The following is a 57,502-nucleotide window of genomic DNA, read 5'->3' on the forward strand; positions in this document are numbered from 1 at the left end:
TCGTCGAAGCGGACCGACACGTCGCGGCCGATCGAGGCGCGGGTCAGTTCTTCATGGCCGGTACCGGCGCCATGGACGACCATCCAGGAGTTCGGGCCCATGCGGTAGATGACGCAGTCGTCGGTGAACTTGCCGGCGTCGTTGAGCATGCAGGCATAGACCGACTTGCCGGGGTAGATCTTCTCGACATTGCGGGTGGTGCACAGGTCAATGACATGCCCGGCGTGGGCGCCGGTGATGTGGACCTTCTTGAGGCCCGAAACGTCCATCAGGCCGGCCTTGGTGCGGATCGCGACATATTCCTCGTTCGCGTCCTTGTCGTACGACCAGGCCGTGCCCATGCCGCTCCAGTCTTCGAGATTGGAACCAAGGGCGCGGTGGCGATCGGCCAACGTCGAAAAACGCCATGAAGCTGTCATCGGTAGTACTCCTCCAGTTAGTTCCTCCCGCCTCGTTCCGGCGACCCGGCCTTGAGGCGGACGTTGTTGGGGACATATTGACTCGAAACTTGCCCGAAGAGCAATATCCAAGTGCAAGAATTTTTACTGATAGGCAACTTTTAATAGGCCTTTCAGCATGCGCCGGATGGTGGTCCGGCATGGCCCGCCCTGGCTTGGGCGTTTCTTGCCGGCGCCCATCCGCGATTGAAAAAAAAGGCCCGGCACGATGTGCCAGGCCTTGAAGGGCGCTCCGGGCCTGGGGGACAGGAGGGGTGGAAAGGAGCGCCTTGGGAGAGAGATTTATCTCAGAACAGGCCTTCGATCTGACCTGCCTCGTTGAGGAAGATCTTTTCCGACGACGGCGCCTTGGGCAGGCCGGGCATGGTCATGATCTCACCGCAGATGGCAACGATGAAGCCGGCACCGGCCGACAGCCTGACCTCGCGCACCGACACGACATGGCCGGTGGGCGCGCCGCGCAGGTTGGGATCGGTCGAGAACGAGTACTGGGTCTTGGCCATGCACACCGGCAGGTGGCCGTAGCCGGCGGCTTCCCAGGCATGGAGCTGGTCACGCACCGACTTGTCGGCGATCGCCTCCGAGCCGCGGTAGATGCGCTTGACGATGGTGTCGATCTTGTCGAACAGCTTCATGTCGTCGGGATAGAGCGGGGCGAACTGCGAGGCGCCGCTCTCGGCGAGGCTGACCACCTTGTGGGCGAGCTCCTCGATGCCGGCCGAACCATGGGCCCAGTGCTTGCAGACGATGGCTTCTTCGCCCATCGCCGCGACATACTCCTTCATCGCCGCGATCTCGGCGTCGGTGTCGGAGTAGAAGTGGTTGATCGCCACCACCGCCGGCACGCCGAACTGCTTGACGTTTTCGATGTGGCGGCCAAGGTTGGCGCAGCCCTTCTTCACCGCCTCGACGTTTTCCTTGCCGAGGTCTTCCTTCTTGACGCCGCCGTTCATCTTCATGGCGCGGACGGTGGCGACGATGACCGCCGCGGCGGGCTTGAGGCCAGCCTTGCGGCACTTGATGTCGAAGAACTTCTCGGCGCCGAGATCGGCACCGAAGCCGGCTTCGGTGACGACATAGTCGGCGAGCTTCAGCGCGGTCGTGGTGGCGACCACCGAGTTGCAGCCGTGCGCGATGTTGGCGAACGGGCCGCCATGGACGAAGGCGGGGTTGTTTTCCAGCGTCTGCACCAGGTTCGGCTGGACCGCGTCCTTGAGCAGCACGGCCATGGCGCCGTCGGCCTTGAGGTCGCGGGCATAGACGGCGCTCTTGTCGCGGCGGTAGGCGACGATGATGTCGCCGAGGCGCTTTTCGAGATCCTTGAGGTCGGTCGCCAGGCACAGGATCGCCATGACTTCCGAGGCAACCGTGATGTCGAAGCCGGCTTCACGCGGGAAACCGTTGGCGACGCCGCCGAGCGAGCAGTTGATCTCGCGCAGGGCGCGGTCGTTCATGTCCATGACGCGGCGCCAGACGACGCGGCGGGTGTCGATGTTGAGCTCGTTGCCCCAGTAGATGTGGTTGTCGATCAGGGCCGACAAAAGGTTGTGGGCGGTGGTGATGGCGTGGAAGTCGCCGGTGAAGTGGAGGTTCATGTCCTCCATCGGCACGACCTGGGCATAACCGCCGCCCGCTGCACCGCCCTTGACGCCGAAGTTGGGTCCGAGCGAGGCTTCGCGGATGCAGACCACGGCCTTCTTGCCGATGCGGTTGAGGCCGTCGCCGAGACCGACGGTGGTGGTGGTCTTGCCTTCGCCGGCCGGCGTCGGGTTGATCGCGGTGACCAGGATCAGCTTGCCGTCCTTGTTCTTGCGCGCATTGGCGATGAACTCGGCCGAGATCTTGGCCTTGTCGTGGCCGTAGGGCAGCAGATGCTCGGTCGGAATGCCGATCTTGGCGCCGATCTCCTGGATCTGTTTCTTCTTGGCGCCACGCGCGATCTCGATATCGGTCTTAAATTCGGCCATGACTCTCTTCCCTTGAGGTTGGTTCGATTTCGACGGAGCCGGTAAGGCTCCCGGATTAAAAACGAGGTGCTGCCTGACCTGCCGCGCGGAAGGCCGAGACGACGGTGTTGGCCATCAAAAGTGCGATCGTCATCGGGCCGACGCCGCCCGGTACCGGCGTGATGGCGCCGGCCTGTTCGGCCGCACTGGCATAGTCGACATCGCCGACCAGCTTCGACTTGCCGTTGGCGCCGCCGTCGAGGCGGTTGATGCCGACGTCGATGACCGTTGCGCCCGGCTTGACCCAGTCGCCCTTGATCATCTCGGGGCGACCGACGGCCGCAACCAGGATGTCGGCGCTGCGGCACAGCGCCGGCAGGTCCTTGGTCCGGCTGTGGGCAACGGTGACAGTGGCGTTGGCGTTGAGCAGAAGATTGGCCATCGGCTTGCCGACGATGTTGGAGCGCCCGACCACGACGGCGTTGAGGCCCGACAGGTCGCGGCCAAGCGCACGCTCGATCAGCAACATCGAGCCTGCCGGCGTGCAGGGCACGAAGGCGGTATCGAGTTCGCCGGTGCCGAGCTTGCCGACATTGGTGAAATGGAAACCGTCGACATCCTTGTCGGCGGCAATCGTCTGGATGATCTTGCCGGCATCGATGTGGTTCGGCAGCGGCAGCTGCACGAGGATGCCGTGGATTGCCGGATCGGCGTTGAGTTTTTCCACCAGCGCCACGAGATCCGATTCGGAGGTGTCGGACGAAAGCGCATGTTCGATCGAGTGGAAGCCGCACTCCTTGGCCTTCTTGCCCTTGGAGGCGACATAGACCTGGCTTGCCGGATCGTGGCCGACGATGACCACCGCGATACCGGGCACGACGCCGGTTTTTGCGATGAGCTGCTCGGCCGCTACCCTGACCTTCGCCACCACATCGGCCGCCACTGCCTTGCCGTCGATTACCGTCGTCATGCTATGCCATTCCTCCCAGGCGAACGCGTCGATACCCACGGCGGGCGCCGTCGATTCGCAGCCCCGGATATCAGATCCGGACAGCTTTTGCGCTGAATTTTCCCGTCTGAATCTATAAAGGCGAGAGGCGTGAAAGTCAACCGTAATGCAAGAATCTTTCATGGAAAGAAATATTAGCCCAGCGCATTTTCCTGCCATGGCTACGGGCCGCGCCGTGCGGCAGCCCCAAAAAGAAAAGGCCGGCTTGCGCCGGCCTCGACCATAGCGACGAGATGTCTCCGTCAGATGACGAAGAACCAGTTGGCGAGCAGCACGACCGCCACGCCTGCAATCAGCGTCAGGTAGGGCAGGATGCCCGCCTTGCGGTTCTTCAGGTCTTCCTGGGTGATGCCGAGGTCGTCGAGCATGTGTGGCGGGAACTTGCCGCCGTCCTGGATGTAGTGGCGATAGCAGAACACCGGGATGATCAGCGCCGCCGCGATGAAGCCGGCATACAGCGCCCAGGGGTTCCAGACCTTGGCGCCTGCGCCCATGAACATGGCATTGACGTAGGACAGCATGGCGCCGACTGCGATCAGGATCGTCGGTGCTTTCCACGGCCGATGGATGTGGCCGTTGTCGATGCGGTGGATCCAGCCCGCGTTCAGGTTGAGGAAGTTGAAGATGATGTAGCCGCAGTTCGACACCGACAGCACGAAGAAGAAGCTGGTGGCGTCGGCCGCCGCGACGGCGAGCAGGAACACGTTGAAGATCAGGTCGGTCCACATGGCGCGCGTCGGTGCGCCATGGCTGTTGACGTGGCTGAGGAACTTGGGCAGCCAGCCGTCGACCGAGCCCTGGTAGAGCGTGCGCGACGAACCGGCCATTGCCGTCATGATCGACAGCATCAGTGCCAGGATCATCAGCATCACCATGATCGAGGTGATGAAGCCGGCGCCGCCGACCATCCGGGCCATGGCTTCGGCAACGCCCGAGCCGTCGACGATCGGCGTGGCCAGCATGCCGTTGAGGCCGAGCACGCCCTGGAAGGTGAACGGCACCAGTGTGTAGAGCGCCAGGCAGAGCAGGCCGGAATAGAAGATCGCCCGCACCGTGTCGCGACCGGGGTTCTTGAACTCCGAGGTGTAGCAGATGGCCGTCTCGAAGGCATAAGCCGACCAGGCGGCGATGAACATGCCGCCGAAGGCCAGGGTCCAGCCGGCGACGTTCCACGCGCCGGGCTCAGGCGAGTAGGCGGCGGCGAGCGGCACCAGCGGCGAATAGTTGTCCCAGTTGATCTGGCCGGTGATGATCGGGACGATGCCGACGATCAGCATCGGCACGATGACGATCAGGCCGATGTATTTCTGCACATTGGCGGTGCCGAGGATGCCGCGGTGCTGGATGGCGAAGGTTATCAGCATCAGGATGACGCCGATGAAGAACACCGAGTTGAGCGAGAAGCTGACCGGGCCGAGCGTGCCGTGATAGAGCGTCCAGGTGCGGATCGCAGGGGTCGCTGCCGCAGTCAGGGCGGTCACAGCGTCAGCAGCGCTCGTGCCGACATTGGCTGCCATGTACTGCAGCACCTCGGGCGAGGTTTCGGTGAAGCCGGGGATCGGCGCCAGCGCGTTGAGGATATAGGCCGCCGCAATTGAACAGCCCAGCGACAGCACCGGCGTCCAGGCGAGCCAGTTGCACCACACCGACAGCGGCGCGATGAATTTGGAATAGCGCAGCCATGCAGTCGCGCCATAGACCGAGGCGCCACCCGACTTGGACGGGAACAGCCCGGCGATCTCGGCATAGGTGAAAGACTGGATCAGGCCGAGGATGATCGAGGCCGTCCAGATCAGGAAGGCGATGTTGCCGGTGGTGCCGGCGATGCCGCCGATCGAGAACAGGACGAGGGCCGGCACGCCGCTGGCCACCCAGAAGGCGCCGCGCCAGTCGATTGTTCGTTGAAGCTGGCCGTCACCGGCGTCGCTGTGACTTGCTGTCGTTGTGCTCATTGTCGTTCCCCGTCTTGTTCAAAAAGGCCCCGCGCCTCCCAGCGCGGGACCGTGTCTGCGTTGTTGTTGGGTTCAGCGTGTCAGAGCACGAAGAACCAGTTGGATATCAGAACCACGGCGAGACCGGCGATCAGCGTCACGTAGGGCAGGATGCCGGCCTTCCTCTTGCGCAGGTCGGCCTCGTGCATGCCGAGATCGTCGAGCATGTGCGCCGGGAACTTGCCGCCGTCCTGGATGTAGTGGCGGTAGCAGAACACCGGGATGATCAGGGCCACGGTGAACAGGCCAGCCCAAAGAGCCATCGGGTTCCACACCTTGGCGCCAGCGCCCATGAACGCGGCATTGACGAAGGCGAAGATCGTGCCCAGTGCCAGCAGCCAGGTCGGGGCCTTCCACGGACGGTGGATGTGGCCGTTGTCGATGCGGTGGATCCAGCCGGCGTTTAGGTTCAGGAAGTTGAACATGATGTAGCCGCAGTTGGCGACGGCGAGGATGAAGAAGAAGCTCGTCGCGTCCGTGGCGGCGATCGCCAGCAGGAAGAGGTTGAAGATCAGGTCGGTCCACATGGCGCGGGTCGGTGCGCCATGCTCGTTGACGTGGCTGAGATACTTGGGCAGCCAGCCGTCGACCGAACCCTGGTAGAGGGTGCGCGACGAACCGGCCATGGCGGTCATGATCGCGAGCAGCAGCGCCAGGATCATCAGCATGACGAGCAGGGTCTTCACCAGCGCGCCGCCACCGACCATCGTGGCCATGGCGTCGGCGACGCCCGAACCGTCGACGATCGGGGTTGCCAGCATGCCGTTGATGCCGAGCACGCCCTGAAAGGTGAAGGGCACCAGGATGTAGAGCAGCATGCACAGCAGGCCGGAGTAGAAGATGGCCTTGAAGGTGTCGGTAGCCGGATTCTTGAACTCGCGGGTATAGCAGACCGCGGTCTCGAAGCCGTAGGTCGACCAGGCGGCGATGAACATGCCGCCGAGCGCCAGCGTCCAGCCGGCGGTGTTCCACGAACCGGGCTCGGGCGCATAGGCTGCGGCCAGCGGCACCAGCGGCGAATAATTGTCCCAGTTGATCTGCCCGGTGATGATCGGCACGACGCCGACGATCAGCAGCGGGATGATGACCAGCATGCCGACGATCTTCTGCACGCTTGCCGTGCCGAGGATGCCGCGGTGCTGGATGGCGAAGGTCATCAGCATCAGGATCGCGCCGATCCAGAAGGTGGCGTTGAGCGAGAAGCCGACCGGGCCCAGCGTGTGGCTGTAGAGCGTCCAGGTGCGGATACCGGGCGTGCCGGCGGCGGTGACCGCAGCGAGCGCGTCAGCGGCGCTCGTGCCGACATTGGCTGCCAGGTACTGCAGCACCTCGGGCGAGGTTTCGGTGAAGCCCGGGATCGGCGCCAGCGCGTTGAGGATATAGGCGGCAGCGATGGTGCAGCCGAGCGACAGCACCGGCGTCCAGGCGAACCAGTTGCACCACACCGACAGCGGTGCGACGAACTTCGAATAGCGCAGCCAGGCGGTGGCGCCATAGACCGAGGCACCGCCCGACTTGTTCGGGAACAGGCCGGCGATCTCGGCGTAGGTGAACGACTGGATGAAGCCCATGAGGATGGACAGGGTCCAGATCAGGAAGGCGATGTTGCCTGTGGTGCCGGCGATGCCGCCGATCGAGAACAGAACGAGCGGCGGCACGCCGCTGGCCACCCAGAAGGCGCCTCGCCAGTCGATTGTCCTGTGAAGTTGACCGGCGGATTCCGCCGGACTGATGTCCGTTACAGCGCTCATTTGCTCAGTTCCCCATGGATTGAGAATGCCCGTCGCCCACGCCGGCATTTCCCGGTTTCGTGGTACGGCGGCAGTTTCCGCTAAGGCTTCTTTTTTTCCTCAAAGTGAAGTTTGTCTGAATTCGATGCGCCGTCAAGCCATTTTGTCGCAGCGCTGGTGGAAACTTCGATCCACGCTCCCCATGTCATAAGGTTGGCCAGTACGCGCGTATCTTTCCGGCCAGGCAAACCCCACCCGAAGGGGTAGTGCGGTGGTTTTTCGGCCGTTCGCCGGCTACCAGGACGGCTCCGCTCCTATTTTGCCTAATATACTGGAATGAAAAAATCATTCATGTTATGAATTGAAGCTAAGGCCGAAAATAGATCGACCTGACACAGGAGACGTCGGCAAGAGGTGGGCGCACGAACATAGGCGGGAGGAACATGAACGCCGAATGGAAGGGTCAGCGCCAGGGCATCGGGATTGAGGTGGTGCCAGTGGCAAGAGACAGCAAGTTCAAGATATTGATCGCCGAGCGAAACCCGCTGGTGGTCGCGGCACTTGGCGACATGATCGCGCGCGACGGCCGCTTCGAGCTCGTCGACAGCGTGCCGACCGGCAAGGCCTTTCTCCAGGCGGCTTCCGAGCCAGATCAATCGTTCGATTTGGCGGTGCTCGGCTGGAAGTTGTCCGATATGGACAGTGGCGAGGTGCTGGCCGAAATGCAGCGGCGTTCGCTGCACGCCCGTGTCGTGGTCTTCTCCAATGACCATGACATATCGATCCTCAAGCAGTGCGTCCGCCTTGGCGTCCAAGGCTTCTGCTATCAGTTCGACGACCCGGCGATCCTGTTCGATACGCTGGTGGCGGTGGCGCACGGCCGCATCTGCATCCCTTATGTCGACGTGTCCAAGATCAACGACACGCCGCTGTCGCGTTTGACCACGCGCGAGCGCGAGCTGCTTTCGGTATTGGCGGATGGCTGGACCAATCTGCAGATCGCGGCGCGCACCGGGATCTCGGAAAATACGGTCAAATACCATCTCAAGAATCTTTACGACAAACTCGACGTCCGCAACCGGGCGATGGCCGTGGCTCTCTACGCCAGCGAAAAGAACCGCGGTCCGAGCGTGAACGCCTAGCCGGACGATTTTTCGGTTTTTCGGAACGGGTCGTGCCTTTCGAGGCCGGCCCGTTTTTGTTTGACCGTGCCTTTCAGCGGCAGGAACCGCCTTCTGAAGTCGGCGCTGCTCGCAGGCCCTTTCGGCCCTTACTGCCTCGCTTCGCTCCTCCGGCGAGCTCAGGGCCACTCTCCGCCATTTCGTGGATGCTGGGAGACCGCAGCCCCAGCCGAGATTGGCGTTTCCTCTCCCTCGCGAGGGCAGAAGTGGTTCGCGCAGCGAACCAGTGAGAGAGATAAAACCCCGAGATCTGCGCTAACTGAATTTCACCTTGAGGAAAGCCACAAGGCCGAGGCTCGTCGCCCGGTCCTCACGCAGCCTTGGCCGCTGCGATGCCCCGTGAAAGCAAAATGCCGCCCCGGTCGGGGCGGCATTGCATGTCACTCAAGCAGGGCGCGGTCGTGGGACCGTAAATTACTCTGCTGCGACGGACGAGGCGGTCTGCAGGTACGATTCCAGCGAGTCGTCGAGCGCGTCCTTCCACGGCGTATGATGCGGCGGCGCCATCGTGCCGGTGATGACCGAGCGGTAGGAATGGTTGCGGAACTCCATGATTCCCTTCTTCTTGTGTTCCTTCCACTCGAAGAAGGCCGCGTTGGCGCCGTCCACGTTGAAGCTCGGATAGTCGGTTTCCGCGATCAGTTCCTTGACGTAGTCGCCCTGGTATTCGATCGCGTCATGGGTGTCCTTGCCGGCATCCTCGCGAGCAACGCGGTCCTGCACGTCGGCGACCATCTCCTGCTTGGTGGCAGGCAGCTTGACGCGGCCGAGGATCACGTCGCGTGCCCACCAGGCCTGCGCGTCGAACATGTTGAAGGTGAACCACTGGTCCTGCATGCCGATATAGAACATCGCCGGATTGTGGACGTAGGCGACGCCCTTGTAGAGGTCGGCGGTCGCCAGGCGGTTGGCGGTCCTGAGGCGCAGGTCGTCAGGCAGGAACGGGAAGTGGTGCTTGTAGCCAGTGCACAGGATGATGGCGTCGATGCGCTTGGTCGACCCGTCCTTGAAGGTGGCGGTGTTGATTTCGACCTTCTCCAGCAGCGGCCTCTCTTCCCAGTTGTCGGGCCATTTGAAGCCCATCGGCGCGGTGCGGTAGGAGTTGGTGACCGACTTGGCGCCATACTTCCAGCATTGCGAGCCGATGTCCTCGGCCGAGTAGCTGGTGCCGATGAGCAGGACGTCCTTGCCGGCGAACTCGCGGGCGTCGCGGAAGTCGTGGGCGTGAAGGATGCGGCCGTTGAAGCGGTCGAAGCCGGGGAATTCGGGAACGTTCGGGGTCGAGAAATGGCCCGAGGCGACGATGACGTTGTCGAATTCCTCGGAGTAGCAGTGATCCTTCGGCAGGTCCTGCACGGTGACGGTGAATTTCTTGGTCTCTTCGTTCCAGGTCACCATGCGCACGGCGGTCTCGAAACGGATCCATTTGCGGACGCCGGCCTTGTTCACGCGGCCTTCGATGTAGTCGAAGAGAACAGCGCGCGGCGGATAGGAGGCGATCTGCTTGCCGAAATGCTCTTCGAAGGAATAGTCGGCGAACTCGAGGCCCTCCTTGGGGCCGTTCGACCAGAGATAGCGGTACATGGAACCATGAACGGGCTCGCCATACTGATCGAGGCCGGTGCGCCAGGTGTAGTTCCAAAGGCCACCCCAGTTGGCCTGCTTTTCGAAGCAGACGATTTCCGGGATTTCTGCGCCCTTTTCCGCGGCCGACTGGAATGCTCTCAGCTGGGCCAGACCCGACGGTCCGGCTCCGATCACGGCGACACGCTTAGCTGTCATGGTTTCCTCCTATTTTGGTATAGACCAAATTTGGCTTATTGGTTCCTCTGGTCCAGAGTATATTGACGGCCGTTATACCAATTTGTCAACGATGAGTTTCCTGTGAGGAACAAAAATTTCGCCCCATGAGGATGAAGCTCCCAGGTTTTGATGATACTTACAGCCATGCAGAATTCCAGCTTTGCCCATCATCTTGCGGTTTCCAGCGTCCTGCCGCGGCTTTCCGTCGGCATGCCGAATGCGGTGAATGTCGGGTTCCTGGCCCCGCTCAGCGGACAGGTCGAGTCATGGGGCTTGCCCGGATTGCATGGCTGCCGGATCTGGGAGGACTGGCTCAACAAGACCGGCGGGTTGCTGATCAACGGGCGGCGCTATCCGATCAAGATCGTCGAATATGACTGCGACTACGACGCCGGACGGGCCGAGGCGGGCGCGCGCCATCTAGTGGAGCAGCATGACATCAAGCTGCTGATGATGCTGGGCGGAGATACGATTGCGCCGATACGGGATTACCTGACCCAGCGCAAAGTCCTGACCTCAACGCTGCTGCCCAGCGACCTGTCGCCGGATACGCCTTATCTGATCGCACCCAGCGAACTGCATCCGATCTACAATGTGACGGGAGTGGACTGGCTGGCCAAGGCAAAGCCAGAGCTTCGGACTGTCGCGATATGCAGCCAGTCGGATGCGCTTGGCCTGCCCTCGCTAGCGACGTATCGCGCAGCCTTCAAAGCGGCCAATGTGGGGATTGCCAAGGAAATCCAGTACGATCCTGGCACCACCGATGCTGCCGGAATCGTGCAGCCGATGCTGGATTCGACCCCTGATATCCTGTGCTGGTGCACCAGCTATACGCCCATGGTCCATGCCATGACCGAATATGCGCATGCGCAAGGCTTCAAGGGGCAGATCATCTCCTGCACGCTGGACTATTACGACCAGCTCGTGGCCCGGACATCTGTCGAATTCATGGAAGGTTTCGTCTTCCAGTTCCCGGATTTCGACGATGAAAAGCTGACGGACAAGACGTTTTTCTTCAATCAGCCAAAGGGCTTCTTCGACGAGTACAACCACCGCTTCCCCGGCACCTGGACCGCGGTGAGCTGGGAGTATGTCGCCATCCTGGATATCTGGCATGCGGCGGTTGAAAAGTGCAACAGCGTCAATCCTCTACCAGTCTTGGCGGCCATGAAGCAGCTTGGACATGTCACCCACGCGTTCGGTCCGGCTCATTGGTGGGGCGAGAGCATGTTCGGGATCGACAACGCGCTGGTCGGAGACTGGCCGGTGGTGACGCTGAAGAACGGCAAGGCGAAAATTGCTGCTTTCGGCTCGATCCCGCGCTGGCTGAAGCGCCATGGCGGCCTTCTCAAGCAGGAAATGTCGGATCTGGGACAGCTTTGGGACCAGCGCCTGCAATCGAGCGGGAATGGAACCGCCTTGCAGGCACGGACACCGGAGTCAGTCCTGCAGAAATAATTTCTGCTCCTCGACCAGGTGCAGCTTGATGAACTCGACGGCTCGCTCCACGTCGCGAGAGGCAATCGCATTGAACAGCGCGTTGTAGCGCTGTTGGTACTCGAGGATCCGTTTCGGGGACAGATGCCGGCGAAGGAGCGTCGTACGAAAGCTCACCCGGCAGGCCTCGATCGTCAGATTGTAGCAGGATGCGAGCAGGCGATTGTGCGTTCCTTCGGCAATCTTGCGATAGATTTCCTCTTCGCATTTCACGAAAGCGGCAACGTCGGTATGCACGCTTTCGATCTTAGACATCAGTTGTTCCAGGTCCCACACTTCGCGCGGAGTCATGTTGATGACGGCAAGGCGGACCATTTCAGGCTCAAGGATACCGCGCACCACAAGGTGGTCCAGGGGGCTGGTCTCCATGGCGACCGAGCTCTCGCCGCGCTCCGGCACGTCGTCCGAGCGATAGGTGACGAAACTGCCGCTGCCGGGACGTCGATTGATGACTTTGCGCGCTTCCAGCACATCCAGTGCCTCGCGCACGGTATTGCGGGCTACCCCCAACTCCGAAGCCAACGCCCGCTCAGACGGAAGGCGCGTGTTCAGCGGATACTCCTCCGACGTTATTTTCGCCAACAAGCGATCCAGAACCGTCTGCACAGTCGCCCCCACCGAGTAGGTTGCGATGATCTGAGATGTGAGTTGGTCGGCTTCAGCCTTCATTTCGCGACCCTGCATATCAGTTCTGCCTCATGGCCACGGCGCGAGGCGAAGCCTACCGCAGCACAGTCTAAGTTTGAAATGTTTGTCGAATCCGACCCAGTAGCACGGTTGACGGGGCGGGGACAATCGCTTGACGGGTTAGGGGACGTCAATGGTCCGGACCTCGCCCGACAGGCCGCCCGCGGTCTGTCGCCTCGCCTCATTTTTCAGCTATGCGGCGAAACGAAGCCTTGCTAGGGCGGTAAAATCGAGTATTCTCTAGACTGAAATATTTTTACACACAGGCAAATTTTGACGAGGTGGTGATGACTATCGCAGACTACCCCGCCGTGACCTCCGGCCCGCCGCGGCCGAGTCTCATCCTGCAGCCCGGGCTGCTGTTGCCGGGCATGGAGCGTTACCATGTGCCGGGCTTGGGCGCCGCACTGATCGAGATCGAGGCCGGCGACCGCGTGACGGTGCGCAACCTCGAGGGCGGCCAGCCTTGCGAGCTGGTGGCCTTCGATGCCGCCGGCAAGGCCGATCCCGGCATCCTGGGCACACGCTCGAACAGCGACGCTGCGGGGCTCAAGGCGCTGCTTGTCGACGGCGACGACAGCCTGCAGGCGTTCCGCGCCGGGCTGGCGCGGCGCAAGCTCGAACTCGGCCGTGTCGAGGCCGTGCGCTTCTTCGATGGTGCGACCGCTGCGGGTACCGAAGAAAGCTTCACCGTCACCCGTCCGGGCACGCTGGTGGTCGCTGCCCCCGGTGCTGCGATGGCGATCGACAGCCACGACACCTCGACGCCGCTTGCGGTGATGATCAAGCGCGCGACGATCAGGCCCGCCGGCAAGTCCGACCTGCCCGATCCGCTCGCCGACCCGCTGCTCGACCTCAGGGTCAAGTCGAAGACGGCCGAGTCCTTCTTCGTCAAGGCCGGCGACTACATCCAGATCATCGACGTCGACGGCCGCCAGTGCACCGACTTCCAGTGCTTTTCGGCGCGCAAGCTCGACAAGGGCCGCGACCTTGCCCTCGACGTCACCGCCACCCGCTCGCTGATGGGCCACGCCTATCCGATGCCCGGCCTGCATGCCAAATATTTCGACCAGGATTTCGAGCCGCTGGTCGAGGTCATCCAGGACACCTGCGGCCGGCACGACGCGTTCGCGCTCGCCTGCTACGCCAAATATTACGACGACATCGGCTATCCCGGCCACATCAACTGCTCGGAGAATTTCAACGGCGCACTGACCCCGCATGGCGTCAACGCCCGTGCCGGCTGGATGGCGGTCAACTTCTTCTTCAACACCGGCATCGACGCCCATGGCGTGATGTTCTCCGACGAACCCTGGTCGCGGCCGGGCGACTATGTGCTGCTGAGAGCCCTGACCGACATCGTCTGCGTCTCCTCGGCCTGCCCCGACGACACCACCCCGGCCAATGGCTGGAACCTCACCGACATCCACGTCCGGACCTATTCCGGCCAGCACAAATTCTCGCGCGCGATCGCCAGACGCACGACCCCGGAGGCCGAACCCAAAATGACCCGTGAGACCGCCTTCCATTCAAGCTTTGCCAAGCACACGCGCAACTTCATCGAATACAAGGGCTTCTGGCTGCCGCAGGAATTCGCCAAGGAAGGCCCGATCGAGGAATACTGGGCCTGCCGCCAGAAGGCGGTGGTGATGGATCTTTCCGCCCTGCGCAAGTTCGAGGTGACGGGCCCGGATTCAGAAGCCCTGATGCAGTACACGCTGACCCGCGACGTCAAGAAGCTCGGCGTCGGCCAGGTCGTCTATACCGCGATGTGCTACGAGCACGGCGGCATGATCGACGACGGCACCTTGCTGCGCCTCGGCAAGGACAATTTCCGCTGGATCTGCGGTGACGACTATTCCGGCGTGTGGCTGCGCGAAGTGGCGGAAAAGCTCGGCCTCAAGGTGCTCATCCGCTCCTCGACCGACCAGATGCACAACATCGCCGTGCAGGGCCCCAACAGCCGCGACATCCTCAAGGAGATCGTCTGGACGCCGCCGCACCAGCCGGCCCTGTCCGAGCTCGAATGGTTCCGCTTCACCATCGGCCGCATCGGCGATGCGCAAGGGGTGCCGATCGTGGTCTCGCGCACCGGCTACACCGGCGAGCTCGGCTACGAGGTCTGGTGCCATCCGCGCGACGCCGAAAAGGTCTTCGACGCGGTGTGGGAAGCGGGCCAGCCGCATGGGCTCAAGCCGATGGGCTTTGCCGCGCTCGACATGGTGCGCATCGAGGCCGGGCTGATCTTTGCCAATTACGAGTTCTCCGACCAGACCGACCCGTTCGAGGCCGGCATCGGCTTCACCGTGCCGCTGAAGACCAAGACCGACGACTTCATCGGCCGCGAGGCGCTGATCAGGCGCAAGGACAACCCGATCCACAAGCTGGTCGGCCTCGACATCGACTCCAACGTCGTCGTCGGCCATGGCGACTGCGTCCATATCGGCCGCGCCCAGATCGGCATCGTCACCTCGTCGATGCGCTCGCCGGTGCTCAACAAGAACATCGCGCTCGCCCGCGTCGACGCCACCCACGCCAATGTCGGCACCGAGGTCGAGATCGGCAAGCTCGACGGCCACCAGAAGCGCCTGCCGGCCAGGATCGTGCCTTTCGCCCACTACGATCCCAAGAAGGAAAAGCCACGGTCGTAAATCAACCGCGACTTCGCCGTCATCAATGCAAAAGCCCCGCGACCTGCGGGGCTTTTTGTTTGAGGATTGCGGGAATTGGCTTATTCACGGTCAATAGAGAACACCCTTGGCGCAAGGCAGCATCGTGGAAATATTCTCCTGGTCGCCCATCTTGCTGACGCTTCCCTTTATCGTCGTTGGCATCGTTTCATTTTTCCTGGGTGCGGCGTTCCTCGCGATCTTCGCCAGGCAGGCACAAGGCGACCCTCTATCGATGCCGGTCGCCGCTTTCGTCGGCACCATCACCACGGCCTGGGCGCTGTCGCTCGGTTTCACGGCCGCGGATGTATGGTCGGTCAATGCGCGCGCAAGTGAGGTCGCCAGCGCCGAGCGTTCGTCGATGATGCGGCTTGCCGGCATGGCGAAGCCGGAGGCGCTTGCCTCTGCCGAATTGTTGAATGGCCTACTGGCCTACAAGGGTGCCGTCATTTCGCTGGAATGGCCGAATGCGAACCATTCGCCTGAGCCCGCCGTCGAACAGGCCTTGCAGGACATCCGCCTGGCATTGATCGCGCTGTCGAAGTCAGGCCTTCCTGATCCGATCATTGGCCAGATGGTGCAGGACTTCGACGAATTGCAGGACGCCCGCAACTCGCGCCTGGCCATCGGCGCAGGTTCGGTCAATCAGCTCAAATGGTACCTGGTGCTGTTCCTGACCATGCTTTCGGCGGTGGTCATCGGGGCAGTCCACGCCGACAGGCCGCATGCCGGCAGGAAGGCGATCCTGATCTTCGCCGTCACGGCAAGCGTCAGCCTGTGGATCCTGGCCTTGCATGCCAATCCCTATGTCGGCGTTGCGCAGGTGACATTGGGCGACGCACGCATCTAGCCCCGACTGCCCCTAGGCAGTTCGGGCGACGACAGGTTGGGGAGAGGCGTTGCGCATGGCCAGCCACGCCTCGGCCTGAGCGTCGGGCATCGGAAAGGCTATGCCATAGCCCTGGACTGCGGGGCAGCCCAGCTCCCGCAGGAAGGACAGCTCCCTTTCGGTTTCGGCACCCTCGGCGATGATCGAAATGCCGAGGCCGCGCGCCAGTTCGATGATCGCCTTGACGATCTTGGAGTTGGCCGGGTTCTTGTGGATGTCGCGGATGAAGCGGCGGTCGATCTTCAGCCGGTCGACCTCGTTGGCGCTGATATGCGACAGCGATGCGTAGCCGGTGCCGAAATCGTCCAGTTCCATGCGGATGCCGGCCTTGCGCAGACGCTTCAGCGTCAGCCCGATGCCGCTGTTTTCGTCGTCGAGCATGACCGATTCGACGATTTCCAGCGCCACCAGGCGGTTGGGCAGGCCTTCGGCCTTGAGAAGGCCGAGCAAATGATTGGCGAAGTCGGCCTCGTGTAGCTCCTGGGCAGACACATTGAGCGAGAGCCGGCCGAAATCCAGTCCCATGCGGTGCCATGCGGCGGCCGTGCGTATGGCCTTGGCAAAGATGGAACGGCCGATCGCCGGCATCAGCCCGGCCTTTTCAGCTGCCGGAAGGAACTCGCCGGGCGAAACGTTCCTGCCCATGACCTCCCAGCGCACCAGCGCCTCGACGCCGATCACCTTCCCGGTCTGCAGGGAGACCTGTGGCTGGAAATGGACCGCGAAGGCCTCGGTAGCGATCGCTTCGCGCAGTTCGCGTTCGAGGTTGGCCTTTTCTTCGAACTTGTCGCGCAGCGTCGTGGCAAAGAGCTGATAACCGCCGCGCCCCTCGGCCTTGGCGCGGTAGAGCGCCAGGTCGGCGTTGACGAATAGTTCATCCATCGTGGCGGTGGCGTCGTGGAACAGTGCCACGCCTGCGCTGGCGCTCGGCTTCAGCGAAGCTCCGGCGAACTCCAGCGGCTGCTTGATGCTCGCGGTGATCCGCGCCGCGACTTCGACGGCGGCCGTCTCGGTGCCCACATCGGTCAGGATCACGGTGAATTCGTCGCCGCCAAGGCGCACGCAGACGTCGGATTCGCGAACGCTGGCGACAAGGCGCCGTGCGGTCTCGATCAGCACGGCATCGCCCGCGGCATGGCCGAGCGTGTCGTTGACGGTTTTGAAGTGGTCGAGGTCGAGGTGGATGACGGCGATCGCCTCGCCCTTGCGCCGGGCGGTGGCCAATGCCGTATCCATGTAGTCGTTGAGGAAGGCCCGGTTGTAGAGGCCCGTCAGCGCGTCATGATTGGCGGCGAAGTTCATCTGGTCGCGCGCCCTGAGCAGTTCGCTGGTGCAGGACACGACGCGGCGCACCAGCGGCCGGAAGATCAGCACCGCCTCGGCGACGAGCAGCAGCAAAGTGAGGACAAAGACCGTAAGGTGTATCTTCTCGACCGCCGCGCCCTTTTCGGCAGCTTCCGACGTGAACAGCCGGGTCAGCGTTTCATATTCGCGCCGGGCTTTCTCGGCGACATAAAGCCTGAGCGCGGCGAAATGTGCGATGGCATCGGCAGGCATCTCTGCGGACACCGAGTCGGGCAGCAGCTTGAGATAGGAATTGACCGTGTGCTCGAGGATCCGCGTCGATGCGTCGATCTGGCCGGGAACCTCGGTAAACAGCTTTGTCGCATCCTCCGAAAGCTCGAGCCGGTGAAGCGGTGACCGGGCGTCGGGCGATCCGTTCCGCAGGATGCGCTCGTTGGCGAGGAAACTTTCGAGCGCCGCCTTGAGGTTCTGGCGCGCCTGGGTGCGCAGCCATTGCGCATCGGCCGTATGGGCCTCCGTCGCGCTCAGCAATATCCGCTGCGACAGCATCTGCTGGCGGGCCCCGAGCTCGATCAAGGCGGTCTTCTGCGTGTTCGCCGAGATCACCGAGTTCAACATGAAGAAGCTGGCGGTTGCCAGCGACGCGATCAGGATCAGCGCTGCCACATAAGACGCCCTGGTCTTGTGCATCAAGCCGTCTGCGAGTTTCTCGTGTTCCGTGCTCGCCTGCGCGCTCGCCGACATGTCGACTTTCCCCCGCCAACTTGATCTCAGAAGTTCCCCCGGGCAAGAAAATGCAGAACAATGATGAATTGCGTGTAAATGCGAAGAGTTATGGTCGCGTGGATCAGTAGGTATTTCGCCAGAGAGTCCCGTTTGGCCGTGTTTTGCACGAAGTTGCATGAATGTCAGTGTAGTCCTGCATCAATTGTTGTTGGCAGAACTCGTCGGACATTTTGGTCGCAACCGACCGGACAGCGGGTCGAAGGAGACGGGGTGGGCAGTCTCTTCGCGTCAAAGGGCAGCAGCGGGGCCCGGTCCCGGAGGGTGATCTGGCGTTGATGCTCACCAACCAGCTGCTGCCGCTTGAAACACGGGTTTGGACGGTGGCCTTCGGCAGTGAATGGCGGCCTGCCTCGCAAACCTCACTGGCGAGGTCGTCAGGCGTCATGCCGCCGCCGCTGGCCGCGACAGCCCCGCAGCCGCCTATCGCCGCGCCGCAGGCCGTTGGGGGCTACACGCCGCCCTATGCCGCGCCCAGCGACCTGTGGGCTTACCTGCTCGCCTTGTCGCCGTTGCTGTTCAGCGCGTTAGAGATCCTCTACTATAATCCGTTCGCGCATGCGCCGGGCGACGTCATTCCGGTAGTCGGCTTCTGGATTGGGTTGCTGCTGGCGTGGGCCGACACACGAAACCTCAATCGCAGTCGCCGTAATCCGCAGATGCGGACCATGGTGCCGTTCGTGCTGCTGACCCCCATCGGTTATTTCTGGCGGCGCAGGGCCATCACCAGAACCTCGCTGAAATACCTGTTCATCTGGATCGGCTGCCTAGTGTTTTACGCAGTGGTCCTTGCCGGACTGTCGGATCCGCAAATCTAGCCTCGGTCAAAAGAACCTTCGCCGGACCTGTCGTCGGGCTATCTCATGTGCGGTGGATCGTGGACGCAAGCGAAATCATAGCCGGGCTGATCATACTAGCCGTCATCTACATGATCCCGACCATCGTTGCGTTTTGGCGCGGACACCCGAACCGCTGGGTCATCCTGCTGCTCAACATCTTTTAGGCGGGACCGGCATCGTCTGGTTCGGCTGCCTGATCTGGGCATGCATGGCCGTCCACGTCAGCAACAACCCGAACGGCAGCCACGGCGGCGAATCGGGCCTCAACCTGACCGCCAACGACGTCGTGGCTGTGCGCCTCGTAGGCGGCCTTGTCGGGCCGTCTACGCTGCAACTGGCAAACAGCCCGCCGCCGCCCGACGACGCCCTAGCGCGCCTTGAGCGGCTGAAAAAGCTGCTCGATGACGGCGCAATTGATCAGGGGCAGTTCGAGCGGTTGCGGGACCAGATCGTTTAGTAGGCGGGCGAGTTTCTGACGAACGATCGTCGTCGGTGACCTCCACCGTCTGAGTTGGGAATGACCGCAATGCGCCCAAAACCTGCTTTTGGCGGTTGAACATTTGACCCGATGCTGACCTTGTTGTGCAAGGTTCCATTCTCCTGGATATTCGCGATCGGCCTTTACACTCCGCCAAGCCCCATCGCCAGGACATCGGGCCGGTGGCAACCGGCCCGATGTAGGGCTTATCATTCGGCTGCTGTGCGGACCGGAATGCTCGGCTCGAGGCCGCGCGGGATCTTCTTTTCCTTGTCGTAGAGCGGCATGACGTCGAGCACCGCGCCGTGTGTCTTGCCGTCCCGGCACTGGACCTCGACCGCGGTTCCGGCAGCCATTGTGCTGTCGAGACGAACGATCGCGATGCCCTGTTCGAGATAGGGCGACCAAGAGCCGGCGGTGACGAACCCAACCTTCTTGCCGCCGACCGAGACCGTGCCCAGGCGCAGCGGTTCGCCGCCCTGGCACGTCAGGCCCAACACGCGGTTGGAGCCGGTCGCCTTGGCCAGCGCTTCCTTACCGATAAAGCTGTCCTTGGTGAGATCAACGAAGGCACCAAGGCCGGCTTCGAACGGCGTCATGGTGTCATCCATGTCCGAACCGTTGTTGAGGATGCCACCTTCGATGCGGCGGATATCCATGGTGTCGAGGGCGCAGATCTCCATGCCGTGCGGCTTGCCGGCGGCGAGGAAGCTAGCCCACATTGCCGCGCCGTCGAACTTGCCGCCATTGGGCAGCGTGTAAATCTCGAAGCCCATCTCGTTGGTCCAGCCGGTACGCGACAGGATAACGGGCTGGCCGCCGATAGTTGTGCGGGCGACCGAGAAGAACTTGAACTCGGCCGGCACGCCTGTGTCGCTCAGTTCAGCCAGGATGGACAGCGAAGCCGGGCCCTGGATCTGGGTGACCCAGGAGTCGGGATCGGAAATCTCGACGTCGAGATCCTGCGAATGCGCGACGAACCAGGAGTAGACTGGTCCATCGGCCTGGACATACCAATAGGTGTCCTCTTCAAGGCGCATCAAAACGCCATCGCATAGGATTTTGCCGTTGGGATAGCACAGCAGGCCGTAGCCGGCGCGGCCCGGCCTGATCTTGGCGCAGTCGCGGGTGAACACGCGGTTGCAGAATTTGGCGGCGTCAGGGCCCTTGATCTGGACCGGGCGTTCGCCGGTGTCAAACAGGCCTGCTTTGGTACGCAGTGCCCAATAGCCGTCGAGACGGTCGATCTTCTGCGATACCGGCATCAGGCGATTGTTGTAGACGGTGTATTTGGCGCCATTGGCCATGTGGAACTTGGAGTACGGGCCGGGGATGGTGCCGTAGTCCCAGCCTGGTTCCTCGTGCGCCGAGACGACGAGACGGGTGAGATTGCCTGTCATGATGGTTCCTCCTTTTATGACAAGTGGGTGGTGGGCAGGACGCGCAGCTAGGCTATGCGCGGGGCTAAGATGCCTGGGCGATGCCTGGCTGTTCGGCGGTAGCGTCAATGCTCTGCAGCGAGCGCAGCCATTCGGTGGTGCGTGCGAAACTGCCGAACGGATAGAAATGAACCGAGCGGAACGGCGAAGCGCCGACCTCATTGATGCCTTCGGCCAGTTCGGCCAGCGCATCTTCGGGAGAAAAGGCGGTTGCGAGCTTGAAGGCGCGGCCGAAGTTCTTCGACAGCATGCCCAAAGAGGTGCCGACGCCGCACTCCTTGGCGAAGCGCAGCAGGGTCGTCATCTTGGCCATGCCGGGCAATCCGACATCGACGGCAATGTCCGGCATCGTCTTCTCAACGAAATCGGCGTGCCATGAAAACAGCTTCGCGGTGTCGAACAGGAATTGCGTGGTGATCGACACCTCGATACCAGCCTGGGAGGCATATTCGCATTTGTCGATCAAGGCGCGGCGCAGTTCATCGCGCCTGACGCTTGGGTGACCTTCTGGATGGCCCGCCAGACCAACGGCCCTGATGCCGTGACCTTCCAGCATTCCCGTCTCAAGGACGTCGATGGAAGCAGCATATGGCCCAGCCGGGCGTGCGGTGTCGCCGCCGATCAAAAGCACTTGGCTTACGGCTGCCCTTGAGGTCAGGGCGCCCAGGAAATTCCGCAGCTCATCATGGCTTGCGAACCTGCGAGCCGGAATGTGCGGTACGGCCGTCATTCCCTGTGCGTTGAGTTTCTCGGCAGCGTCGACGATCTCGGTCGTCGATCCCGAAGTATAGGCGATGTAGACCTTGGTTCCGAGGGGAAGATGATCCTGAAAATCGGCATGCTTGGCGACATCCGCCGGAAGCACCTCGATCGAGAAATTCCTGACTAGACTTGATGTCGTCTTGCCATTCGGCCGCGCGAAGAACGCTTGGTTCACTGACTCCTCCCTTTTCGAATTGGACGTCTTGCACATGCCTTCTGATGCAAGAGCAGCCATGAACTAGTATCACGATACGATAAAAGCAAGCTGATTTTGACGGTACACCAAAAATATTAGCGATTGCACATATTCCGTTGGTGCCGGAAAGACGCGCGTATTGTGGTCTATCTAACGGAAAATAAAAGAAAAAATAAAAGTCCACATAGCTGATCGTGATGAATCTTCATGGCTTTGTCGCTTGTTGTAATTAGTACAGTGATACGATAATGGGGAGATGACGGTCAGAGGAGACCGCTCAGGAAATCACTTTCAATTCGCACTGAATCGGTCTTGCCGGCGGTCGCCATGAAGGAATGAGCCGGCCTAGGGAGGAGGAATTCGATGACAGAAATCGCACTGTCGGTCCCCGCAAAGGAGGATCATCGCCTCATTCGGTCGTTGACCTGGGTCGACGCATTCTGGGTGACGAGTGGCGTGCCGGCGCTGGTGTTGTTCACCATAGGTCCGATCGCCGCGACCGCCGGAAACGCATCGGTAGCTGTCTGGACCGCATCTATCGTGATCGGCTTCATTCAGGCTTTCACCTATGGCGAAATCGCCAGCCTGTTTCCCCACAAGTCTGGTGGTGCGTCGGTGTATGGGGCCATTGCCTGGGTTCGTTACAGCAAGTTGCTGGCGCCTATTTCGGTCTGGTGCAATTGGTTCGCCTGGTCGCCGGTGCTTGCCATCGGCGTCAGCCTCGGCGCTGGCTACATTCTGGGACTGCTGTTTCCCGCCGACTCGGTGGTGAACACTTGGCAATTGACGCTTGTCGATCTGGGCTGGCTGCGCACCGGACTGACATTGCGCATCAACTCGACATTCCTGCTTGGCGCTGTGCTGATGCTGGTCGTCTTTGCCATTCAGCATCGGGGAATTCTGTCGACGGCTCGCCTGCAGAAGGTCTTTGCCGTTTCCTCGCTGCTGCCGCTGATCCTCATCGGTGTCGTTCCGCTGATTACCGGGGACGTATTGTCATCGAACTTCACCCCCTTCGTGCCGCTCACCCATGATGTCGCCGGCAATGCCGTCAACGGCACTTGGAACTGGCAAGGCGTGGTGGTGATTGCCGGGTCAATGCTGATGGCGGCGTGGTCGACATACGGTTTCGAGACCGCGGTCTGCTACACGCGCGAGTTCAAGAATCCGGCGACCGACACGTTCAAGGCGCTGCTCTACTCAGGCCTGTTTTGCCTGGCCATCTTCACTGTTGTGCCGCTGGCGTTCCAGGGAACGCTCGGTCTGGAAGCCATGCTGCAGCCGGATATCTACAGCGGCATGGGTGTTGCGAAGGCGATGGCCGGCATGGTCCACGCCGGTGGCGTCATGTTGAACGTCATCGTGGTCATGCTGGTCTGCACGCTGCTGCTGTCGATCATGACCGCAATGGCGGGTTCGTCGCGCACGCTCTATCAGGGCGCCGTCGACGGCTGGCTGCCGCGCTATCTCGACCACGTCAACGAGCATGGCGCGCCGACCAGGGCCATGTGGACAGATCTGGGTTTTAATCTGATCCTGCTGCTGCTCTCCGACATCGTGTTCATCCTGGCAGCGTCCAATGTCGGCTACATCATTTTCATCTTCATGAACCTGAACGCCGGCTGGATTCACCGGATCGATCGCAAGAACTGGGCGCGCCCGTTTCGCGCGCCGAACTGGCTGCTCGGCGCCGGCACCTTCCTTGCCTATGTGAACCTCGTGTTCCTCGGCATGGGCGCCGACATTTGGGGTGGTGGAACACTGCTTACGGGCCTGTTCTTCGCAGCCATGATCCTGCCGGTCTTCGTCTTCCGCCATTACATCCAGGACAAGGGACACTTCCCGGATTCGATGAAGGAAGACATGCACCTGGGGCATGAAGAAGGAGCCAAGACAAAAGCGGGAATCCTGCCTTTTGTGGCCCTTGGCGCCGGGTGCTTGGTCGTTGCCGTCTCGCATTGGCTGGCGACCATCTAGCAAAAATGCGGGCGGAGGCGCGGTGTCTCCGCCCGTGCATTGCGACATCCCGGAACGCAGTTCAATCCAGGTGCGCAATGCGTAATTTCGAGATTTTGTGGTGTCGCTGAGTGCCATTGGCATTTGGAGCGCCGGTCAGGGAAACCGCACATGAATGCGCCAAACAAGCACTCGAACTTCGATATCGAGGTTTCGCTGCCCGGCACGAAAGGCTTGGTCCGGCCACTGCCTGCGTCACTTGTCGACGAGGCCGCGACGGAGTTTGTGGTGTTGCTGCTGCCGGGTTTCTCGCAGCTTTGCCTGTCGTCGCTGATCGATCCACTGCGGCTCGCCAACGATTTGTCGGGTCGCAAGCTGTTCAGCTGGCGGCTGGTGAGTCGAGACGGCAAGCCGGTCGAATGCGCCAGCGGCATCTCGATTGGGGTGTCGGGCAACATCTTTGGCGCCGATGCGCTCGATCTGCGCACGATACTGATGATCTGCGCCGGAGACGGCGTGGAAAGGCAGGGCGAGCCCAGGCTTCGCGCCGTTCTGCGACGCTGCGCGCGTGCCAGCGTCCAGATCTATGCGCTTGGCACGGCGGCATGGCTTCTGGCCGATGCGGCATTGCTGGGTGATGCCAGGTGCACCATCCACTGGGGCAGGATGGCGGCGCTGTCCGAAACCTTCGCCGACCTCGCCATCCATGACGCGCTGTTTGTGCGCGATGGCCGGATCGTCACCTGCGCCGGGGGATTTGCGGCCTTTGATCTCGCCGCTGAACTTATCCAGGAGCGCTGTGGCGCCCAACTGGTTCGCGACATCTGCCAACACCTGACCGCCGACCGCTGGCGTGACGGTGCAAGTTGTCAATCGGCGCCACCCGGCCTGCGTTATGGCGGCGCCGGCAAAAAGCTGCTGCCGATCATCCAGCTTATGGAGCGGCATCTCGAGGATCTTTTGCCGCTTGAAGAAATCTCGCTGCGGGTGTCGCTGTCGCGGCGCCAGATGGAACGCCTGTTCGAGCGGCATCTGTCGACGACGCCCTGGCAGCACTACTTGGCGTTACGGCTTGCCAAGGCACGCCAGCTGATCGAACTGACCGACATGGCGATCATGGACGTTGCGGTCGCCTGTGGCTTCGTTTCATCGTCGCACTTTTCCAAGACCTTCCGTGATCGTTACAGCGCGCTTCCGAGTGAATTGCGCGAGAGCGCAGCCACTGATCAGCCACGGCGGGCGCTCGCAGCGCAGTTCTGACGTCGAAGTCTATGACTGCGGTGAATTGTCGGTGAAGGGCGTTCTGGCCGACAGATGCAAATTCTTGTGCCAGGCCGTCTGGATGCGCGCCTCAATGACCTGAAGCGCCATGCGATGGGCGCGCGCAACGTCGAAATCGCCTTGCCGGTGGGCAAACTGCAGCCAGAAGCCGTAGGACAGGCAAACGATGGTTTCGGCGATGTCGTCGGCCTCGTCCTTGGCGATGATGTCCTTGAGCGAGGTTCGCAGATATTTGCGCAGCTGGTAGTCGCAGATCTGCTGCATCCGGTCGAAATGCGGATCATACGGCACCCGGCTCCAGAAATAGAGCCAGGCAGAAACGGCCGTGGGAGACACCTGTGATGGCGCGAAGTTGCCGTCGACGATGGCGACGATCTCTTCGATGGTGCCGGAGGCCTGTTTACGGCGGTCTCGGATTTCACGCAGCAGGCTTCCCACCAGATCCGACATCGTGTCGGCGATCAGCGCTTCCTTGGTTCCGAAATAATGCGTGATGATACTGGTCGCGACACCAGCTTCGACCGCAATCTTCTTAAGGGTCAGATTGTCGATGCCGTCGCGATGGAGAACTAGGTAGGTCGCATCAATCAACTGCTTTCGTCGAATTGGCGCCATGCCCACTTTTGGCATTTCAAACTTCCCTCACGCGCAATTCAACCTGTCTATATCTCTGCTGCGCCGAATGCAGCAAAGATTATTCAATTGTGGAAGGTGGGGTGTTAGCTCTTGGATGCGGTTTCATCCCACCCTGACGTTCTTGGAGCGCGCATCAGCGGTTCGTCAACGATGACGATGCAGAATTCACGGAGTGGTCGGCCGCCAAGCATCGAACGCTACTAGAGCAACCACCTAAGCTCAGCCGTCTGACGCCTTTAGAGATTTTTCGTTCAAGATACGATAGACCTGCATTCGAGAGCAGCAGACTTCCTTGGCAATGGCAGCAGCTCCGATGCCCTTGGCATGCAGGTTCAAGACGGTGGCCCGAACTATGCGCTTCCTACCACCCTGGTACACGCCCTTGGCCTGGGCTTTTTCGATACCCTCGCGCTGACGTTCCTTGATGAAGCGCCGCTCCATTTGGGCGACCATCCCCAGTACCGTAAGGACCAGATGCCCCATCTCGCCACGCGTTGTGACGTGAGGATCGAGGACGGTCACGTGCGCGCCCTTCTGTTCGCATTCATGCACGAGGTTCAGCACGTCGCGGGTCGAGCGGCCAAGCCGGTCAAGTCGGGTGACGACCAACTCGTCGCCGGGTCGCAGGAAATCCAGCACGGTCGCCAACTCGCCGCGCCCTTCGCGACTGGCGCCGGATACCTTCTCTGATCGTACGACCTCGCAGCCTTCGGCCTTCAACTTGTTTATCTGGGTATCAAGGTCTTGGTCGGTGGTACTGACGCGGGCGTAACCAATGCGAGCCATACTGTAACCTCAAGGTCAAAGCATCACGCTACCCTGTCACAAATAGTCGATGTCAACCCAGATGTTACGCTGCCTTCGCGTGCTCTTGTTACGTCACGCGAGGGTATACCCAGGCGTTACTGTACAAACGCCACATTGAAATCATTGGCAACATTGGTTGGCGTAGAGCGGACAGATAATTTTTTACTGCAACCAGCCACGGAGAGATGCCAAGCGGTTGTCCAAAGGGGGAGCGATGGCTTTCGTCAGGGAGATGCAAGGGAGGCAAGCAGATGCTTTTGATCCGGATCGCTCACGTGCAAGATATGACCTCGAGACGACCCGGCTGGTATAGATCAATCATGCAGATATGTATTGGTGATGCTCTACCCTACCACTTGTTTGCGCCGTATAGGCGGAGATTTCCGCCAGCAGCATGCGCTTGTCGTCTTCCTGCATGTAGGAGGCCAGGACACCGGCCCGGGCGATGGCTGAAATTTCCGCCGCGCCGAACTCCATCGCTTCTGCCACCAGCAGATACTCGCGATTGATATCAGTCGAGAAGGATGCCGGGGCATCAGTGTTTATCGTCACATTGAGGCCTGCCCTCAGCATTTCGGTGATGGCTGAGGCGCGGCCGTTGACCAGTTCACAGGAACTCCAGCAAGCGGTGAACGGGATGCGGCTCTCCCGAAGTCGGGACATGAGGTTGGGGTCATCGACCACGGCATAACCGTGATCGATGCGCTGGATATCCAGCAGGTCGACTGCATCGCGCAACTCAACCGTGTCGAAACGCTCGCCCGCATGCGCGCTGACGTGAAGGCCATGCGCACGCGCGCGATCGAACGCTTCGACATACTGGCCCGGTTGACCGAGCACCTCGTTATTGTCCAGGCCGATGCCGATGACATGTGCATGCCGATGGCGAATGACGTCTTCGACCATCGCCATCCCGCGCGCAGCGCCCAGCGCCCGGTTGATCGACGGAATCAATCTGGCGCGGATTCCGAAATTGGCCTCCGCGGCATCGATCGCATCACAATAGGCCTCGAGCATGGCCGGGTAAGCAAGGCTGTGGTCGTCTGGATTGAAGAACAGCTCGCAATAGCGGACATTGCAGCCGGCCATGTTGCGCAACGCCTCGAAGAGGAGCTGGCGAAAATCCTCCGGCCTGGAGAGCGCGGAACACACGACAGCGAGACGCTCCAGATAGTCTTCGAAATCCACCGATTGATAGATCGTCTGTTGCGTGTAGGGCGCGAGCGAGACGCCGTTTGCTCTGGCGATGTCGAACAGCATCGCCACCGGCAAGGCATCGGCAATATGACAATGGAGATCGACCTTCGGCAGGCCGGCAATGAATGCGCGAAGGTCCATGCGATGCTCCCGAACTATGACGAGCAAGAGCATAACTTTCGCCTCGTGAGCCGAGAATGCCTGTGCGGTGCCAAAACCTATCCGGCATTACGGTCTCGAAGTCGGTGCAGCCTCCTTTAAGTGAATGTTCCATCTGAGCAGGTACAGCGCATCGGATGAATCTGATGGGGTCCGCGACCCAGCCGCATCGGTCATGCTCACCAGGGGGCCGTCATGATACACGAGGAATTCTCCACGCTCGGCAACGTTGCTCGAAAGCCTACAAGGCCTTTGTTCAGGCCCACTTCTTGTGACGACATTCCAGTTGGTCGGAAATCTGCCGGTGCGTTGACGGACGTCTGACCCAACCGGAATGACCGGACGCAGTCGACGGGCCCTCTGCGCTCATAGCCTAATCAGAGCTATTGCCCCTTTCGAGATCCGTCTGGCGCAGGTCGGTCGTCGCAATCGCGTCCGCACCTGCCAACGCCATGCCAAAGGCCGTATCGGGGGCACCCTCAGCAATATCGCTGCTGAGACGGTAGCCCTTGTTGGCTCGGACCTCGCGCGGCGATAACCCGAACAGTTCGGAGATCTGCCGCGAGAAGTGGAAGGGGTTCTTGTAGCCGCACTGATAGGCGATGTCAGAGACTGCAAGGCCCGTTTGCAACAACAAGAAGTGGCCGCGGTTGGCGCGAACCTGCCAGAGATAACGAACGGGTGTGATGCCGACGTGTTTTCGGAAGGACGACACCAGGTGTTGTGGCGTCACGCCGACCAGGGCTGCAAGCCGTTCAACCGTGATCTCCTTCTCGTAGTTTTCGTCGATATAGTAGCGCGCGCGCAGTACCGAACGCGGCGTGAGCCGTTCCTGCTCGGACATCTGGGCTTCATGGAAATAGGCGAGGAAGATGGACTCGCCGAGCGCATTGCGCAGTAGATTGAGGTTCGAGCTCGATCCCGCCCCCAGCTCAATGCCCATGCGCTGCAATGTCTCTATTCTCTGGGACACGGCAATGCGCGGCGGCAGCGAGCGCAGCCGCATCGCCACTGGTTCCGCGATCTCGCCGGCATGTCCTTCGCACCAGCTGACACGCGTATTGCGCCCCTCCGCATATTCCATCTGCAAGTGTCGTTCGTTGCGTAAGAAGGCACAGCTGCGAGGGCCTAGCACAATCTCGGTGTCGTCGCAGCACACCCGTGCCTTGCCTTCGTGGATGATAAGGAGGGTCACGTATCGATCCCTCAACGGGCCGTAGATTCCACCGGCCGGATAAATCGCCTCGCCAAAGACGAAGCCGCGTCCGCTGTCGATGAAAGCGTGCATTGCCATATCCCGCTTGCCGATCCGTATGCTGAGGTAGCACGAACAGCCTGCCCAAGAAAGATAGCGGAGACTGATCTTAAGCCCAGATATGTCTTCAATCGCGTCAGGCATTCCGCGAAATCCGGGCCCACGCAATACTCTCTCCATGTTCAGGCAAGGCGTTGTCCGGCGCCTGAGCAAGCCAGCGAAGACATGTTCTGGAGGAGTGAACAGGATGTTTCTGCCAGCAGATAATTCCAAGACAAAGGGCGACCTCCCGCGGGGATGCACCTTTTCCGCCAGCGACTGGCATATCCTCGCGTCGTTTTGGCATCCGGTCGCATTCGTTCATGACGTCGGCGACAAACCGGTGCGCGCCAAGCTGCTCGACGTCGACCTGGTGATCTATAAGACGTCGGCAGGCATCACTGTGGCTCGAGATCTCTGCCCGCATCGCGGCACGCGCATCAGCGCGGGCTGGATGGCCGAAGACCAGATCGTCTGCCCGATGCACGGGCTGCATTTCGGACATGATGGCGCCTGTTCCAAAATTCCGTCGATCGCCAATTCCGAAGGGCGCATTCCGCCCAAGCTCAGGCTTGAGACCTATGCATCTGTCGAGCGCTACGGCATTCTCTGGACATGCCTTAAGAACGACCCGATCTGGCAATTGCCCGAGTGGGAAGGCATATCAAACCACGAATTCCGCAAGGTTTACGTACCGCACGGCACCTGGTACGCGGCCGCCAGCCGACATGTCGAGAATTTCAATGACGTGGCCCACTTCCCGTGGGTGCATACACAGAGTTTTGGCGGCAGCACAGCCGACCCCATTCCGCCCTACGACGTCGAGCAGACCGACTATGGCCTGCGTTTCGCGCTACCCTATCACGAAGGCTTCAACCGCTTCGACGATGGCGTGGAAGGGGCGGAACGCGACGTCGTCTATACCTACGAGCTGACTTATCCCTTCTCGACCATCATCAAGATCGACCCTCAGGGATCGGATTACGTTGCCTATTTCGCCGACACTGTCTGCCCGGTGTCGGCGCGTGAGACACGCATCTTCCAGCTCATGACAGATACCACAGGCGACCCGGACACCGACTACTGGATCAAGGACGCGCTGATGATCAACGAAGAGGACAAGCCAATGGTCGAAGAGCAGCATCCGGAGGAGCTGCCGCTCGACCTGACCGAAGAAATCCACGTGCCATCGGATCGAATGTCGCTTGAATATCGCCGCGGGCTTGTCCGGAAATTCGGCCTCGGCGCGCCAATAGTGAGTTGATCCGGCAATGCGGCCGCAACTGGAGACATCAGGGAGATAACATGTCTGTCCGGATTGAACCCGTTATCCCGTCCAATTGCCCGGACGGCCGCGCCGGTCAGGTCGCTGCCCCGCCAGAGCCGTTCCAGGCAATACAGAGGCGAAAGCGCAGGTCATGACCATGGCCGTTCCAGTCAACGCCCTGATGCCCGCGCCAAAGGAGGCCAGGCTCCGTCTCAGAGTGGCGAACAAGCGCATGTGTGCCGAAGGTATCGCTGCCTTCGATCTCATCTCGCCGGATGGCGAAGACCTCCCGGCGTTCACTGCCGGTGCGCATATGGATCTGTTTCTGCCCGGAAGGCTCACCCGGCAATACTCGTTGCGCAACGATCCGCGCGAGCGCCACCGCTACGCTATCGGCGTCCTGCGCGAGCCGGGAGGGCGGGGCGGATCGGCTTACATGCACGACCGGATCGACGCCGGCGACATGATCGAGACGAGCCTGCCGCGCAATGCCTTCGAGTTGGACGAGGCTGCATCGTTCACGTTGCTTGTGGCCGGTGGCATTGGCGTCACGCCGATCCTGTCCATGGCCTACAGGCTGCACGCGCTGGGCCACAAGTTCGAGTTTCACTACTGTGCCCGCAATGCGGCGCGCATGGCGTTCCGGGACGAGATCGAGGCTGGGCCTTTCGCCAGCAGCACACGCTTTCACCTTGACGATGGCCCGCAAGGACAGAAGCTGGATCTCGACCTGCTCCTTCGCCATCGCCTCGACGGCGCACACCTCTATGCCTGCGGACCGTCCGGTTTCCTGGATGCCGTCGTCGCAAAGGCAAAACCGTCGTGGCCGGGCGAGGCTGTTCATAGAGAGTATTTCGCCAACACCCTGCAGCCGGCGACGACAAGCGACGCGACGTTCATCGTCAGGCTTGCCCGCGACGGCCGTAGTTTCGAAGTGGCTCCTGGGCACAGCATTGTCGAGGTGTTGAGCGCAAATGGCGTCGACATCCCGGTGTCCTGCGAACAGGGCATCTGCGGTACGTGCGTCACACGGGTGGTGTCTGGGACGCCGGACCATCGCGACCTCGTACTTACCGACAAACAGCGGGCCGACCACATGACGCTTTGCTGCTCACGCGCACGAACGGCCGAACTGGTGCTGGACCTCTAGCGAGCGGGAGCAAAAGTGCAGCGAGATTGGACGACATAAGACAGGCAGTGGCGGGGCAAGCGCTTCGAACAATGAAAGGCCACCAAGAGGAAACGATGGATCTGGAACAATTCGCGCGAGCCCTGCCGAAGGCGGAGCTGCACCTTCACCTCGAAGGGTCAGTTGCGCCACGTATCCTGCAAAAACTGGCGTACAGGAACGCAGTTAGCCTCCCGGCTGTCGCAGCGATCGAAGATCTCTTTCAGTTCGACAACCTGACGGACTTCCTCGACGTCTATGATCTCGTGGCGCGTTCGATGGTGGACGCCGATGACTTCCATCTCGTGACCTACGAAGCGCTTGCCCGTGTGGCGAAGTCCGGAGGGCGTTATGTCGAATTCTTCTTCAGCCCGCAGGCGCATCGCGGCGTTCACATAGGAACGATGCTCCCGGGCATCCTGAGGGCAATGGATGACGTCGAGACTGACCTCGGACTGGTGTCCCGTCTGATCCCGGCGATCAACCGCGAACTGGGTGTCGACCGGGCTTTCGAGTTCCTAGACCTCGTCCTGCCGTTTCGCTCCGACAAGGTGATCGGCATTGGCCTCGACTATGACGAATTGCCCTATCCACCGACCCCGTTCAAGCCGGTCTATGACCGGGCGCGCAAGGCGGGCATGCGCCTGACCATCCATAGCGGCTGGGACGGACCGCCCGGATATGTCCGGGACTCGCTGGAGCTTCTCGGCGTCGAGCGCATCGATCATGGCTACAGGACGGTCGAGGACCCAGACCTCCTTGCCTTTTGCAGGGAAGCGAATGTGCCGTTCACGATCTGCCCTACCTCGGTTACGACATTGACGGGCTGGCGTGATCTCCGGTCTCAGACCCACCCGATCCGGATCATGCTGGATGCCGGCCTCAACCTCGTGGTCAACAGCGACGACCCAGGGCTGCTGAAGACCGACCTCGCAACGGAATACCTTGTGCTTGCCGAGACCATGTCGGTCGACCGCAGCACGCTTGCAAAACTGGCGATGAATTCGCTTGAGGCCGCATGGCTCGACGAGAGCGTCAAACGCGAATGGCGCGAAATCTGGCTGGCCGAGATTGACGGCCTTCTCACGCAAACGGAGGAGGCGCCAGTCGGGAACTGACATACGACCGCACGGGAGATGCGGCACGAGAAAGCTTAATCATAAGAACGGGATGCAACCCATCAACAACACCAGAGGGAAAGGTAGAATCCGATGTTCACACAAATTGCCAGACGGCTCGCCGCGCTGGGAGCGCTGATGCTCGCCTTCGTCATTGCCAGCCCCGAGCGCTCCGAGGCGGCCGACCCGGACAAGCTCAACATCGCCGTCATCCTGTCGGCTGGCATCGACAGTGCCTGGGATGGCACTCTGATCGAGGCGTTCGAGCGCGTGAAGGCCGCAAAGCCACACGGGCTCGACATCACATGGAAGTATACCGACCCGCTGTGGGGCGACGACGCAGGTGACGCCATGCGGCTGTTCGCCGAAAGTGGCGCATACGATATCATCTGGGCCCACAGCACCTATTCTGACCAGGTGAAGAAGCTGCGCGAGGAGTTTCCCGAAATCCTGTTCGTGGTCGTAGGCTCCGGCAATGAGGGGCTCGGCGGCAACCAGTATTGGGTCTACAAACGTGTACACGAGCCGGCCTATCTGCTCGGCTATGCCGCCGGCAAGCTGTCCAAGTCGAACAGGCTCGGCGCGGTGGGTACCTTCCCCGCCGACGACGTCAATGACGAGATCAATGCCTTCTTCGCCGGCGCCAAGGCAGCTAACCCCACCGTCGAACGCTCGGTCGCTTTCATTGAGTCCTGGTACGATCCGGCGAAGGCCGGCGAGTATACCAACGCGCAGATAGCCACCGGTGTTGATCTGATTTTTCAGCTCACTGGCAACTTCAAACCCTGCGAGGAAGCCAAGATCCTCTGTTTCGGCAATTTCCAGGACCAGCGTGCATTCTCGCCCACCACGGTGCTGTCGAGTGCTGTTGCCATGTGGGATCCGGACGTGAAGTGGATCGTCGATGAATGGTGGGCACACAAAGTCGAAAGCAAGCCCTATGCCGGCAACACCGAGAAACGCTGGCTGTCGATGAAGGACGGCGGATCCGTGATCACGCCCAATCCCGATCTTCAAGCGGCTGTCCCGGAAGCGGTGCAGGCTGAACTTGAGGAGCTCAAGGCCAAGATCATGGCTGGCAGCTTCGAGGTGCCGCTCGATGTTTCGGATCCGAAGGTCGCGAAATAAGCGCATCAGCCCGGCCGTGACGGGTGTTACCCTTCGCGGCCCCGTGTTCCCATTGATTGGTAAGTAACAGCCATGTCCACTGCCTTGCGTGTCGAGGGTCTGACTAAGCGTTTTGCCGGGGTCACCGCCAATGCCGACGTCGACTTCGACCTTCGCCCCGGTGAAATCCACTGCTTGTTTGGCGAGAACGGTGCCGGCAAGTCGACCCTTTCGTCTTGCATTTTTGGATACTATCGCCCCGACAAGGGTGAAATCTTCCTCGGCGACCAGCCCGTCCACATCGCCTCGCCGATGGACGCAATCGGCCTCGGCATAGGCATGGTGCATCAGCATTTCGTGCTCGTGCCGGAGTTCACCGTGCTCGAGAACATCATTGTTGGTACGCAGCATTCAGGCTGGTGGCTGAAAGCCCAGGAGACTAGGCAGAAGATCAAGGGCATCTGCGACGGCTACGGCATCGATGTCGATCTCGACGCCTATGTCTGGGAACTGCCGGTCGGCAAACAGCAATGGGTCGAGATCCTCAAGGCGCTTTATCTGGATGCGCGGATCCTCATCCTCGACGAACCGACGGCGGTGCTGACGCCTGGCGAGTCGCGCATCCTGTTCGACATCATTCGCAAGATGTGTGCCCGCGGTATGTCGATCATCCTGATCACCCACAAGCTGGTGGAGGTGATGCAGTCGAACAGGGTGACGGTGCTGCGCAAGGGCAGGGTGGTCGCAACGCTGAACACGCCTGACACGACGCCGGACGAACTGGCCAGACTGATGGTTGGCCGCGACGTTTCCTTTGCCGTCACCAAGCCCGAACTGGAGCCGGGCGAGACAGTGCTGGCAGTCGACAGCCTGACCGCGCGGGGCTTCTGGGGCGAGCCGGTCCTCAAAGGGGTCTCGTTTTCGGTTGCGCGGCACGAGATCCTTGGTATCGCCGGCGTCGCCGGCAATGGCCAGAAGGAACTGTTCGAGGTCCTTTGCGGCGTGCGTAGGCCCCAGTCGGGCACCATTCGCTTCAAGGGCGAGGACGTGACTGGCATGTCGCCGCGCCAGATGATGGACCGCGGCGTCGGGCACATTCCCGACGATCGTTTCCGCGAAGGGCTGGTGCCCGAATTCAGCGTCGCCGACAACGTCGTACTCGGCTGGCAGCGAGATTCCAAGTATCGCAAGGGGCCGTTCATGGACCGCGATGGGATCGACAGACTGGCCCACAAGATGATCGCGGAGTACCAGATCGCCACGCGCGACGAAAAGGTGGCGGCCGGCAAGCTCTCTGGCGGCAACGCCCAGAAGATCATCATCGCCCGCGAATTCCTGCATGCCTCGGGCCTTGTGCTCGCCAACCAGCCAACGCGCGGCCTCGACGTCGGCATCATCGAATATGTGCAGACGCAATTGCTCAGGAAGCGTGCCGAAGGCTTCGCCATCGTCCTTGCCTCGGAAGAACTGAGCGACCTGTTCAGCCTCGCCGACCGCATCGCGGTGATGTTCAAGGGCGAGATCATGGGCATCGTCGATCCCCGAAAGACAACGGTCGCCGAAGTCGGCGTGATGATGGCTGGCCGCCGCGAAGAGGCTGCGCCGAGCCAGGAAAGAGCAGTGGCATGATCCGTTTCGAACGCAGGCTTGAGGAGAACGCGCTGTGGACAGCAGCCTCCTTCATGCTGGCCATCGCGGCTGCGCTCGCCGCATCGGCCGCATTGCTGGTGACCACAGGCGCCGACGTGTTGCAGGTCTTCGGCGCCCTGCTGCAAGGTGCAGCCGGTTCGCCCAAGGCCGTGGCCACGACCTTGGTCAAGGCGGCGCCGCTTATCCTCACGGGTCTCGCGACCGTGATCGCCTACCGTGCCCAGATCTGGAGCATTGGCCAGGAGGGCCAGGTCTTCGCAGGGGCGATGGGCGGCTATCTCGGAGCGCAGATTCTGGCCGGGCTGCCGCCGTTGCTGTTTTTCCCCGGCATACTGTGCTTCGGCATGGCGGCTGGCATGGGGCTCGGTTGGGTCGCGGCGGTGCTCAGGAACCGCTTTGCCGTCAATGAGATCATCTCGACGGTGATGCTCAACTACCTGATCGTCTACCTGCTGTCGTGGCTGTTGCAGGGCGGACCATGGGGCGAGACGGGCGGCACCATCTCCTATCACCAGTCGCCGATGTTACCTGACGTGGCCTTCTTGCCTGGAATCTTCGGCAGCGCCCGCCTGCATGCCGGTGTGCTCCTGCCGTTCCTTGCCGCCGCCATTTGCGCTTTGGTGATGTCGCGAACGCCGCTCGGCTACGAAATCCGCGGTCTCGGTTACAATCCGGTGGCGCTGCGCCACAAGGGTGTCGACGTCGCCCGGACGGTTACCGTCGTCATGCTGGCGAGTGCAGCACTCGCCGCTCTAGCCGGAGCAATCGAACTGTTCGGTGTTGCCCACCGTCTGCGCGCCGACAACCTCGTTGGCCTTGGCTACGCCGGCATCATCGTCGGCATGATCGGTGGTCTGACCCCGGCGGGAACCGTTCTCGCGGGCCTGTTCTTCGGAGGGCTGGCGAGCGGCGCGGTCTATATGCGCGTACTTGGCGATGTTCCGGCCTCGCTCGTGCCTGCCATGCAAGGCATCACACTGTTCTTCTTCCTCTGCGCCGGTGTCCTGGCGCGCTATCGTATCGTGAAGGTTGCCGTGCAATGACCCAGCTGTTCCAGGAAGCGATCATCATCAGCATCCTTGCGTCCACACTCCGCATCATGACGCCGCTGCTGTTTTCCTCGATGGGAGAACTCATCACCCAGCGCGCCGGAATCTGGAACATGGGCGTAGAGGGCACTATGCTTACTGGCGCCTTCATCGCCTACCTCGTCGCGACGCTGACGGGGTCGCTGTGGCTTGCGGTGGTTGCCGCCATCATAGCCGGTGCGCTGGTCGGCGTGGTCATCGCCTTTATGGCGGCAACGCTGCGCGTCGACCATTTTGTCGCTGGCCTCGGCTTCAACCTGCTAGCCGGCGGGCTCACGCTCTACTGGTTCCAGAGCTATGTGCAAGGGCGGGCGCAGCCGACCTTCTCCGGCTTCAGCGATGTCGCCATCCCGCTTCTGTCGGACATTCCCTTCATCGGGCCCATCCTGTTTACGCAGCGGGCACTGACCTATGTGGCGGTGTTGGCCGTGCCCGCAGTGTGGTTGCTGCTCTACCGAAGCCGTTACGGTCTCGAGCTGCGCTGTCTCGGTGAGAATCCGAAGGCCCTGGACGTGAAGGGGCTTAGCGTCTCCGCCCGGCAGTACGCTGCTGTTATGCTGGGCAGCGCGCTGACCGGGCTCGGTGGCGGTTTCCTCATGCTTGCCTTTTCCGACCGCTTCCTTGCCGATTTCACCGCCGGTCGAGGCTGGATCGTTGTCGTCGCCTTGATTGCCGGTAACTGGAACCCGCGCGGGGTCCTGATCGCAGTCACTGCTTTTGCCTTCCTGGAGTCGCTCGCAACGCACCTGCAGGTTGCTGGCGCCCAGGTGCCGCACCAGCTGCTCCTTGCGCTGCCTTATCTCGCATCGATCGGGCTGCTGATGGGCCTACGCTTCCGCTCCGGGCAGCCTGCGCGGCTCGGCGTGCCTTATGCCAGGGAGTAATGCTGGCCAACACAAGTGGACTTGTCTCGCACTGCGTGGGGTGAATTGCTCCACGCAGTGCATTTCGTTGCCACTCAAAACGCGGTGTCGCGTGGGCTCTCCAGCACGTCACTTGGAGGGCGATAACCCTTGTTCGCGCGAACCTCGGTGGGCGTCATGGCAAAACTCTGCCGGATATGACGCGAGAAATGAAACGGGTTCTTGTAGCCGCACTGATAGGCGATTTCGGAGATCGACAGGCCGCTTTGCAAGAGCAATGCCCTGCCTCGATTGGCGCGCATTTGCCAGAGATAGCGCATCGGCGTGAGGCCAAGATGCTTGCGGAAGGATGAGATCAGGTGTTGTGGCGTAAGGTTGGCGACCCCAGCCAACTGCCCGACTTTGATCTCCTTGTCGATATTGTCCTCAATATATTGCTTCACGCGCTTGACCTGTTTGGGCACAAACCGGTCGCGCTCGCTGAGCTGCGCCTCATGGAAGAATGCCGCGTAGACGGCTTGCCCAACGGCGTTCCGTACAGTGTTCAACCCTGAATTCGACTCGAAACCCAAGTCCACGCCGACGCGTTGCAGCGCGTTCAGCCGTTCGGAAAAGACGATCACCGGACAATTGCCAGCAGGTGGAGACATTTCGGTTTCCCACAGCTTGCCAGGAACGCCCTCGCACCATCCAACCTGATGGCGAATGTCTCGTTCCATCTCGATCATGAAATGGCGATCGTTCTTGAAGAACGCGGCCTGTCCTCCAACCAGCGTGGTCACCTCGTCATCGCAGGTGACCTTCGCCACGCCCTCGTAGACGAAGATCATGCTGACATATCTGTTGGTCAGCGGCCCATAGACGCCGCCGCGGGAATAGACGATCTCGCCGAAGGCAAAGCCATGATCGGCGTCCACTATGGATTCCATGATCCCTACCTGTTCATTTGGAACAATAGGATCGCACATCTTATTAGGTAAAATCCATACCAACCTTCATATGGGATATAAATGGGCGACGGAGCGACATTCTCTCGGTGGGCCGCTCGCGGCACTGTTCGACTTACCTAATTGAGAGGAGCACGACGATGCCGGACAAGATCAACCAGGCGCATGACAGCCATGGCAATACGCTTGCCAACTGCGTGGGTACGCCGTTCCACGCGGCGACAAGTGGCGAGGTGCGAACCACCTGGTGGTATTCATGGGACAACTACATCGTCCCCGATGTCTATACGAGCATGCCCCGCGAGCTCGCTGCCATCCGCAACGCCGTCGCCATGATCGACATGTCGCCGCTGCCGAAGATGGAAATCAGCGGCCCGGATGCGCACCGGTTGATCGACCAGCTGATGACCCGCGATATGCGCGGTCTTCAAGTCGATCATGCGATGTTCACGCCGTGGTGCAATCAGGACGGCCTGATGGTGGGTGACGGCCTGGTCTTTCGCCTTTCGGAAGAGCGGTTCATCGTTTCGGGCGAGACAAGCCATGCGTGGTTCGCCAGTCAGGCCGCCGGCTTTGATGTCGAAATTCGCAATGCCTCCGATCAGTACGGTATCCTGTCGCTGCAGGGTCCCAACTCCTTCGATCTGATGCAAGCTGCCACTGGCCGCGACTGGTCGAGCCTGAAGTTCTCGCAAATCGGTCGGACGACCATTGCTGGTGTCGATCTGTTCGTCGCCCGGCAAGGCTTTACCGGCGAGCGCGGTTTCGAATTGTGGGTGCCCAGGCAAGGCGGCGCGGCTGTTTGGCGTCACCTCCAATCGGTCGGCCAGGCCTTCGGCGCAACGCCGGCAGGCGAGTATGCTGTCGATGTGGCGCGCATCGAGGCTGGCCTCATCCTGGTGTCGGCGGACTACAACGGCGCCGGCCCCGATCCCCGAACGGCTAGGGTCGACGTCGTAGACGACTTGCACATCACCCCCTACGAGGCGGGTCTTGGGCGGCTGGTCGACCTGGACAGTGATTTTGTTGGGCGCGATGCTCTGAGAGCAGCGCAGGCATCGTCACAGCCGAAACGGCGCTTCGTCGGCCTTCGCTATGAAGCTGCTGAAATCCTGAGCGCCGCGGCTGCGAAAAGCGCCTATGGCACGGCCTTGTCACGGGTGGTCTGGGGTTCGATGCGCGCGCTCAAGAATGGGCAGGTGGTCGGACGCGCATCCAGCCTTGCCTTCAGTCCGACGCTGCGACAGGCGATCAGCTTCGGCTTCCTTCCTGAGGAGCTTTCGCAGGCTGGTTCCGCGATCGAGGTGGAACTCAAGGATGACGAAGGAGCCGTCATCGGTTTTGTCGGAGCGACCGTCGTGTCCCTGCCTTTCGTCGAAATTCGACGTTCGAAGGGCTGATATCCAGAGCCGCGCGAGCCTCAGGAGAGGGATGTGAACGCACCCCACAAGTCCTCGGCGTTCAACATCGATGCCCGTCGATTCGATGGGGACGGAGCTGGCGATGGCAGGCCAGACGTTGCTGGCCTGCAGTCCACCACGGGTTTTCTCGTGGTGCTGCTGCCCGGCTTTTCGCAGCTTTGCCTGTCCTCGCTGCTCGATCCGCTCAGGATAGCCAACGTGCAGGCGGGGCAGCCATTGTTTCGCTGGCGATTGATGAGCCTGGACGGTCAGCCGGTTGAGAGTGCCAGCGGCATATCGGTCGAGGTGTCTGGCAATTCTCTCCGGCAGCACCAGGCCATGGCCTTCGATCCGCATGGAGCGGTGGCGATCTGCTCAGGCGAAGGCGTTGAGCAGCAAAGCTGCCAGGAACTCCGTGCCTTTCTGCGCCGCGTCCACAGTGCTGGCATCCCGATCTTCGCACTTGGCACGGCGACCTGGCTGCTTGCCGACGCTGCACTGCTGGGCTCGGCCAGGTGCACCATCCACTGGAACAAGATGGCGGCGCTTTCCGAGACGTTCTACGACCTCGCCATCGACGACGCGCTGTTTGTTCGCGATGGCCAGATCGTCACCTGCGCGGGTGAGTTCGCTGCCTTCGACCTTGCGATGGAGCTGATCCAGGAGCGTTGCGGTACGGAGATTTCGAACCGCGTCTGCCAGCATGTTACTGCAGATCGGTGGCGCGACGGTGCAAGCTGCCAGTCGGTTCCGCCTGGGCTACGTTATGGCAAGACCGGCAAGTCGCTGCTGCGGGTCATCAAGCTGATGGAAAGGAATACTGAAGATCCGCTGTCGCTCGGGGAGATCGCGTCGCAACTCCGGCTTTCGCGACGTCAGATCGAACGCTTGTTCGAAACCCATCTGTCGACCACGCCCAGGCGACACTATGCGACAATCAAGCTTCAAAAGGCCCGGCAGTTGCTCGAATTGACCGACATGCCGGTGACCGACGTTGCCATTGCCTGTGGCTTTATCTCCCCGTCCTATTTTTCGAAGAGTTTCAAGGATCATTTCGACATTCTGCCGAGCGCCCTACGCGACAATTGCAAGGTATCGCGAGGGCAGCTCGGTTCACAGAAGCGACAAGAACCGACTGCGACTGGCGGGTGACAGGGTGCTCAGTTCGCTCTCAAGTTGAGCGCGCGCTGGCCGCGGCACGGAGTGGCTATTTGCACGTGTGGCTCCGTTTGCGGTAGTCACGAGTACGCGCTCCAATGAAGGGCGATCCATCGGGTTCTCGATGCGTTTCACGAGATATCTTGCTGCGCAGTATTCGACGACAATTCCGGCTCGTGCTTTGTCAGCGTCATCTGACGGCTTCAACAACCTTATATTGAGAAGGCCGATAGGGGGACGTTTGCAGCTCAGGTCATTGACGTCAGGAAAGTCGCGATCGCCACTCAGCTGCTCAAGAGTCGCGATGCCGGTCGCATCGGAGAGCTAGGTTCGCCCCATGAGCGAGCCGTTCAGTAGCGCGCATCTCGCCTTTGACGTGAAGACGCGCCCTTAGGGCAGGCGAGCCCTCTAGCTGGGCAACCCTGAGTTAGGTGCGTCGGCGTCCTGGTCGCTAGGGCGTCGTTCGGATTCCAATTGCATGACGCCTAACGTGGGGCCTTCCAGCGAATAGGAGGGCAGTTTTGCAATCTCCGCGGCCATCGTCTTGAGGGTGACCTCACCGTAGGTGTCGGCAACTGTCCGAGGTGCTTGACCTTGAATCGCATCGAGGATGCGGGGCGGGATTCCGGCTTCCATCCCAATTGTCTTAAATCGATGTCGCCAGCCATGATTGGGAGCCACGTTCGGGTCTGGCACAATACCGCGCCCAAACTCGGCAAGCCGGTTTTTCAGACCGCGCAATGCTCCTCGCGGGTTCTCGGAAGAGTCGACATTCAGGAAGAGGTGGCCGTTGCCAGCCTCTTGTACGAACGTTGGGAAACCAAGCTCGATCAGCTGCTGATGCAGTGGTATCTCGCGAGCTTCGTTCGTTTTAACGGTCCCAGCCTCCGGGGTGATGCGAATTACCCACAGGTCGGTGCGCTTGGAAATATCCTCTTTTCGCAACTGTGCCAGTTCGCCGACGCGGGCTCCGGCAAACGCGCACAGCCAAGGAATCCAACGCTTGGCTGCGAAGGTTTTTAGATTCTCATGGCCTCTTTGATGTGCCAGCGCGCCACAAAGGATCGCATCAGCCTCCACGTCAGTGAGGCTCTTCGACCTTAGGCGAGCCTGTTTCGCTACTCTTAAGGTAACGCTCGCAGCTGGATTGTGGGTAACAAGTCCGTTTTTCACCCCCCAATCGAAGACGACTTTTAGGGCAGAAAGCGTGCTAGTCTTAACGGTCTTGGCAGAGACTCTCTTGCCGGTCTTCGGCGAAGGCGTTGTAAGCCTGTGATCCTTGAAGGCTACGACGTCCTTCATCGTCACCTTCGATGCATCGTCGTGTTTGAGAAACCGCACAAGATAGACAATGGTGTTTCTATAGCTCTCGTAGGTGCTGGGCTTACGTCCTGCAGCCTTGCTCTCCTGCCACCAGCTCTCAACCAAGCCTGTCAACGTAGTCGCCGTACCTACCGCGCCAGAAGACCGTGGCTTCGTGTCGGCCGGATCAATGCCGCTCTTTGGTGGGCGGGGATTGAGGCCAGCATGATCATCTTTCAGCTCGAAATCGCCGCTTTCTAGGCACTGCAGGGGCAAGCTTGCCTTCTGCAGAGCGGCTGCGACCGCACGCGACGCTTTGTGGATGCTCCACTCATCATCCATGAAGCCATTTTCGCGCAAGATCACCTGAGCCGTCTCGACGCAGCGCGTTCTCATCGCCTTCCAAAGGATGTTCTCTATTGGAATAGTCCCCGGAACCGTGTCAGCGATGCCTTCCACGCCCGGAATAGGTTCGGATTGCGGCAGCGGGTACTTCGTCCACATGCCTTCATACAGGTTGGTATGCCAGTAGAGTTGCTCGCTCGGGTTTTCGTGGAAATCTGAAAGCCATTTGTCATGGATGGGCTTGGCAAGAAAGTGCGCGTCACGGTCGGTGATGACTCGTGTCGCATCCTCAAAATCGGCATTTGCGACGGTGTCTGGATCGTTTGGTCCGAGATGCACACGGCCCCGTAGCCGAACTTGCGCCCATTCGAACTCAAGCTCGGCGAGGACCGCTGCGTGCTTTCGCTTGGCCTCTTCGGGATCTTTCGTGCCGAGTGTCTTGGTGATGATGCTGCGGCCGGTTGATTCCGCAATGTCGGCCGGTAACCGCTTGCGAAGCCAGTACACGCCGGTCTTTGGGTGTTTGAAAGGACGGCTCATTGCAAGCACCATGTGCGTCACCCGTGTGCATCACTCGGGTAGCCTTAAGTGCTTAATTTTACTGATTTTTCAGCTAAGTCAACACCTTAGAAAGGTGATGGTGCCCAGACGCGGATTCGAACCACGGACACGCGGATTTTCAATCCGCTGCTCTACCAACTGAGCTATCTGGGCCTAGTTCCAGGATCGGGCGAGGAGCCTTGATCCGGATGCCTTGAGTGGTGCGCTGCACCCTTGAAAGCGGGTGGGTTATAGCACGAGATTTGCCTCTGTCCAGCGCCTGGGATGTCTTTTTCTGCAAAGAAATCACAGGCCGTCGCGGAAGCCGAAATGGGGCGTCAGCTTCGTTCGCCGGCTTCGCTGCTGCTGGTCGAATCTTCCTCCTCGTCGTCGCGGACGGGAATGGCATAGGAGCCCGAGAGCCAGCGGTTGAGATCGACCGCCTTGCAGCGCGGCGAGCAAAAGGGGTAGCTCTCGCGCGCCGACGGCTTGCCGCATTCGGGGCAGGGCTTCTTGGCGCGCAAGGGCGTCACGATATCGGCGGGCTTGTTCGTCATGCGCGTGCCCCGGCCTGCCAGTTGAGCTGGACCTGGTAGCCTTCGCCCGAAAGCAGCGACGTCGTCTCGTAGAGCGGCAGGCCCACGACATTGGTGTAGGAGCCGACGAGCTTGACCACGAAGGTGCCGGCAAGCCCCTGGATGCCATAGCCGCCGGCCTTGCCGCGCCATTCGCCCGAGGCGAGGTAATTTTCCATGTCCTGCTTCGACAGGCGCTTGAAGCGCACGCGCGTCTCGACCAGGCGCTGGCGCAGTTTGCCCGCAGGCGTCACCAATGCAAGCCCGGTATAGACGCGGTGCGAGCGCCCCGACAGAAGCTGCAGGCAATGCAGCGCCTCGTCCGACGTCTCCGCCTTCGGCAGGATGCGCCGCCCGACCGAGACCACCGTATCGGCGGCAAGGATGAAGCCCGAAACAGGCTCGGCTTCCTTGGCCAGCACTTCGTGTGCCTTCTGCGCCTTGGTCACCGACAGTCGCTTGGCAAGCGAGCGCGGGTGTTCGGCGCGCATCGGCCGTTCGTCGACATCGGCTGGAAACAGCCGGTCGGGCTCGATGCCTGCCTGCTGCAACAGCTCGACACGGCGGGGCGAACCCGAGGCAAGCACAAGCTTTTGCAGATCGCTCAATCCAAGATCCTGTAGGCTGAGGCCGGCCGACGCGCTCGAGGCAGCAGACGGTCTACTTGAAGCGGTAGGTGATGCGGCCCTTGGTCAGGTCGTAGGGCGTCATTTCTACGAGGACCTTGTCGCCGGTGAGAACGCGAATGCGATTCTTGCGCATGCGGCCAGCGGTGTGGGCGATGATTTCGTGTTCGTTTTCGAGCTTGACCCGGAACATCGCATTCGGCAACAATTCCGTTACGACGCCCGGAAACTCGAGGACTTCTTCCTTCGGCATTCGGTACCTTTGGTTTGGATGACTTGCCCGGCGTCCCGGCCGGAATTTGCGCGGAACCTATATGATAATCCGCGCTTTGTGAACACGCTTAATCGGCGTCGATTTTCTGTGCGTCTACCGCAAATCTTTCGACCATTCTTGCCTTCAGCCGTTCACGCACGTCCCTGTAGGCACTCATGATCTGATCGCGCGTACCGGTCGCTGCCGTCGGGTCGGGGGTCGGCCAGTACTCGACGTCGACGGCCATCGACCGGGTGAGTTCGAGGGCGGCGTGATGCGCTTCCGGCGCAAGCGTGACGATCAGGTCGAAATAGTCATCCTCCAGATCGTCGATGGTGCGCGGCTGGTGCTCGTCCAGTGCCATGCCTTCTTCGGCCAGAACGGCATCGACGAAGGGGTCGCGGTCGCCGGCGCGCACGCCTGCCGAGGTGACGAAGATCGACGGCGACAAGCTGTGGCGGGCAATCGCTTCGGCCATCGGCGAGCGGACCGAATTCATTCGGCACATGAACAGGATGGAGCGCGGAGAGGTTGCGTTTCCCGCCATATGTCATCCGCGCCAGTGCAGAACGCAGATCAGCGTGAAGAGGCGGCGGGCGGTGTCGAAGTCGATCTCGATCTTGCCGGAGAGACGATCGAGCAGGGTCTGCGAACCCTCGTTGTGCAGGCCGCGCCGGCCCATGTCGATCGCCTCGATCTGGCTCGGCGTCGAAGAGCGGATCGCCTCGTAATAGCTTTCGCAGATCATGAAGTAGTCCTTCACGATGCGGCGGAACGGCGTCAGCGACAGGATGTGGGTGACCACAGCCTCGCCATGCTCGCGCGAGATGGCGAATACCAGCCGCGCGTCGACCAGCGACAGCTTGAGCCGATATGGGCCATGGCCGTCGTCGTTCATCGGATGGAACGAGTTTTCCTCGATCAGGTCGAAGATCGCGACAGCGCGTTCATGCTCGACGTCGGGCGTGGAACGGCCGATCGATTCGTCGAGTTCGACGTCGACCAGGCGGGAGCGTGCGTGGCCTTTGTCGGACATGGCCGCCTACATGTTCAATCTGATGGCGACGGAGCGCGCATGTGCGTCGAGCCCCTCCGCCTTGGCCAGCGCGATCGCCGCCGGGGCCAGCGCCCTGAGCTGATCCGGGCCGAGCTTCAGGATCGAGCTGCGCTTGACGAAGTCGAGCACCGAAAGCCCGGAGGAAAAGCGCGCCGAGCGGGCCGTAGGCAACACGTGGTTGGAGCCGCCGACATAGTCGCCGATGACTTCGGGCGTATGCTTGCCGACGAAGATCGCCCCGGCATTGCGGATGCGTGGCAGCAGGGCTTCCGGGTCGGCGACCGCGAGCTCGAGGTGCTCGGCGGCGATGCGGTTGACAAGCGGCAGGGCAGCATCGAAGTCGTCGACCAGGATGACCGCGCCGAAATCGCGCCAGCTGGCTGCTGCCGTCTCGGCGCGGGGCAGGAGCTTGATCTGGCGTTCGACTGCCTCCTCGACCTGCTTGCCGAAGGCGGCATCGTCGGTGATCAGGATCGACTGCGCCGACACGTCATGCTCGGCCTGGGCCAGCAGATCGGCGGCAAGCCAGTCCGGGTCGTTGTCGCTGTCGGCGACGATCAGCACCTCCGAGGGGCCTGCGATCATGTCGATGCCGACGGTGCCGAACACCTGGCGCTTGGCGGCGGCGACATAGGCATTGCCGGGCCCGACGATCTTGGCCACCGGGGGGATCGTCCCGGTGCCATAGGCAAGGGCTGCCACCGCCTGCGCGCCGCCGACGCGGTAGATTTCGGACACGCCGGCGAGATCGGCGGCAACCAGCACCAGCGGGTTGATGACGCCGCCGGTGGCGGGCACCACGATGACGATGCGCTCGACGCCGGCGACCTGTGCCGGCACCGCATTCATCAGCACCGAGCTCGGATAGCTCGCCGTGCCGCCGGGCACATAGAGCCCGACTGCCTCGACCGCCGTCCAGCGCGAGCCGAGTTCGACGCCGATCGGGTCGACGTAGCGGTCGTCCTTGGGCATCTGGCGGGCATGGTGCGAGCGGATGCGATCGCGGGCGAAACGCAGCGCCTCGACCGTCGCGGGATCGGCATCCTTGTAGGCCTGGTCGATATCGGCGCGGGTCACCGCGATTCCGAGCGTCGTCAGGTCGGCCCGGTCGAACTTCCGGGTGTAGTCGATCAGCGCCGCGTCGCCGCGCGCGCGCACGTCGTCGATGATGGCGCGCACGGTCGCCTCGACGTCGGGCGACACTTCGCGCTTGGTCGTCAGGAACGCTGCGAAGCGCGTCTCGAAGTCTGCATCGGATTGGCGAAGGGTGATGGCCATCGAGAAATGCTCAGGTCTTGTGGATGGGGCGCGACGAGGCCTGCCAGGCGGCCCCGGTGTCGGTCAATCGGGCTTCGATGACCTCGACCTCGAGCCGGATCGCGGCGTCGCCGGAAAACAGCAGTTCGATCTCGCCGGCGGGATCCTCGCCCTGCGCGAAACCGATCGCCAGAAGCTCCAGCACCTCGTCTTTCTTGGTGCGCGAAATGCCGAAAAGCTTGACCGACAGCACGCGGTCGAAATGCAGGATCGAGCGCCGGCGCTCATATTTGGGCCGGAAAAAGCCGGTCTTGGTTTCCCAGGCAAAACGGTTCATCGCCAGCGCAAAACGCTTCGAGGGCGCGTCGTAAGCGAGGTCGCCGACCTTGACCACGGCATCCTGCACATGGGCCGAGACGATCTCCAGATCCTCTTCGTCGAGGGCGACTAGCTTGAGCTGGTTCATGTCCGGTCGGCTGCCTGTGCGGAATGTAATGCTTCCGGCTTTGTTAGGCGGTCTTGATGCAGCGCGCAACCGCAAGGGGAGGGAGTAGAGGAGTAGGGGAGTAGGGGAGTAGGGGAGTAGCTTTCCTGTTCCCTTACTCCCTTACTCCCCTATTCCCTTCATTCACCCGCTGATCCGCTCGATGACGGCGCCGCAGCGCGACAGCTTTTCTTCCAGCCGCTCGAAACCGCGGTCGAGATGGTAGACGCGGTTGACCACCGTCTCGCCTTCGGCGGCTAGGCCGGCGATGACCAGCGACACCGAGGCGCGCAAATCGGTCGCCATGACAGGCGCACCCTTGAGCTTGGAGACGCCTTCGACGATCGCCGTCTGGCCCGACAGCGTGATGTGGGCGCCGAGGCGTGCGAGTTCCTGCACGTGCATGAAGCGGTTCTCGAAGATCGTCTCGGTGATCTTCGACTTGCCCTTCGACATCGTCATCAGGCCCATGAACTGCGCCTGGAGGTCGGTGGGGAAGCCCGGGAAGGGTTCGGTTGTGACGTCGACCGGCGAGATGCCAGAGCCGTTACGCATGACGCGGACGCCGGAGTTGGTCTGGATGATCTCGGCGCCGGTGCGCGAGACGACATCGAGCGCACCCTGCAACAGGTCGGCACGCGCGCCTTCGAGCAGCACGTCGCCGCCGGTCATGGCCACCGCCATGGCATAGGTGCCGGTCTCGATGCGGTCGGGGATGACGCGGTGGCGCGCGCCCGACAGCGAATCGACGCCCTCGATGGTGATGGTCGAGGTGCCGGCGCCGGTGATCCTGGCGCCCATGGCGTTGAGGCATTCGGCGAGATTGACGACCTCGGGCTCGCGGGCGGCGTTTTCGAGCACCGTTTCGCCGCGGGCGAGTGTCGCCGCCATCATCAGCACATGCGTGGCGCCGACCGAAATCTTGGGGAACACATAGCGGTTGCCGATCAGCCTGTTCTTGGCCTTGGCGACGACATAGCCGTTATCGACGTCGATGTCGGCGCCGAGCGCCTGCAAGCCTTCGATGAACAGGTCGACCGGCCGCGTGCCGATGGCGCAGCCGCCGGGCAGCGAGACCTTGGCCACGCCCATGCGGGCGAGCAGCGGGCCGACGACCCAGAAGCTGGCACGCATCTTGGAGACCAGCTCATAGGGAGCGGTGGTGTCGACGATGTTGCGCGCGCTGAAGCTGATGGTGCGCGAATAGCCTTCGCTCTGGCGTTCGCGGCGGCCGCTGACCGTATAGTCGACGCCGTGGTTGCCCAGGATGCGGATCAGTTGCTCGACATCGGCCAGATGCGGCACGTTCTCCAGCGTCAGCGTATCGTCGGTGAGCAGCGAGGCGATCATCAGCGGAAGGGCTGCGTTTTTCGCGCCCGAGATCGGGATGGTTCCGGTCAGCTCGTTGCCGCCGACAATTCTGATGCGATCCATTGGCCGTCGTTTCTCCGGGGGATCCCGGTTCTGGCGAGAAATTTTCTTGCCGCCGTCTAGACCATCGCGCCACCCGGTTCAAGAATCAGGGTTTTGCGGGTCCATGCGCCAAGTGCCTGCCGTGGCCGGTCAGGCTTTCTCGGGTTTCTCTGTCTCTCCCTCGGCCGCGGCAAGGCCTTCCGGCCTCGTATCGGCTTCGCCGGTACGGCGCGAGCGCGCCTGCGCCTTGCGCTTCATCAGGTTGGCGCGCAGCTCGGCTGCGAGCCGCGCCTTGCGCGCGTCTGCACCGCTCGAGGGCATTTTTGGTTTCGACGACATGTGGTGGTCCCCGCTTGCCGATCGTTCATAACCGCTTGGCAACGGAAATGGCCAGTTTTGTGGCGTAATGGCGTCTGTGGAAAATCAGTGTCGATTTGCAGCAACTGATAACTTGCGCTCCCCCGATTCATGTGTCAAAAGCCGCCCCGTCCACGGATGCTGCCGTAGCTCAGTGGTAGAGCACTCCCTTGGTAAGGGAGAGGTCGAGAGTTCAATCCTCTCTGGCAGCACCATTCTTTCCCCAGATTTCGAAAAGTTGGGCCCTGCAAGGGCTTAAGGGCGACGCGGTTGCGCGTGCCGAGCCACGGGTTCTTCAATTGTCCTGTGGCGAGCCTGAAGTCGAAACATCGCTGGCCGCCCAGGACCCAAGCCCCGCCAAGGATAGGCTTCGCGAACCGGAAGCCCGGGCTTCATCGCCAACCCGGTGGAATGGGAGCTGGCGCTTGATGATGGGGATGGACGTGGCCGGCTGCTGCACGCGAACAGTCATCTCGCAGGAGGCGGAACCGTCGCCGGCACGCCGTGCGACATGCTGACGCGAAGGTGAGGTCCAGGCGTCGATACAATGAAAACTATTGCTGCCTTGCTATTGTTCGAATCCATTCGTGCGTGATACTGCGCATTGTCTAATTTAGTTGGTTTGGTATGAAAAAAGTAATTATTGCATTTTCTTCGCTCGTCATTGCGACAACAGCTTCTGCCGCCGCTGATATACAGGGTACTGCTGAGACGACGCCGGTTGCATCTTGGTTCGGTTATGTTGAAGGGGCGTATGCCTTCCGCACCAACAGCCATAATCGGCAGTTCGACAGCGCTGCTTATCTTGACGCAAGAACCGGAGCAGGTGGTTCCGGCGCTGCAAAACTGGGTTATCGTTTTGCCGATAGTTGGGATGTCGCAGCCGGGCTCCGCTATTTGGAGCAGTCCGCCGGCAGGCGCAACGACGACCTATACGACTGGCAGTTCACCGACGGTCGGTACTGGAACCTTGATGTTGAGGTTGGCTATCATACGCAGCACGACGATTGGTCGATTCGCCCATTCGCTGGCCTGCGCTATCAGAACTATAGCGCGGATTTCACCGACCACGTCTCGCCAATCTATTACGCCTCGTCCAGATCCTGGGGCATCGGTCCGAGAATAGGCTTTGACGTTTCCAAGCCAGTAGCTGAGCATTTGAGCTTCTTTGCATCCGCCGATGCCTCAGTCCTGTTCGGTAAGATCAAGGCTGACAGGAATTATCCTGGTTACGCGGAGTTCTCCGAGAGCCGCACCTTCGGTACTGTCGGCGCGAAAGCCGGCCTCGCCTGGGAGTTCGCGCCTGGTGCCAAGCTTGGTGCTGGATATCAGCTCGAATACCTGTCGGCTGTCGGCTACAGGACGTTTCAGGATGCGCCTCTTCCTGAACCAAGCGGGCGCGCCAGCCAGTTGATCCATGGCCCGTTCATGCGGCTGTCGCTGAACTACTGAGCGGGAAGGCGTCTGCCGGCGACGTCCTGATTGCGGTAGAATCGCTGAAGGCGGTCCGCTGGGCCGCCTTTTTTGCTCACAACTGTGATTCGATCGGCAGATAGCTGATCACCTTGGCCACCAGGCGGCGGCGCAGGCTGGCTTGCGGTTCGTGCTTGAGCTTGCGCAGGCCGTTGGCGGTGTGGTCGGTCCAGTTCAGCTTGTCGCCATGCAGCGACAGCCTGAAGCTGCTGCGTGGCGAAATCTGCGCCTCGATCACCGCCCCGACCTCGCTCGCCAGTTCCTCCTGCCTGAACAGGACGCCCATCTCGGTGTTCAGGGAGGCCGACCGCGGGTCGAAGTTGAAGGAGCCGACGAAACCTGCCTGCCCGTCGGCGATGAATGCCTTGGTGTGCAGGCTGGCGCCCTTGGAGCCGAACAGCGACATGTCGGTGCGCTCGTCGTCCGGCTTGAGTTCGTAGATGTCGATGCCGTTTTCGAGCAGCGGCTTGCGGTAGCGGACATAGGCGCCGTGGACCGCCGCAACGTCGGTTGCCGCCAGCGAATTGGTCAGCACAGTCACCGCAACCCCGTTCTCGGCCAGGGACGTCAGTTCCTGCGTTCCCGCTTCTCCGGGGATGAAATAGGGCGAGACGATACGCAATTCCCGCCTTGCCGACTTCAGCACCGGCCTGATCGCCGTCATCAACCAGTTGTCCTGGCCCGCGCCCATGGCCTTTTCCGGCGGGTCCGACGCGACAGCGGCTTCGCTGGTCCAGCGCAGCCGACCCATGCCCGAGGACGACCATGCCCCGCTCTCCTGCGCGACGCGATGGATGTAGGGTTCCGCAAGGCCTGTGGTGGCCGTGCGTTCCAGTCGCGCCCTGAGCGCCGGCAGGTCGCCCTTGGCCATGCCGGTGACATGGCGGATCGGCAGCACCGCCTCGCTGTTCCAGAAACCGTCGAAGATCGCTTCCGTCTGCTCGACCGCGGGGCCGGCGAGCAAAAGATCCATGTCGCGGAAATTGGCCTCCTCCGAGGCATCGAAATAGGCGTCGCCGATATTACGGCCGCCGACGATCGCCAGCCTGCCGTCGGCGATCCATGCCTTGTTGTGCATGCGCCGGGTCGTCCGCACTGCCCGCAGCACGAGTTCCAGCCCGCGTTGCAGGCCGAAGGCCCGCGCCCAGCTCGGATTGAACAGCCGGACCTCGATGTTGGGGTGGCTGTCGAGCGCGATGTAGTTGGGGTCGTAGCCCCGGGCGTTGATGTCGTCGAGGATCAGCCGAACGCGCACCCCACGGTCGGCAGCACCGAGGATTTCGCGGGCGAGCAGTCCGCCGGTGAGGTCGTCCTTCCAGTAGTAATATTGCAGGTCGAGGCTGCGCTGCGCGTGGCGGGCGGTATAGGCCCTGACGGCAAAGGCGTGGAGATTGGAGGAAAGCAGCGCCAGCCCGCTCTGGCCCGGATGATCGGCCAGGAGCGGCGCCACCAGCGCATCGAATTGGGTCTCGCTTTCCGCCGTCGGCAGCGCCTGGGAGGGGGTCCCCCGCGCGCGCTTGGCGAAACGGCCAAAAGCATAGACCGCGAGCAGCGACGCGATGACCAGCGTCCCCGCCACTGCGACAATGATGGCAATGAGTTTCATGCGTATTGCGGTCCGCCGGCTGGGATGGGAACCATAGCCTCGCGACAGCATTTCGGTGGAGAGCCATCGTGACGCATGTGGAAAACCTCGAACACCCCGACCATATAGGTTACAGTTGGCACGAACGCCTGCCGCAACTGAACACGAATTTCCCAGAGATTCCAGACGAGTGATGGCTAGCACGCAAGGCTTGGAGATTTCCGATAGGGCAGGTGCCGGGCACCAGCCTTCGGCACAGCACCAGCAGGACGCGTTTTCGATCGCCGCAACCGGCACCCACAGCGAAATCGTCGTTGCCTCCTACAACGTTCACAAATGCGTCGGGCTGGATCGCCGTTTCGATCCGCAGCGCACGATGGCGGTGATTTCCGAGATCGGCGCCGACGTCATTGCGCTGCAGGAAGCCGACCAGCGCTTCGGCGACCGTGCCGGGCTGCTCGACCTCGATGCGGTCGCGCGCGAGACCGGGCTGGTGCCGGTTCCCCTTGCCGGCCGGCGCAAGAGCCATGGCTGGCACGGCAATGTCGTGCTGTTTCGCAAGGGCTCGGTCAGTTCAGCGCGGCAGATCGTGCTGCCCGGCGCCGAGCCGCGTGGCGCCGTCATCGTCGATCTTGAGCTCGAAGCGGGGCCGCTGCGCATCATCGCTGCGCATTTCGGCCTGCTGCGCCATTCGCGCAAGCTCCAGGCCGGCACGCTTTTGACCGCCGCCGAGCTGCACAGCGAAAAACCAACAATTCTTGTCGGCGACCTCAACGAATGGCGCCTGGGCAAGCGCTCGTCGCTGCGCAGCCTGGAACCGGCCTTTGGGCCGATGCACGCCATCGTTCCGAGCTTTCCCTCGCGCTTTCCGGTATTGGCGCTCGACCGGGTCATGGCCAGGCCACACAATCTGCTGACAGAGATCGAGGCGCACGACACCGCATTGGCGCGCATCGCCTCGGATCATCTGCCGATCAGGGCAGTGATCCGGCTGAATGCCAAGCGCAATGGGCTGGCTGAAGCCGCCTGATCACTGAACGACGAAGAAGTCGCTGATCCTTGCCGCCATCTCCCTGAGCAGCGGCAGGATCTCCGCTTCCATCTCGGCCGGCGTGTGGCGTGTGGACTGCGTCGAGATGTTGATCGCGGCGACGATCGCGCCTGTGCGGTCGCGTAGCGGAACAGCAATCGAGCGCAGCCCGATCTCCAGTTCCTCGTCGACGATGGCGTGGCCGTACGTTCGCACCCTGCCGATGATGTCAGCAAGTTTCGCCCGGTCGGTCACGGTCTTCGGCGTCCGCTGGACGATCGCGGCACGGGCGAGGAAGCCCTCGAGCTCGGCATCCGTCAGCCCCGACAGCAGCACGCGGCCCATTGCGGTGCAGAAGGCCGGCAAATGCGCACCGACCTGCAGGTCGACGCCGATGATGCGCGGTCCCGGCACGCGCGCGACATAGACCATGTCCTCGCCCGACAGGGTCGCCGCCGAACATGATTCATGCAGTTTTGCCGCCGTCTCCTTCATGAAGGGTTCGGCGAAGGTCCACAGCGGCACGCCGTGCAGCCAGATGCGCGCCTGCGTCAGCAGCCTGGGCGACAGCGAAAAGTTCCGGCCCGATTGCACCGCATAGCCTGTCGCCACCAAGGTCAGCAGGAAGCGCCGCGCGCCGGCGCGGGTGAGGCCCGCTTTTTCGGCCGTTTCGGTCAGCGTCAGGCCTGCCGCATTGGCGGCCAGGATCTCCATCACCGACAACCCGCGCTCCAGCGAGGTGACGTGGTCGCGGGCGGTGTCGTCGTCGCGCATGCGGCCTTTCTCCGAAATATCTGCTGCGGCGGAGCCTGGTCATTGACTCCAGCGCCATCTTGCCTCAGAAATGTATCGCATAGAAAACAAATGTTCGCAATACGAACTTTTGAGCGAACTTTGGACAACCGGGACGAAACGCGATGACCAAATTTCTCCCCCTGTCGAAGGCGGTCGCCGACAATCTCAACAACGGCGACACCGTGGCCTTCGAAGGGTTCACGCATCTCATTCCCACCGCGGCCGCGCATGAGGCGATCCGCCAGGGCTTCAAGGACCTGACGCTGGTCCGCATGACGCCGGACCTGATCTACGACCAGATGATCGGCATGGGCATGGCCAGGAAGGCGATCTTCTCCTACGCCGGCAATCCCGGCGTCGGCCTGCTGCGGCGCCTGCGCGATGCGGTCGAGAACGGTTTTCCGCATGCGCTGGAAATCGAGGAGCACAGCCATGCCGCCATGGCCAATGCCTATGAGGCGGGCGCCGCCGGCCTGCCTTGCGCCATCTTCCGCGGCTATCGCGGCGCCGAGCTCGCCAGGGTCAATCCGAACATCAAGTCGGTGACCTGCCCGTTCACCGGCGAGGTGCTGGCGGCTGTTCCGTCGGTTCGCCCCGACGTCACCTTCATCCATGCCCAGAAGGCCAACAAGCGCGGCGACGTGCTGGTCGAGGGCATCATCGGCATCCAGAAGGAAGCAGCCCTTGCGGCCAAGCGCGCGGTGGTCACCGTCGAGGAAGTGGTCGACAATTTCGACGACCTGCACCCCAACCTGACCGTGCTGCCGAACTGGTCAGTGACCGCGATCTCCGTCGTGCCTGGCGGGGCGCACCCGTCCTATGCCCATGGCTACTATATCCGTGACAACGCCTCCTATCTCGAATGGGACGAGATCGCCGCCGACCGCGACCGCTTCCGCGAGTGGATGCAGAAGAACGTCATCGAAAAGACCGCCGACGATTTCGCCGGACGCGTCGAACACCTGAGGAACGTGGCATGAGCGAGCTCGGCTTCACCCCCAATGAAATGATGACGATTGCCGCCTCGCGCGCGCTCAAGGGCGACGACGTCTGCTTCGTCGGCATCGGCGCGCCGTCGGCCGCCTGCAACGTCGCACGCCTGACCCATGCGCCCGACATCACGCTGATCTACGAATCCGGCACCATCGGCACCGCGCCCGACGTGCTGCCGCTGTCGATCGGCGACGGCGAATTGTGCGACACTGCCGTCACCACCGTCTCGGTGCCGGAGATGTTCCGCTACTGGCTGCAGGGCGGCCGCATCTCGATCGGCTTCCTCGGCGCGGCCCAGCTCGACAAGTTCGGCAACATCAACACGACTGTCATCGGCGACTATGCCCATCCCAAGACCCGGCTGCCGGGTGGTGGCGGTGCGCCGGAGATCGCAACCTCGTCGAAGGAAATCTACATCACCATGGCGCAGTCGAAGCGCGGCATGGTCGAAAAGATCGACTTCTACACCTCCTTCGGCCATGGCGACGGCGGCGACCATCGTAAGCGCCTCGGCATCGACACCAAGGGCCCGACGCTGCTGATCACCGACCTCGCCATCTGGAAGCCGGATCCGGTGACCAAGGAATTCACCGTCGTTTCGCTGCACCCTGGCGTCACCCGCGACAAGGTCCAGGAGACCTGCGGCTGGACGGTTAAATTCGCCGATACGCTGGAGGAAACACCTGTTCCGACGCAGTTGGAATTGCAGACGCTGCGTGATCTAAAGGCGCGCACCGACGCCGCCCACAAGGGCGAGGCAGTTTCCGCAAAGAGAGGATCCAAGGATGGCTGAGGCCTATATCTGCGATTACATCCGCACCCCGATCGGCCGCTTTGGCGGTTCGCTGTCCTCGGTCCGCGCCGACGATCTCGGCGCCGTGCCGCTCAGGGCGCTGATGGAGCGCAATGCCTCGGTCGATTGGGCTGCCGTCGATGACGTGATCTTCGGCTGCGCCAACCAGGCCGGCGAGGACAACCGCAACGTTGCCCGCATGTCGCTGCTGTTGGCCGGACTGCCGCAGGAAGTCTCCGGCACGACCATCAATCGCCTCTGCGGTTCGGGCATGGACGCGCTGATTGCTGCTGCCCGCGCCATCAAGGCCGGCGAAGCCGAGCTGATGATTGCCGGTGGCGTAGAAAGCATGAGCCGCGCGCCCTTCGTCATGCCCAAGGCCGACGCGGCTTTCTCGCGCCATGCCGAGATCCACGACACCACCATTGGCTGGCGCTTCGTCAACCCGGTGATGAAAAAGCAGTACGGCGTCGATTCGATGCCCGAGACCGGCGAGAACGTCGCGGAGGACTTTTCCGTCTCCCGCGCCGACCAGGATGCCTTTGCCGTGCGCAGCCAGAACAAGGCTGTCGCCGCGCAGGAAAACGGTCGCCTTGGCAAGGAGATCACCCCGGTGACGATCCCGCAGCGCAAGGGCGATGCGATCGTCGTTGCCAAGGATGAGCATCCGCGCGCCGGCACGACCGTCGAGACGCTGGCCAAGCTGCCGACGCCGTTCCACCAGGGCGGCACGGTGACCGCCGGCAACGCCTCGGGCGTCAACGATGGCGCGGCAGCCCTCATCGTTGCCTCCGAAGCTGCGGTGAAGAAGTACGGCCTGACGCCGATCGCTCGCGTGCTTGGCGGTGCGGCGGCGGGCGTAGCACCCCGCATTATGGGCATCGGCCCGGCACCGGCGACCAAGAAGCTTTGCGCCCGGCTCGGCATCAGCCCGGCCGACTTCGACGTCATAGAACTCAATGAAGCTTTTGCCTCCCAAGGCATTGCCGTGCTGCGCGAACTCGGCATCGCCGAGGATGCGGAGCACGTGAACCCGAATGGCGGGGCCATCGCACTGGGCCATCCGCTGGGCATGTCGGGCGCCCGCATCGCCGGTACCGCGGCGCTGGAGCTCGGCCTGCGCGGTGGCAAGCTGGCGCTTGCCACCATGTGCATCGGTGTCGGGCAGGGTATCGCGGTCGCACTCGAGCGCGCCTGATCCGCTGTCTGTCCCGAGAATGCAAACGCCCGGCACTGCCGGGCGTTTTGATTTGAAAGATCAGCCGACGAGGCTGATCAGGAAGCGCAGGCTGATCAAAAGCAGGAAGATGCCAAAGGCGACTTCAAGCTTGCGTTTCGACAGCGCGTGCGCCAGCCGCGCGCCCAAAGGGGCGGTCAGCACGCTGGTCGGCACGAACAGGATCAGGCCGACGAGCGAGACATAGCCGAGCGACAGCGGAAACTGCAGGGCGGCGACATCGGGGTATTCCGCCGCGCGCGGCCATCCGGCATAGATGTAGCCAAGCGCGCCGGGGATCGAGATCAGCACGCCGAGGCCGGAGGACGTCGCCACCGCCTGGTGGATGGGACGGCCGTAGAAGGTCATGAACAGGTTTGAAAGCTGCCCGCCGCCGATGCCCATCAGGCTCGACAGCACGCCGATCAGCCAGCCATATGCGTTCATGATGAGCTTGCCCGGCATGTCGAGGCCGAGGCGCCATGAATCCTTGCCGAACAGCAGCCTGATCGCCGAGATGCCGGCAACGACGACGAACACCATCTTGAACAGGTCCGGCGAGGCATAGCGCGCGATCACGCTGCCCATCAACACACCGAGCACCACTGGCACCGCCCATTGCCTCAGGATCGTCATGTCGACCGCGCCCT

Annotated in this window: 51 protein-coding genes and 2 tRNA genes (2 of these 53 only partly in view); 24 read left to right on the forward strand and 29 right to left on the reverse strand. The window is 61.7% G+C overall.

Going from position 1 to position 57,502, the window contains the following annotated elements; all coding sequences use genetic code 11:
• The 5 genes from WHT83_RS09280 to WHT83_RS09300 all read right to left on the reverse strand — a co-directional run.
• A protein-coding gene (locus tag WHT83_RS09280) for an aminomethyltransferase family protein (RefSeq protein ID WP_406873604.1) crosses the window boundary here: on the reverse strand, positions 1–419 show its 5' end (the start). The gene continues 715 nt to the left of window position 1, outside the view; only the first 419 of its 1,134 coding nucleotides appear in the window; the start codon lies at positions 417–419; its stop codon lies beyond the left edge, outside the window.
• Between the two features lie 326 nt (positions 420–745).
• Entirely contained in the window at positions 746–2,425 is a 1,680-nt protein-coding gene (locus WHT83_RS09285) for a formate--tetrahydrofolate ligase (protein ID WP_108609310.1), read from the reverse strand.
• Positions 2,426–2,480: 55 nt separating this feature from the next.
• Positions 2,481–3,374, reverse strand: coding sequence for a bifunctional methylenetetrahydrofolate dehydrogenase/methenyltetrahydrofolate cyclohydrolase FolD (folD, locus tag WHT83_RS09290; RefSeq protein WP_183264786.1), 894 nt, complete (start codon positions 3,372–3,374; stop codon positions 2,481–2,483).
• A 281-nt stretch (positions 3,375–3,655) separates the two neighbouring features.
• Positions 3,656–5,365 carry an APC family permease gene (locus WHT83_RS09295; protein WP_108609309.1) on the reverse strand — a complete coding sequence of 570 codons (1,710 nt, stop codon included), beginning with the start codon at positions 5,363–5,365 and terminating at the stop codon, positions 3,656–3,658.
• An 80-nt stretch (positions 5,366–5,445) separates the two neighbouring features.
• Positions 5,446–7,155 (reverse strand): APC family permease, encoded by a 1,710-nt coding sequence (locus WHT83_RS09300; protein WP_406873605.1) that lies wholly within the window; start codon positions 7,153–7,155, stop codon positions 5,446–5,448.
• Positions 7,156–7,577: 422 nt separating this feature from the next.
• Between WHT83_RS09300 and WHT83_RS09305 the strand changes: the two genes are divergently transcribed.
• Positions 7,578–8,276, forward strand: coding sequence for a response regulator transcription factor (locus WHT83_RS09305; RefSeq protein ID WP_108609307.1), 699 nt, complete (start codon positions 7,578–7,580; stop codon positions 8,274–8,276).
• A 453-nt stretch (positions 8,277–8,729) separates the two neighbouring features.
• Here WHT83_RS09305 and WHT83_RS09310 read toward each other — a convergent pair whose 3' ends face one another.
• On the reverse strand, positions 8,730–10,097 hold the full coding sequence (locus WHT83_RS09310; protein WP_108609306.1) for an NAD(P)/FAD-dependent oxidoreductase: 1,368 nt from the start codon (positions 10,095–10,097) through the stop codon (positions 8,730–8,732).
• Between the two features lie 165 nt (positions 10,098–10,262).
• On the opposite strand from WHT83_RS09310, the gene WHT83_RS09315 reads away from it, so the two are divergent.
• A complete protein-coding gene (locus WHT83_RS09315) occupies positions 10,263–11,576 on the forward strand; it encodes an ABC transporter substrate-binding protein (RefSeq protein ID WP_406873606.1) in 1,314 nt (437 codons plus the stop codon).
• Here WHT83_RS09315 and WHT83_RS09320 read toward each other — a convergent pair.
• Complete coding sequence (locus tag WHT83_RS09320) at positions 11,559–12,284, reverse strand: FadR/GntR family transcriptional regulator (RefSeq protein WP_108610042.1); 726 nt, start codon at positions 12,282–12,284, stop codon at positions 11,559–11,561. The genes WHT83_RS09315 and WHT83_RS09320 overlap by 18 nt on opposite strands.
• Positions 12,285–12,589: 305 nt before the next feature.
• Between WHT83_RS09320 and WHT83_RS09325 the strand changes: the two genes are divergently transcribed.
• Both WHT83_RS09325 and WHT83_RS09330 read left to right on the forward strand, forming a co-directional pair.
• A complete protein-coding gene (locus WHT83_RS09325) occupies positions 12,590–14,953 on the forward strand; it encodes a DUF1989 domain-containing protein (RefSeq protein ID WP_406873607.1) in 2,364 nt (787 codons plus the stop codon).
• Between the two features lie 106 nt (positions 14,954–15,059).
• Complete coding sequence (locus WHT83_RS09330; protein ID WP_406873608.1) at positions 15,060–15,821, forward strand: hypothetical protein; 762 nt, start codon at positions 15,060–15,062, stop codon at positions 15,819–15,821.
• Positions 15,822–15,833: 12 nt separating this feature from the next.
• Here WHT83_RS09330 and WHT83_RS09335 read toward each other — a convergent pair whose 3' ends face one another.
• Positions 15,834–17,909 carry a putative bifunctional diguanylate cyclase/phosphodiesterase gene (locus WHT83_RS09335; RefSeq protein ID WP_406873609.1) on the reverse strand — a complete coding sequence of 692 codons (2,076 nt, stop codon included), beginning with the start codon at positions 17,907–17,909 and terminating at the stop codon, positions 15,834–15,836.
• A 317-nt stretch (positions 17,910–18,226) separates the two neighbouring features.
• Between WHT83_RS09335 and WHT83_RS09340 the strand changes: the two genes are divergently transcribed.
• From WHT83_RS09340 to WHT83_RS09350, 3 genes are read left to right on the forward strand one after another with little or no spacing between them, the layout of a single operon-like run.
• The gene (locus WHT83_RS09340) at positions 18,227–18,766 is read left to right on the forward strand and encodes a hypothetical protein (RefSeq protein ID WP_406873610.1); all 540 of its coding nucleotides are present in this window, start codon (positions 18,227–18,229) and stop codon (positions 18,764–18,766) included.
• A gap of 59 nt (positions 18,767–18,825) precedes the next feature.
• Complete coding sequence (locus tag WHT83_RS09345; RefSeq protein WP_406873611.1) at positions 18,826–18,951, forward strand: superinfection immunity protein; 126 nt, start codon at positions 18,826–18,828, stop codon at positions 18,949–18,951.
• Between the two features lie 44 nt (positions 18,952–18,995).
• On the forward strand, positions 18,996–19,244 hold the full coding sequence (locus tag WHT83_RS09350) for an SHOCT domain-containing protein (protein WP_406873612.1): 249 nt from the start codon (positions 18,996–18,998) through the stop codon (positions 19,242–19,244).
• A 230-nt stretch (positions 19,245–19,474) separates the two neighbouring features.
• Here WHT83_RS09350 and WHT83_RS09355 read toward each other — a convergent pair whose 3' ends face one another.
• On the reverse strand, positions 19,475–20,665 hold the full coding sequence (locus tag WHT83_RS09355) for an aminomethyltransferase family protein (protein WP_406873613.1): 1,191 nt from the start codon (positions 20,663–20,665) through the stop codon (positions 19,475–19,477).
• A gap of 64 nt (positions 20,666–20,729) precedes the next feature.
• Positions 20,730–21,641: a methylenetetrahydrofolate reductase gene (locus WHT83_RS09360; protein WP_406873614.1), complete on the reverse strand. Its 912-nt coding sequence runs from the start codon at positions 21,639–21,641 to the stop codon at positions 20,730–20,732.
• Between the two features lie 384 nt (positions 21,642–22,025).
• Here WHT83_RS09360 and WHT83_RS09365 point away from each other — a divergent pair, with 384 nt between their 5' ends.
• A complete protein-coding gene (locus WHT83_RS09365; RefSeq protein WP_406873615.1) occupies positions 22,026–23,639 on the forward strand; it encodes an APC family permease in 1,614 nt (537 codons plus the stop codon).
• A gap of 150 nt (positions 23,640–23,789) precedes the next feature.
• A complete protein-coding gene (locus WHT83_RS09370) occupies positions 23,790–24,878 on the forward strand; it encodes a GlxA family transcriptional regulator (RefSeq protein WP_406873616.1) in 1,089 nt (362 codons plus the stop codon).
• Positions 24,879–24,887: 9 nt separating this feature from the next.
• Here the strand turns inward: WHT83_RS09370 and betI are convergent, their stop codons facing one another.
• The 4 genes from betI to WHT83_RS09390 form a co-directional block, all read right to left on the reverse strand.
• Positions 24,888–25,529: a transcriptional regulator BetI gene (gene betI, locus WHT83_RS09375; RefSeq protein ID WP_406873617.1), complete on the reverse strand. Its 642-nt coding sequence runs from the start codon at positions 25,527–25,529 to the stop codon at positions 24,888–24,890.
• 225 nt (positions 25,530–25,754) lie between these two features.
• Positions 25,755–26,321 carry a recombinase family protein gene (locus WHT83_RS09380; protein WP_406873618.1) on the reverse strand — a complete coding sequence of 189 codons (567 nt, stop codon included), beginning with the start codon at positions 26,319–26,321 and terminating at the stop codon, positions 25,755–25,757.
• 339 nt (positions 26,322–26,660) lie between these two features.
• A complete protein-coding gene (gene add, locus WHT83_RS09385; protein ID WP_406873619.1) occupies positions 26,661–27,680 on the reverse strand; it encodes an adenosine deaminase in 1,020 nt (339 codons plus the stop codon).
• 391 nt (positions 27,681–28,071) lie between these two features.
• Positions 28,072–28,986 carry a helix-turn-helix transcriptional regulator gene (locus tag WHT83_RS09390; protein ID WP_406873620.1) on the reverse strand — a complete coding sequence of 305 codons (915 nt, stop codon included), beginning with the start codon at positions 28,984–28,986 and terminating at the stop codon, positions 28,072–28,074.
• An 88-nt stretch (positions 28,987–29,074) separates the two neighbouring features.
• Here WHT83_RS09390 and WHT83_RS09395 point away from each other — a divergent pair, with 88 nt between their 5' ends.
• The 7 genes from WHT83_RS09395 to WHT83_RS09425 all read left to right on the forward strand — a co-directional run bounded on the left by WHT83_RS09395 (position 29,075) and on the right by WHT83_RS09425 (position 37,274).
• Positions 29,075–30,256, forward strand: a complete 1,182-nt coding sequence (locus tag WHT83_RS09395) for an aromatic ring-hydroxylating dioxygenase subunit alpha (protein WP_406873621.1) — start codon at positions 29,075–29,077, stop codon at positions 30,254–30,256.
• A gap of 160 nt (positions 30,257–30,416) precedes the next feature.
• The gene (locus WHT83_RS09400) at positions 30,417–31,409 is read left to right on the forward strand and encodes a PDR/VanB family oxidoreductase (RefSeq protein WP_406873622.1); all 993 of its coding nucleotides are present in this window, start codon (positions 30,417–30,419) and stop codon (positions 31,407–31,409) included.
• 26 nt (positions 31,410–31,435) lie between these two features.
• A complete protein-coding gene (add, locus tag WHT83_RS09405) occupies positions 31,436–32,545 on the forward strand; it encodes an adenosine deaminase (RefSeq protein ID WP_406873623.1) in 1,110 nt (369 codons plus the stop codon).
• Positions 32,546–32,638: 93 nt separating this feature from the next.
• Entirely contained in the window at positions 32,639–33,673 is a 1,035-nt protein-coding gene (locus WHT83_RS09410; RefSeq protein WP_406873624.1) for a BMP family protein, read from the forward strand.
• A gap of 72 nt (positions 33,674–33,745) precedes the next feature.
• Positions 33,746–35,281 carry an ABC transporter ATP-binding protein gene (locus WHT83_RS09415; RefSeq protein WP_406873625.1) on the forward strand — a complete coding sequence of 512 codons (1,536 nt, stop codon included), beginning with the start codon at positions 33,746–33,748 and terminating at the stop codon, positions 35,279–35,281.
• Positions 35,278–36,345 carry an ABC transporter permease gene (locus WHT83_RS09420; RefSeq protein ID WP_406873626.1) on the forward strand — a complete coding sequence of 356 codons (1,068 nt, stop codon included), beginning with the start codon at positions 35,278–35,280 and terminating at the stop codon, positions 36,343–36,345. Before WHT83_RS09415 ends, WHT83_RS09420 begins: the two co-directional genes overlap by 4 nt.
• Complete coding sequence (locus WHT83_RS09425) at positions 36,342–37,274, forward strand: ABC transporter permease (protein WP_406873627.1); 933 nt, start codon at positions 36,342–36,344, stop codon at positions 37,272–37,274. The genes WHT83_RS09420 and WHT83_RS09425 overlap by 4 nt, the downstream gene beginning before the upstream one ends.
• Positions 37,275–37,348: 74 nt before the next feature.
• On the opposite strand, the gene WHT83_RS09430 is transcribed toward WHT83_RS09425, so the two are convergent.
• The gene (locus WHT83_RS09430) at positions 37,349–38,182 is read right to left on the reverse strand and encodes a helix-turn-helix domain-containing protein (protein WP_406873628.1); all 834 of its coding nucleotides are present in this window, start codon (positions 38,180–38,182) and stop codon (positions 37,349–37,351) included.
• A gap of 107 nt (positions 38,183–38,289) precedes the next feature.
• Here WHT83_RS09430 and WHT83_RS09435 point away from each other — a divergent pair, with 107 nt between their 5' ends.
• Both WHT83_RS09435 and WHT83_RS09440 read left to right on the forward strand, forming a co-directional pair.
• Complete coding sequence (locus WHT83_RS09435) at positions 38,290–39,600, forward strand: aminomethyltransferase family protein (protein ID WP_406873629.1); 1,311 nt, start codon at positions 38,290–38,292, stop codon at positions 39,598–39,600.
• 33 nt (positions 39,601–39,633) lie between these two features.
• A complete protein-coding gene (locus WHT83_RS09440; protein WP_406873630.1) occupies positions 39,634–40,752 on the forward strand; it encodes a GlxA family transcriptional regulator in 1,119 nt (372 codons plus the stop codon).
• Between the two features lie 414 nt (positions 40,753–41,166).
• Here WHT83_RS09440 and WHT83_RS09445 read toward each other — a convergent pair whose 3' ends face one another.
• The 11 genes from WHT83_RS09445 to WHT83_RS09495 all read right to left on the reverse strand — a co-directional run bounded on the left by WHT83_RS09445 (position 41,167) and on the right by WHT83_RS09495 (position 48,949).
• A complete protein-coding gene (locus WHT83_RS09445) occupies positions 41,167–42,957 on the reverse strand; it encodes a DUF6538 domain-containing protein (RefSeq protein WP_406873631.1) in 1,791 nt (596 codons plus the stop codon).
• Positions 42,958–43,043: 86 nt separating this feature from the next.
• Positions 43,044–43,119: transfer RNA gene (locus WHT83_RS09450), tRNA-Phe, on the reverse strand.
• 164 nt (positions 43,120–43,283) lie between these two features.
• Positions 43,284–43,502, reverse strand: a complete 219-nt coding sequence (gene yacG, locus WHT83_RS09455; RefSeq protein WP_108609252.1) for a DNA gyrase inhibitor YacG — start codon at positions 43,500–43,502, stop codon at positions 43,284–43,286.
• A complete protein-coding gene (locus tag WHT83_RS09460) occupies positions 43,499–44,128 on the reverse strand; it encodes a Maf-like protein (protein ID WP_108609251.1) in 630 nt (209 codons plus the stop codon). The genes yacG and WHT83_RS09460 overlap by 4 nt, the downstream gene beginning before the upstream one ends.
• 52 nt (positions 44,129–44,180) lie before the next feature.
• Complete coding sequence (gene infA, locus WHT83_RS09465) at positions 44,181–44,399, reverse strand: translation initiation factor IF-1 (RefSeq protein WP_006200926.1); 219 nt, start codon at positions 44,397–44,399, stop codon at positions 44,181–44,183.
• Between the two features lie 88 nt (positions 44,400–44,487).
• Complete coding sequence (locus WHT83_RS09470) at positions 44,488–44,946, reverse strand: low molecular weight phosphatase family protein (protein WP_108609250.1); 459 nt, start codon at positions 44,944–44,946, stop codon at positions 44,488–44,490.
• A 3-nt stretch (positions 44,947–44,949) separates the two neighbouring features.
• A complete protein-coding gene (locus tag WHT83_RS09475; RefSeq protein WP_055977880.1) occupies positions 44,950–45,435 on the reverse strand; it encodes a UPF0262 family protein in 486 nt (161 codons plus the stop codon).
• Positions 45,436–45,441: 6 nt separating this feature from the next.
• Positions 45,442–46,734, reverse strand: coding sequence for a histidinol dehydrogenase (gene hisD, locus WHT83_RS09480; RefSeq protein ID WP_406873632.1), 1,293 nt, complete (start codon positions 46,732–46,734; stop codon positions 45,442–45,444).
• A gap of 10 nt (positions 46,735–46,744) precedes the next feature.
• The gene (locus WHT83_RS09485) at positions 46,745–47,179 is read right to left on the reverse strand and encodes a DUF2948 family protein (protein WP_108609248.1); all 435 of its coding nucleotides are present in this window, start codon (positions 47,177–47,179) and stop codon (positions 46,745–46,747) included.
• Positions 47,180–47,341: 162 nt separating this feature from the next.
• Positions 47,342–48,631 (reverse strand): UDP-N-acetylglucosamine 1-carboxyvinyltransferase, encoded by a 1,290-nt coding sequence (gene murA / locus WHT83_RS09490; protein ID WP_406873633.1) that lies wholly within the window; start codon positions 48,629–48,631, stop codon positions 47,342–47,344.
• 129 nt (positions 48,632–48,760) lie between these two features.
• On the reverse strand, positions 48,761–48,949 hold the full coding sequence (locus WHT83_RS09495) for a hypothetical protein (protein ID WP_055977892.1): 189 nt from the start codon (positions 48,947–48,949) through the stop codon (positions 48,761–48,763).
• A gap of 158 nt (positions 48,950–49,107) precedes the next feature.
• Here WHT83_RS09495 and WHT83_RS09500 point away from each other — a divergent pair.
• Positions 49,108–49,182 (forward strand) — tRNA-Thr (locus tag WHT83_RS09500).
• A 412-nt stretch (positions 49,183–49,594) separates the two neighbouring features.
• Complete coding sequence (locus WHT83_RS09505; protein ID WP_406873634.1) at positions 49,595–50,419, forward strand: Lpg1974 family pore-forming outer membrane protein; 825 nt, start codon at positions 49,595–49,597, stop codon at positions 50,417–50,419.
• A gap of 76 nt (positions 50,420–50,495) precedes the next feature.
• Here WHT83_RS09505 and WHT83_RS09510 read toward each other — a convergent pair whose 3' ends face one another.
• The gene (locus WHT83_RS09510) at positions 50,496–52,046 is read right to left on the reverse strand and encodes a phospholipase D family protein (protein WP_406873635.1); all 1,551 of its coding nucleotides are present in this window, start codon (positions 52,044–52,046) and stop codon (positions 50,496–50,498) included.
• A 172-nt stretch (positions 52,047–52,218) separates the two neighbouring features.
• Between WHT83_RS09510 and WHT83_RS09515 the strand changes: the two genes are divergently transcribed.
• On the forward strand, positions 52,219–53,055 hold the full coding sequence (locus WHT83_RS09515; RefSeq protein ID WP_245439509.1) for an endonuclease/exonuclease/phosphatase family protein: 837 nt from the start codon (positions 52,219–52,221) through the stop codon (positions 53,053–53,055).
• Here WHT83_RS09515 and WHT83_RS09520 read toward each other — a convergent pair whose 3' ends face one another.
• Complete coding sequence (locus WHT83_RS09520; protein WP_406873636.1) at positions 53,056–53,829, reverse strand: IclR family transcriptional regulator C-terminal domain-containing protein; 774 nt, start codon at positions 53,827–53,829, stop codon at positions 53,056–53,058.
• Between the two features lie 143 nt (positions 53,830–53,972).
• On the opposite strand from WHT83_RS09520, the gene WHT83_RS09525 reads away from it, so the two are divergent.
• The 3 genes from WHT83_RS09525 to pcaF are packed head-to-tail and all read left to right on the forward strand — an operon-like array spanning position 53,973 to position 56,834.
• Positions 53,973–54,830 (forward strand): CoA transferase subunit A, encoded by an 858-nt coding sequence (locus WHT83_RS09525; protein WP_108609177.1) that lies wholly within the window; start codon positions 53,973–53,975, stop codon positions 54,828–54,830.
• Entirely contained in the window at positions 54,827–55,636 is an 810-nt protein-coding gene (locus WHT83_RS09530) for a CoA-transferase subunit beta (protein WP_183264602.1), read from the forward strand. The genes WHT83_RS09525 and WHT83_RS09530 overlap by 4 nt, the downstream gene beginning before the upstream one ends.
• Entirely contained in the window at positions 55,629–56,834 is a 1,206-nt protein-coding gene (gene pcaF, locus WHT83_RS09535; RefSeq protein WP_406873637.1) for a 3-oxoadipyl-CoA thiolase, read from the forward strand. Before WHT83_RS09530 ends, pcaF begins: the two co-directional genes overlap by 8 nt.
• 60 nt (positions 56,835–56,894) lie before the next feature.
• Here pcaF and WHT83_RS09540 read toward each other — a convergent pair whose 3' ends face one another.
• Positions 56,895–57,502 carry the 3' portion of a sulfite exporter TauE/SafE family protein gene (locus WHT83_RS09540; RefSeq protein WP_406873638.1) on the reverse strand. The gene runs 244 nt beyond the window's last position, so only the last 608 of its 852 coding nucleotides appear in the window; its start codon lies off the right edge, out of view; the stop codon is at positions 56,895–56,897.

This window comes from Aminobacter sp. P9b (assembly GCF_045345995.1).
In the GTDB taxonomy this organism is placed as follows: Bacteria; Pseudomonadota; Alphaproteobacteria; order Rhizobiales; family Rhizobiaceae; genus Aminobacter; species Aminobacter niigataensis.

Coding starts and splice junctions, on each gene's coding strand:
- WHT83_RS09285 (WP_108609310.1), bottom strand. CDS start 2,425: ATGGCCGAATTTAAGACCGATATCGAGATCGCGCGTGGCGCCAAGAAG.
- folD (WP_183264786.1), bottom strand. CDS start 3,374: ATGACGACGGTAATCGACGGCAAGGCAGTGGCGGCCGATGTGGTGGCG.
- WHT83_RS09295 (WP_108609309.1), bottom strand. CDS start 5,365: ATGAGCACAACGACAGCAAGTCACAGCGACGCCGGTGACGGCCAGCTT.
- WHT83_RS09300 (WP_406873605.1), bottom strand. CDS start 7,155: ATGAGCGCTGTAACGGACATCAGTCCGGCGGAATCCGCCGGTCAACTT.
- WHT83_RS09305 (WP_108609307.1), top strand. CDS start 7,578: ATGAACGCCGAATGGAAGGGTCAGCGCCAGGGCATCGGGATTGAGGTG.
- WHT83_RS09310 (WP_108609306.1), bottom strand. CDS start 10,097: ATGACAGCTAAGCGTGTCGCCGTGATCGGAGCCGGACCGTCGGGTCTG.
- WHT83_RS09315 (WP_406873606.1), top strand. CDS start 10,263: ATGCAGAATTCCAGCTTTGCCCATCATCTTGCGGTTTCCAGCGTCCTG.
- WHT83_RS09320 (WP_108610042.1), bottom strand. CDS start 12,284: ATGAAGGCTGAAGCCGACCAACTCACATCTCAGATCATCGCAACCTAC.
- WHT83_RS09325 (WP_406873607.1), top strand. CDS start 12,590: ATGACTATCGCAGACTACCCCGCCGTGACCTCCGGCCCGCCGCGGCCG.
- WHT83_RS09335 (WP_406873609.1), bottom strand. CDS start 17,909: ATGTCGGCGAGCGCGCAGGCGAGCACGGAACACGAGAAACTCGCAGAC.
- WHT83_RS09340 (WP_406873610.1), top strand. CDS start 18,227: ATGCTCACCAACCAGCTGCTGCCGCTTGAAACACGGGTTTGGACGGTG.
- WHT83_RS09350 (WP_406873612.1), top strand. CDS start 18,996: ATGGCCGTCCACGTCAGCAACAACCCGAACGGCAGCCACGGCGGCGAA.
- WHT83_RS09355 (WP_406873613.1), bottom strand. CDS start 20,665: ATGACAGGCAATCTCACCCGTCTCGTCGTCTCGGCGCACGAGGAACCA.
- WHT83_RS09365 (WP_406873615.1), top strand. CDS start 22,026: ATGACAGAAATCGCACTGTCGGTCCCCGCAAAGGAGGATCATCGCCTC.
- WHT83_RS09370 (WP_406873616.1), top strand. CDS start 23,790: ATGAATGCGCCAAACAAGCACTCGAACTTCGATATCGAGGTTTCGCTG.
- betI (WP_406873617.1), bottom strand. CDS start 25,529: ATGCCAAAAGTGGGCATGGCGCCAATTCGACGAAAGCAGTTGATTGAT.
- WHT83_RS09380 (WP_406873618.1), bottom strand. CDS start 26,321: ATGGCTCGCATTGGTTACGCCCGCGTCAGTACCACCGACCAAGACCTT.
- add (WP_406873619.1), bottom strand. CDS start 27,680: ATGGACCTTCGCGCATTCATTGCCGGCCTGCCGAAGGTCGATCTCCAT.
- WHT83_RS09390 (WP_406873620.1), bottom strand. CDS start 28,986: ATGCACGCTTTCATCGACAGCGGACGCGGCTTCGTCTTTGGCGAGGCG.
- WHT83_RS09395 (WP_406873621.1), top strand. CDS start 29,075: ATGTCTTCAATCGCGTCAGGCATTCCGCGAAATCCGGGCCCACGCAAT.
- WHT83_RS09400 (WP_406873622.1), top strand. CDS start 30,417: ATGGCCGTTCCAGTCAACGCCCTGATGCCCGCGCCAAAGGAGGCCAGG.
- WHT83_RS09410 (WP_406873624.1), top strand. CDS start 32,639: ATGTTCACACAAATTGCCAGACGGCTCGCCGCGCTGGGAGCGCTGATG.
- WHT83_RS09415 (WP_406873625.1), top strand. CDS start 33,746: ATGTCCACTGCCTTGCGTGTCGAGGGTCTGACTAAGCGTTTTGCCGGG.
- WHT83_RS09420 (WP_406873626.1), top strand. CDS start 35,278: ATGATCCGTTTCGAACGCAGGCTTGAGGAGAACGCGCTGTGGACAGCA.
- WHT83_RS09425 (WP_406873627.1), top strand. CDS start 36,342: ATGACCCAGCTGTTCCAGGAAGCGATCATCATCAGCATCCTTGCGTCC.
- WHT83_RS09430 (WP_406873628.1), bottom strand. CDS start 38,182: ATGGAATCCATAGTGGACGCCGATCATGGCTTTGCCTTCGGCGAGATC.
- WHT83_RS09445 (WP_406873631.1), bottom strand. CDS start 42,957: ATGGTGCTTGCAATGAGCCGTCCTTTCAAACACCCAAAGACCGGCGTG.
- yacG (WP_108609252.1), bottom strand. CDS start 43,502: ATGACGAACAAGCCCGCCGATATCGTGACGCCCTTGCGCGCCAAGAAG.
- infA (WP_006200926.1), bottom strand. CDS start 44,399: ATGCCGAAGGAAGAAGTCCTCGAGTTTCCGGGCGTCGTAACGGAATTG.
- WHT83_RS09470 (WP_108609250.1), bottom strand. CDS start 44,946: ATGGCGGGAAACGCAACCTCTCCGCGCTCCATCCTGTTCATGTGCCGA.
- WHT83_RS09475 (WP_055977880.1), bottom strand. CDS start 45,435: ATGTCCGACAAAGGCCACGCACGCTCCCGCCTGGTCGACGTCGAACTC.
- hisD (WP_406873632.1), bottom strand. CDS start 46,734: ATGGCCATCACCCTTCGCCAATCCGATGCAGACTTCGAGACGCGCTTC.
- WHT83_RS09485 (WP_108609248.1), bottom strand. CDS start 47,179: ATGAACCAGCTCAAGCTAGTCGCCCTCGACGAAGAGGATCTGGAGATC.
- murA (WP_406873633.1), bottom strand. CDS start 48,631: ATGGATCGCATCAGAATTGTCGGCGGCAACGAGCTGACCGGAACCATC.
- WHT83_RS09495 (WP_055977892.1), bottom strand. CDS start 48,949: ATGTCGTCGAAACCAAAAATGCCCTCGAGCGGTGCAGACGCGCGCAAG.
- WHT83_RS09505 (WP_406873634.1), top strand. CDS start 49,595: ATGAAAAAAGTAATTATTGCATTTTCTTCGCTCGTCATTGCGACAACA.
- WHT83_RS09510 (WP_406873635.1), bottom strand. CDS start 52,046: ATGAAACTCATTGCCATCATTGTCGCAGTGGCGGGGACGCTGGTCATC.
- WHT83_RS09515 (WP_245439509.1), top strand. CDS start 52,219: ATGGCTAGCACGCAAGGCTTGGAGATTTCCGATAGGGCAGGTGCCGGG.
- WHT83_RS09520 (WP_406873636.1), bottom strand. CDS start 53,829: ATGCGCGACGACGACACCGCCCGCGACCACGTCACCTCGCTGGAGCGC.
- WHT83_RS09525 (WP_108609177.1), top strand. CDS start 53,973: ATGACCAAATTTCTCCCCCTGTCGAAGGCGGTCGCCGACAATCTCAAC.
- WHT83_RS09530 (WP_183264602.1), top strand. CDS start 54,827: ATGAGCGAGCTCGGCTTCACCCCCAATGAAATGATGACGATTGCCGCC.
- pcaF (WP_406873637.1), top strand. CDS start 55,629: ATGGCTGAGGCCTATATCTGCGATTACATCCGCACCCCGATCGGCCGC.